The following is a 57,671-nucleotide window of genomic DNA, read 5'->3' on the forward strand; positions in this document are numbered from 1 at the left end:
GGGTGTTCCACCACATCTGGTAGCACCTCCGCACAAAACCCCTGCTTTTCCAGCATCCGAATTACGATTTGAGGCTCAACCTCACCCGCGGAGTTGACCACCCGCAATATGTGATCGCAATCCTGAAGGTCGAAATTGGCCATATAACCCAATTGATGATTTAGCTGTCCAACCAGTAGATAGGCATCTTCTGTACTCATCACATCCGTTTTGAAAATCTCAATCACCGTTTTCGTTTTTAATAAAAAAACAATTCTCAGACCCTAGCCCCCAGGGTCATCGAACTTCTCTCAAAGCTAACAAGGCCTGTTTTGATTATGAATGTGCTTATCCGACAATCCTGTGGGTGGATTGCGACATTACCCGAAATCTTACATCCTTTGATCCGCTTACTTCCGAAATGGAATACGTAAACCATTGACTGAGCGTTGAATAGATATAAAAAAGCCCCGACATCAATTGCCGGGGCTCTCACAAAAGATGTAACAAGCAGTTATTGAATGATCACTTTCCTGGAAAGCACTCCATTTTCAGTGCTGATCCTAAGCATATATACCCCGGACTTCAAGTCGCCGCGAACGATTTCCATTCTCGGAGCAGTCATCCTTCGCTTCATGATCAAACTACCGGACAAATCATAGAGGGCCCATACGGTCTCTGTATCAATACTCCCACTAAAATCAATGGTGAGTTTGTCCGTTACAGGATTGGGGTAGATATCCAGTACTGTTTTTATCTCATTTTGCTCAATGAAAAACTCAGACAACACCCTGGCTCCACTCACTGGCTCCAGCACCCACTTGGCACTGGCCCATGCCGGGTAAATGGTTCCATACTGGGCATGGCCCTGGAGATTCTCTACATGGATATAGTCATTGCTCTGCCATACGTTTTTGATTCTGGACTCTCCATTTCCGGCATCCTCTATTACCCACTGCGCACTGCCCCATCCTGGGGTGATCGCTGTGCATTGTACATATCCGGTGATGTTCTGCACATGCATATATTCTCCGGTTGCCACATTTTTCAACTCCTTGTTGCCGCCTGTATCTACCAACTCCCACTCATATGCAGCCCCTGATGCCGATGTGCTGTAAGTCACCCTGTCGCCTCCATCGGCGAGGAATGTATTTTGCCAAACATTCCTGATTTTATAAACAGCGCCGGTAGGATTTCCTCCTCCTCCTCCAACACTGGAGACACTCCACCAGTTGATGTTCCAGCCACCTGATGCTGCTGTCAATCGAATGGTCTGCACCCCGGCGGTAAGGCTCACTGTAGTACTCACAGTCGTCCAGGTTTGCCAGCTGCCAGTGTTGGGAATGTTTGTGGTCGACAGGTTGGCGCCATTCTGAGCCAGCGAAACACTGCCTCCTCCAGGCGCACTGGCCACTCTATATTCAATGTTATATGATCCTGTGGTGGGTACCTGCACGAGATACTCCATCCAATCTCCTGCATCGATCCAACCTACATTTTCTCCACCTCCTGTATCGGAGGTGGTTTCTGTCAGCACTCCATTCATGGCAGACCAGGCTTCCGCCTGCACAGTACCCCAAACAGGGTTAGGGCCTCCGCCGCCTCCGTCCGCTGCCAGCGAAATCCAGTTGATGTTGTACCCACCACTGGTCGCCACAATGGCAATCTCCTGCTGGCCAGCAGTGAGCTGTACCGTGTGAGAAATAGTGGTCCAGTTTTGCCATCCACCTGTAGACGGAACCCCTATGGTGCCAAATGTCTGACCACCACCGGCCCGCTCCAGTCGAATGCCACCGCCACCATTACCACTGGCCACTCGATAATTCACCACATAACTACCAGAAGTTGGTACGCTCACCTGATAAGTCAGCCAATCACCAGCATCAATCCATCCCACATTTTGACCACCACCGGCATCAGTCGTATTTTCCAACTGGATGCCTGACATACCGCAGTAGCCCTCTGCCTGAAGGGTTCCCGGAATATTCACCACATCACAACTAGGTGGTGGTGGGGTACCCCCGTCCACAGCATTCAATACCGATACTGCATCGTTCACCCGTAGCGCCACAAAATGGTCATACGCCTGATTCAGTTGAGATTGAATACTGCCGTTTCCTGCATGTTGCTTTCGCAGGTTATATAATCTGTAAATCTGCTGAAGTTCGTATTCGCCATATGATACGCCCAAAAATTGTTGGAGGGTGGTCAGAAAACTGAACCCAAACTCGAAAGTGGGTTCGAAAATCGTCCCTTCTCCGAAATCGTTCCAGGTAGCCAACTGAAGAATATCAATGTTCGATCCATATTGATTGACCAAGCCCAACGTTTGGCTTAAAGTCCCGGTGCCATTGTGAGGAATGTGGAAATAGCTGGATCCGGCCCCACCTTCAGCATAGAAATCGTGGAATCCAGGATAAGCCACACCCATCACCGTTTTCATAGAACCGGCACGGTTTTGATAATAGGTCTGCATTCGACTGTAATAGTCATCATTTTCCTCGTAGATCCAGACGTATTCTCCATCTGAGTTGGATCCTCCATCCCCGGCTTCATACCAAAGGGGAAGAAACTCTACGTCTTCGTTAGCCGCAGAAAGGATGGTCGTCCAGTCCCCTGGATTTTGAAATGTTATGGGTCCGAATACCCCCACTAACGGGTCATTGCCGGCACCATGTCGGTAGTAGTTGTTTCTATTGAAATAGTTATCTCTGGCATAGGCGATATTGCCCTGAACCTGAGAGATGGAACCCGAAAAGCGATCCTCCAAAATGAGGGCAAATTTCATTCCGGCTTCATCCGTTTGATCAATAAGGGCATTAGAGTTGGTCAGGAGGCTACCCACGTCCCCATTTGTGCCCTGAGAACCGTACCAATCTACCAGAACCCCGTCGATCCCGGCATATTTCATAAGAAGTAAGTGGTATTCGATCACATCAGGATCCTGACAATCATATGGCCCGATCATCGGGTAGTAGTGCGAAGCAATTTGTCTTTTGCCCGTGGAGCCATCCACTATCACATCCGGGTTTTTATTGGACATGGTCCAGTGATAGCCCCATCCACCCCCATACTGCGGTGTATCAAACCATGGCATGTAATGCATGAAAACAGGTTTTCCATAAGATTTTGTGACTTGTACTGGCTGTGAAAAGCTGACTACACTCAAAAACAGGAGCAGCCACAAGGAGGTAAAAATTTTGGTTTGCATATTAGATTTTTTTTGGTTGGTTGCTGGTTGTGTCTCATCCATTTTGATGAGAAAATAATGAGGAGAAGCCCCATTCGGGTCCTCTCCTCATTCATAGGTTATCTGCGCATGGCAGGGTTATTTAATCACCACTTTTCTGGTGTGTCTTTCTCCCTGGGAGTTGATCTGGAGCATATAAACTCCTGATTTGAGCTCACCACGAAGAATTTCCATTCTCGGAGCAGTCATCCTTCGCTTCATGATCAAACTACCGGACAAATCATAGAGGGCCCATAGGGTCTCTGTATCAATACTCCCACGAAAATCAATGGTGAGTTTGTCCGTTACAGGATTGGGGTAGATATCCAGTACTGCTTTCATCTCATTTTGCTCAATGAAAGACTCAGATAACACCCTGGCTCCACTCACTGGCTCCAATACCCACTTGGCACTGGCCCATGCAGTATAAATCGTTCCATGCTGAGCATGACCCTGCAGATTTTCTACGTGAATGTAGTTGTCACCCTGCCAGGCATTTCTGATTCTGCTCTCTCCATTTCCGGCATCCTCTATCACCCAGCGGCTGCTATACCAACCAAATGTTCGGGTGGTACACTGTACATAGCCGGGCAGGTTTTCAATGTGCATGTACTCACCCGTGGCTACATTTTTGATTTCCACATGGCCTCCACCCACATCTTCCAACTCCCACTCATAGCTGCTGCCAGATGGAGTGGCTCCATAGGTCACCCGATCGCCACCATCAGCCAGGTAGGTGTTTTGCCATGCATTTTTGATCCGGTAGCCACTACCTCCGCCTCCACCTGATGTCACGGTAATGGTGCTCGTGGCAGTGTAATTACCATCCTGAGTAGTCACTGTAATCGTAGCTGTTCCGGCAGCTACCGCTGTGACCAGACCAGAACCATTGACAGTAGCCACACCAGTGTTTCCGGAACTCCAACTCACACTCTGGTTCGTAGCATTGGCAGGTGTGACGGTTGCTGTCAGCTGTTGAGTATTGCCAGCTGCGATGCTCACAGAAGAAGGTGATACACTCACACCTGTCACTGGCACATTGCCCGTAGCACTGGTGATAATCACTTTGTCGATGTTGTGATTTGGGTTATCCAAAGCGATCCGCATAATCTGTTGACCAGCACCTAGGGAAACTCCCATTACATTCACGCTGGTCCATGTTTGCCAGGCCCCAGTGTTTATACTGGTTACAGTTCCTGTTTTGTTTACCCCGTCAAACTCTACATGGAATGTGCCTCCAGAGTTGATGGAAGCCACCTGAAAGTTGAAGTCATACGTTCCGGCAGAAGCTACATTCACAGTGTATTCGAGCCATTCACCTGCACTCGTCCAGCCAACATTCAGGCCACCCGCGCTACAGTTTTCTGTGTCCACTCCATCACCTGTACGCCCCTGTCCGCCATTGTTATTGGCATCTACATCGTGGTAAGCGATCCCTTCGCCACCATTGTCAAAGTTCTCTGCTTCAATGGTACCCGGTATGGCCCATGGGGTACCGCCATAAGGGGTTTGGGTTGGGGATGCGCTGTTCACAGTAATCACCACATCATCTGTAGCACTCAGGGAACCGTCACTCACCGTCAATCGGAAAGTGTAACTGTTTCCATCGGCAAGACCTGATACAGAAGCACTCGCACTGCTGCCATTATTGATGGTAGCCGAAGGGCCACTGACCTGACTCCAGCTATAGGTGATCGGATCATTATCCGGATCTGAGCCTGAGCCATTCAGGTTGGCGGTGGAGATTCCAGACGCCAATGTCTGATCTGTACCGGCATTGGCCAAAGGTGACTGATTACCGGGAGCACCATTGCAATCAGTCAGGTAAATGGATCCAAAAATACTGGGGTTGCTCCATCCCGCATCCGTGGTAGCAATCGATACTACCTGAGCATCTCGGGTGCCGCCATTGTCATCATCATCTACTGCCACATCAAAACCTATGACACTTCCGATAGAAGGTGTCACCCCAATGGTAGACCATGGGATGGCCGCTTCCAGAACATAACCACTGCCGGATGCATACATGCTAAAATTGATGCCAGAGGTGTTCTGTACAGAATTGCCACCGGCATGCACCGTGGCATCATTCCATCGGAAGCCCAACTGAAAATCATTGATGCCATCGTAAGACGTGCCTTTACTGTTGTTTCCATCTATGAAGATTTCCACCACGTCATCTTCCCACCAGCTTGCACCGCTATCATTGGTGCGGGTGGCATCACCCACTTCCACCAGCACATACAGGTTGCTGGCGTCATAGAGTGCTCGCCACTGACCCGAATAGTCACCAGGAACACCTCCAATGGTGGAATTACTAATCCCTTTTGCAGGCGCTGTACTCCACACAGACTCTATGCTCTGGTTGATAGAGGGGCCACTCGAGGTATAACCAATGACTGGCGCCGTACAAGGAGGGTTTTCATTGTCACCAATGGTAATGGAGGCGCTGGTACCTCCGCCCAGCTGGTAGCCACTGCCTGACTGAAGTGTCACGATCAGAGTCTCATCTCCTTCAAATTCATTGTCATCAGTAGGGGTGATGGTAATCACCTGAGAAGGATTACCCGGTGTGAGGGTAACAGAGCCATTCAATGCCGGATTTGCGGAATAATCCCCTGCTGATGCGGATCCGCCGACCGAATAATTAACAGTGATGTTTTGATTGATCTCACTGATGGCAATGGTAAAGCTCCCGGTGCCACCATTTTCATCCGCTTGATCATCACTGGCTGTGATATTCACTGCGGCATTCACTGTCACTGTACACTGCGCGGAATAGTTACCTTCCTGAGAGGTCACAGTGATCGTGGCTGTTCCGGTTCCTTGCCCTACCACTTTGCCTTCTATTTCGTCATAGGTAGCAATGGCCGCATTGGAGGTCGTCCAGGTTACCGTTTTGTTGGTGGCATTGGCCGGGCTGTAGTTCACATAAAGTGGTTCCGCCTCGCCCACTGCCATATCGATCTGACTTTCCGAAAGGGAAATTCCGGTCAGTGGCACGTTCAGGTTCTGAATGATCAGGTTATAGTTTTCATTGGCCTTGTAGGTAGGAGGATCCAACTCAATGTTTTCTAAAGAGAGATTATTGAAAACAGCTGTACCATTACCCCCAAAGGCCATTACGGCAGCTCCTTCCAAAGCCACTGTATAGTAGGAATAGGTATACGGATCGATCCCGGTACCATTGATACTGATGTTGTCAAACTGGAGATCGGTACCATTGCCACCTATCTGAACGCCGTGACGCTGAGCATCGATAATGTCAATGTTTTCAAAAAAGATATTCTGAATACCTCCACCGGTTGCATTGATCTCGATGGCTCCCCGGTGAAACCCCCAGAGGTCTTTACTGGTACCACAAGCCTCAATGGTATTTTCATAATACCTGATTTGAGTGGTATTTTCGAAATGATACCCCGGAAAATCTGTGGTCAGACGAATTCCACTGCCTGCATGTCCATCTTTGATGATACAATGGTGCACCTGGTGCCCGTTTCCTCCAAAAATTGCTGATCCCGCTGCCCGATAGGTATGCTCTACAGTATTGTATCTGAAAATATTGTTGACCGCTTCTGGCGCTCCGAAATCGCTATTGGGCCATACAGCCATGGCATCATCTCCATTACTTCGGAAGTTACAATGTGAAACATCTGTATCGGAGGTTCCCTGACAAAGGTTGATCCCATCGGCGTAGTTGTTCCTGATTCTGTTTCTGGTAAACTCCAGGTTATAGGTGATGTCGATGGGGTATGGCGGATCATAACCTGCAATCCAGGCTCCACACTCAAAGTGCGTCACCCATACGTCGTGGATACTGGAGTTGTTTCCGTAGGTACCCATAAAACCCTTGTAAATCACATACTGTCCATTCAGAAAGCGTTGATTATTGATGGTATTCATATAAAAATGACCAATCTCAATGTCTGAGGCTCTGGCTAGGATCCCACCGCTGAAAACGGCTTCAGTGGAAAAAAACAGCTCAGTGTGCCACATGCCGGCACCCAGAATTCCTATATTATTTTCCTCTACACTCCATTTGTCAGAAAGTTCAAATCTACCCGCAGGAATGTAAACACCCGTACCGGCACTACCGGCCGCAGCGAGGGCTGCATTGAAAGCAGCAAAATCGTCATTGCCATCATCAGGCACCGCTCCATAATCCGTCACCGAGAAGTATCCGGAAGGTTTAGAAAGTGGGGCACCTACATTTTCAATTTCGATAAAGTCTACCCCATACTCAAACGAATCTCCGGCACCTTTTTGAATTTTAAGCACATCTCCGGGACCTACAGGTGTATTGAGGAGGAAATGCACCTCATCAAATCTCATTCTCGGCCGGTCTCCGGGATGGTTCTCCGGCTCCGAACCCGGGAAATATTGCCAGGCCCAATAGGAGGTGAGGTTGATGGTTTTGACAAACGCATTGTTCACATAAAGATCCAGGGAACCGGATTCTCCTTCTCCGTCTGCCGCATCAGGCATGGTGAACCGCAGGGTAATTCCATTCGCTGTATTGTTAATGTTCCATTCCACATAGGCTCCATTATTGGGCAGGCCTACGTATTTCTGATCTGAAGCTTCGGCTGCAGTCAGCAGTTCATCGAAAAAGGGATTTTCATACAAGATGGCTCCTCCGCCACGGTTGGCATCTTCAGATTCATATCGTACGTAAGGCATTTGATAGGCTCCACGAGGAAGCCCGTCACTTTGTGCATTTAGCTGGAATGCCAAAGAGAGGATGAGCAGAAATGTGAGTCCATTTCTAAAAACTGAATTCGAAAGAATCCAGCTTAATTTTCCGTTGGTTTTCATAGGTTGTTCTTTAAGGTTTAGTCAGAGTAAATCCATATCTCCCCCTCTATCAGTCACAACTCTGAGAATATTTTTTTAATCAAATGGAAGGTCTAAATCATATCGTATTGGTTTGCTGGTTAATAACATAGATGGTTTGGAAAGATGACGGAGAATTATTACACATAATGGTTTTATAAAATCTACTTCTCCATTCAACGAGTCCCCTTTTCGCATGAATGTGCTTCAGGGTAAGTTGGTAATAGTTTTAAAACACCCCGCGCCAATCTGGCGCAGGGTGTAAGAGGACAATGAAGTCTCCTTACATTGATACTACTTCTTCATACTACTACTTACATATACTTCATCTCAGCCATTGGCTGGTCCTAATTTTATTTACTGGGCCGGAACAATATTCAATATTCGCCCCTCGTCTTCGGCATTGATGGTGAAGGTGATGTCATAGTTTCCTCCTGTGGCCACATAATAGTTGTCCTGTCCGTCTTCTTTGATGATCAGCTCGCTTTCGAAAGCCTCCCCGATCTTGGCTGCACCACCATAAGTCACCCATTCGCCGTTTTCAGCATTTTCTCTGAAGACAAAAGACCGGCCTTCGATCAACTCCAGGGTCCAGGTCCAGTTGTATTTGTTGCCATCTTTCTCTGGAGTTTTGATGTGGTGAATGGCTTCCCAGGCACCTTCGGTCGTTCCTTCCACAAAGTAGGCATTGCCAAATATTCCGTATTCTCGGTCCGAGTAATCTGGAAATTGCGTAGTGCGTTCCATGGTCAACGTCCTGCCATCGTCTTCAGAGTTGATGGTAAATGTGACCTCATAAATCCCCGGAGTAACTACAAAATAATTATCTTGCCCGTCTTCCTTGATGATATCACCATCATCGAAGGCTCCACCTACTTTAGCTGCTCCGCCGTGGGTAATCCACACAGTACCATCAGGATCTCTGAGTACAAACGATCTGCCTTCTATCAATTCGATGGTCCAGGTCCAGTTGTAAAGTTTTAGGTCCTTGGTAGGTGTTTTCACCAGGTGAACTGTCCCCCACTGCTCTGAAGGCTCTGCTCCATCGATGAGGTAGGCATTTCCAAACCATCCGATCTCAAGGCTTGAGTAATCGTTTTCCAGGTCTCCGGTTTTGGTTTTCACTTCTTCCCACTCCCCTGTACTTGCTGTGAAGGTCAGTGTGACTGTAAAGATTCCGGTCTCTTTATGCGGAATATTGTCTAAATAAAACCCCAGATCATTGATGCCTGAATCCCAGGCGTCCCCATAGCTTGGCACCCCAAGACTGGAAAGCGTCACGATGGTTTCATCAGAATAGACATGCCAGCCATCATTAAAGCGGTAGCGATAGCCTGTGGCTCCGGTCAGTGCCAACCCTGTGCCCTCAAAGACGGTTTTGTCATTGTCCGAAGACTTCAGTGCCAGGGCTGTGCCTGCAGACCACTGAAGTTCGGTCGCATCACCAATCATGTTGGCTTTCACTTCCATCAGGGTGAAACTCTCCGTGTTGATATTCACAAAGACATAGTATAATCCTGCATTGGTTACGTTGATGGGGTCAGCATCCTGCACCAAGGTGCCATGGATTACTTTATCGTTGATAACCCCTCCCACGGTATTGGCGCTATCCAGCGAGCCACCTCCATCGGCACCATACACTACACCTTCACCACCTGATACATAGGCAAAGCTGATGGTGCTGTTCGCTCCAATGTGTATGAATTTACCAAACACCCCGTCCATACTTTCTACCTGTGCGCCCTGTCCGGGATCTAGAATGGCCAGATTGATTTTGGATGCAGCACCACCCGGCTCAGCGGCCACTGTGCTCGTTCCGTAGACGTAAAGACCATCCAGATTAGGTAAAAGCACCTCAGGTTCCTTTGGGCCGTCATCCTCACCACAGGAGATCAGCAAGGATGAAAACAGCACCATGGCCAGTAACATCAATCTCTTGAAATAAATCGTTCTCATAATATTTAGGATTAAGTGATACATTTTGGTTTATAGATTTTTTAAAATTTGTTCAGCTTTGGCGGGCTCCAGCTCATTGAGCAGGGTAAAAATTTCCCGAAGTTTGAGCGCTGCATCAGGGTCTCCTTTGTGCGCTTTCTTTTTCAGATAGTAGGTGTGCACCAATTCAAGCTCAGCTTTGGTGTAGGGCACTCCTGAAAACTCCTGAATGAGCTCCAAAAAGAGGAATTCATATTCCTGAGTGGGTTCAATCATGGTGCCCTCTCCGAAATCATTCCAGGTAATGAGTTGTAAAAATTGGAGGTTGGAGTCTTTGGCCAAATCAAAAGTGCTACGCATGGTCATACCATCTAGATGCCGTACATAGCCATAGCTTTCTCCCCAACCCCCTTCTTTATAGTAATCATGAAATCCCGGATAAATAGACCCTACAGTGACTCCCTGATTGGTTTTTGCATAAAACTTATCCAGCTCGGAGAGTGTATAATTGAAATCTATCCAGGAAAATTCACCGGCAGTATTCGCAGCGCCTACCAGGTTCCCGTGGTTCCACAAAGGGAGGAATTTTAGTTTTTTCTCCATGACGGAGAATATCTCTGTCCATTCATCCGCCTTTCTAAAAAATCTTGGGCCGAAGGTGAGTACCAAGGGTTCCTCTTCGATGGTGATATATCTGTCATTGGAAAAGTAATTTTCTTCCATGTACAAAAGATCTGTCTGCGCAGCTTCTATGGCAGTGATCCCTTTTCTGGTTTCCACTTTTTCAGCAGTATATTCCTCATAAACAATCCCAAAATTCAGCCCTATAGTATCCAGTGCAGCAATTAGCGCATTGGAATTGTCCAGATTAGCAGCATAGTCCAGCACTTTATGGCTGCCGTACCAGTCGATCAGTACTCCATCTATCCCGGCATACTTCATCAAGAGTAAATGATACGCTATCACATCAGGATCTCCCGAATCATACGGACCGATCAAGGGATAATAATGGGCAGCAATCTCACGCTTACCCTCACTATCCATATTATCAGGGTTCTTATTGGCCATCCGCCAGTGACTACCCCAGTAGCCAGAGTATTCCTTTCCCTCAAACCAAGGCATGTAGTGCATATACAGTTTGGTGGCATTTGTTTTCGACACCTTTACGGGTTCGTACACATCTGCTTTGATCTCCTCTTCACCTCCACTCGTATCACAACCAAATAGCCCAGCGCAAAGCATCACGCATAACCACATTACTGAAGTACTCATTTTCATTCCGTTCATTTTGTATTGATTCCCTACTTCCGCTCCGACTTAATCGTATTATTCATAGCCTGTACTAGGCGTCATGTTGGCATTATTGTCCACTTCCTGAAGGGGAATGGGGTAGTAGTAATCGCGATCCTGATAGATGATCTCACCCTGAGTCACCCTGAAATCATTGTATTTGGTTACCTCCTCTTCTACAATCTTCCACCTGGTGATATCATACCAGCGATGACCCTCTGCGAAGAGTTCTCTGAATCGCTCCTCACGGATAGAATCCTGTAGCTGCACACCCCCCAGGCCAGTATAATCCACAGTGGGTTCGGGAGTTTCGGGATCTAAACTGTAAGCCCGTCGGCGCACTTTATTCATATACTCAGACGCCAGTACATCATTGCCCGTATGATTGAGCACCTCAGCATACATGAGGTAGACATCCGAGAGCCTCATGATGATGAAGTTGATGCCGCTGTTGCGGTTGGTAGAGTACACTGAATAGTCCTCCGGCACATACTTGCGAAAGCTATGTCCGGTATAATTAAACTCGCTTTTGCCCACGGGTTCCATGATACCATCCACGTTAGCAGCAGAATCCTCGGGAGCATAGGTGCATATTTTCAACCTTGGGTCATCTCCAAACCGGAATATATTTACCCCATGTGGCGTACAGTTGCTCCAACCTCTGCCGGGAGGAGCCAGTGTAAGCGCTATGCCCGATCCTAGTCCATTTTCCCAGATATTTTGCTGCATATCTATACCATAGTTGAGCTCGAAAATGGTCTCAGGCCCAAACTCCAACTTACCCTGAAACATCTGATCATACTCCTCAAATGATACCAGAGCGAATGCAGAAGAACCGATAACCTCTTCGAAATAAGTTTTCGCGGTGGCATAATCCTGCATATAGAGATGCACTTTGCCCAGGAAGCCCTTGGCTGCATAGGAGGTAGCCCGAGCGATATTATCATCATTCCAAGAGGTTGGGAGCAGCGATTCGGCCATTTCGAAATCCGCCACAATCTGTCGGTAAACCTGGCCCACAGTGGCTCTTGGCTTCATCATTTCATCTCTTGTCGTGGGCACTTTCAGGTGTAGTGGCACAGCCAGTCGAGTGCTATCCTCCGCGTATCCTGCCTCTCCCCATAGCCTCACCAGATGAAAATAAGCAAAGGCCCGAAAGAAGTGTGCTTGACCTACGATCTGGGCCAATTCTGCTTTTTGAGCTTCGTTGGGCGACTCATTCTCCAGATAGATCGGTGCGTTCTCCAATAGGTCATTGGCTCGTGATACCACCCGATACCACCCACGCCAGGCGATGTACATATTGCCATCTCCGGAGGTCACTTCATTGCGACACTGAGCATTCCAATAGTCCGATGTATGTGGCAGCGCCAGCAAAGTCTGGATATAAAAGGCCTGGCCGAATAAATCCAGGCTCTTTGTTGCAGAATAAACACCATTCAGCGCGTTATTGAAGTTGGTGATGTTGGTGTAAAAATTTTCCGCTACCAGTTCATTCTGATTGGTGATGTCCAGAAATTTATCTTCATCACATGCCACCAAAACTGTGGTGATGATGCTTAATAAAAGTATTTTTCTCATTGTCTTCATCGCTCTCAAGGTCATTTTCCTTTAAAACTGAACTTCCAACCCTCCTCCAAATGTGCGCGTATGAGGGTAGAGGCCATAGTCCACTCCTCTGCTCACATTGGAACCAGCGATCTCCGGATCCATGCCGGAATACTTTCTGATCGTCAGGAGATTGTTAGCATTCACATAAACTCTGATTTTGCCGATGCCCATTTTTTCCAACATTTGTGGGGGCATGTTGATCCCTATCTGGGCATTTCTCAGCTTCAGATAAGAGCCGTCCTCTATGAAATAAGTAGAAGGTCTACCGAAATTCCCGTTCGGGTCATTCGCTATGTTTCTGGGATGACTGGTGTGGGCCTCTGCGGTCCAGGCTTCAAAAATGTCTGTGGTGGTGTTGTTGTCTCCAAAGAAATTGCGCGTGTACGCCTTATTGGCATTGAAAATATCTACATCATGCACTCCCTGAAACTGTAGCATCACATCGATCAGCTGCTTATAACCCCCGGTGATGTTCAGTCCATACATCATCTTTGGCCATGGATTGCCAATAAATGTACGGTCATATTCTGCGGTGATCTGCCCATCCGGTACGCCATTGGGTCCGCTGATGTCTTTGTACATAAAATCCCCGGGGCCCGTGCCCGCTTCCTGATAGATGCCGTCTGGCGCCCAGCTGTTCACTGCATAGACGTCTGCTTCAGAATTGAGCATTTGCTGAACCACATACCCATAAAAGCTTGATATTGGCATTCCGGCCTGCGTTCTGGTCATACCGCCAATCTGCCCGCCACCATTGCCACTAGTGATGTACTCATCTCCATTCAGGCGCAGCACTTCATTTTTCATGAAGGAGGTGTTTCCATTGACTTTCAGGTTAAAGACCCCAAAATGATCCCGGTAAGCCAGGTCCAGATCCAATCCACTGTTTCGCATGGTTCCAACATTGATTTCGGGGTTTCGGGCATCAAAATTATGGGTGGAGATCCCCGAAGATGATGGGATAGGCACGGCATACAGCAGGTCCTTCGTGTCTTTGATGTAATAATCTGCAGACAATAAAATTTTATCATCAAAGAGACCTACATCTAACCCAATGTTATGCATGTTTACTTCCTCCCATTTCACATCGGCATTGGGAAACTTGCTGATGTAGAAACCCGACTGCTTATTCTGCGCCGCTGCATCATAGGCGTAGGTGGAAAACTGTGAAGTATAGGTTTTCGCATAGATGAAACTCCCAATGTTATCAGATCCGAGCCGTCCGGTGCTGGCCCGGACCTTCAGGTTAGAGAGGACAGCCACATTTTGCATGAATGATTCTTCAGAGATTCTCCAGGCGGCGGAGTAGGAGGGGAAAATCCCCCAAATATTTTTAGGTCCGAAAATGGGTGCAGAGGCATCGCGTCTCACATTCGCCTCCAGAAGGTAGCGATCGTCGAAATTATAATTGATCCTGCCAAACTGCGAAAGGAGACGACTTTCGTAAAGGGTTTGTCTGTTGGTGGTATTGAAGGTGCCGGTGGCAAGATTGAAACTCCAGGCTATATCAAGCGGCAAATCGGTGGCAGTGACATTATAGGACACATTCTCCACTTTCGAAGCTTCATAGCCCCCCATGATTTTAAAAGAATGCTTCCCGAATGCTTTTTCGTAGGTGGTCACAAAGTTTCCCGTGATGTTCTCGTAGTTTCCATCTGAGTAAGTCAGAGAGTTGATGGGGTTGGCAAAAGCCCCGTAATCGAACGCCTCTTTAAATGCACGGCCCAAAAAAGAGGTATAGTTATAGCCTACCCTTGCCCGCATGGTCAGGCCCTTGAGCGGAGTGGCCTGAATGTACATGTTGCCATCCAGGCGATTGTTTACTTGTTTTTCGTGCTGCTGATACTGGCTCGCCACAGGATTTGGCCCCTGAAAATATACCGGTGCCCGCCCCCAACCTCCATAAGGGTTGGACTCATCATAGATCGGCATGATGGGGATGGAGCGGTAGGGGATAGATCCCTGATAATCTTCATTGAAATTATCGATCGGATTTTCTCCTACCCGGGAAAGAAGTATGCTCTCTCCTATTTTCAACCACTTGGCCAGCTCAAAATCTGAATTGAAACGGAGGCTAAACCGCTGAAAGCTGTTGTCAATGAGGATACCCTCTTCATCATCATAGCCAAGGGATAGGTAATAATTGGAGCGCTCAGTCCCTTTAGAAATGGAAAAATCATGATAGTGAGAAAAACCGCTCCCCGCATAATAGGCATCGATCCAGTCAGTATCATACTCCCAGTTGTCCCAGGCGGGTTCAGGATTCTGACCTGCATTGAGCCGAGCTTGTCTTTTGTAATTCACAAAGTCCTCGCTACCCAGAAGCTCTGGCAGCCGAATAGGATTTACCTTGGCAAAAGAGCTCTTGTAGCTGATTTGTGTTTGTCCCTCTTTCCCGCGCTTGGTAGTGACTAATATCACTCCGTGGGCAGCCTCTGCACCATAGATGGCTGCTGAAGCAGCATCTTTCAGGATTTCAATGGACTCTACATCATCGAGGTTGAAGTGGTTGCCGGGCGACATCTTGATGCCATCTACAATCCACAAGGGATCCGTATTGTTGATAGAACCCACTCCACGAATGTGAATGGTAGGACTGGCACCAGGTGCACCGCCACCTTTAGAGACGAAAACACCTGAAGACATGCCCTGCAAGGCCTGATCCAGTCGAATAATAGGCTTATTCTCCAGGTCTTTCACTTTCACCGAAGAAATGGAGCCTGTGAGGTTGGAGCGTTTCTGCTCACCATAACCTACCACGACTATCTCATCCAGTGCGGCTATATCCGCACTGAGTGTGACTTTGATAAAACTTTCAGCTGTAACGGCAATCTCCTGACTTTTGTAGCCAACAAAGGAAATCGCCAGCACCACAGGGAAAGTACTACCCGCAATATCCAATTTAAAATTTCCATCAATATCCGTAATGGTACCATCATTCGTGCCTTTGACAATGATGGTGGCACCCGGCAGGGTTTCCCCATTTTCATCTGTAACCTTGCCTTCCAGCGTGGTTCCCTTTCTGTCTATGCGTCCAAGTCCTTTTTTAATGTCCTGTGTTTCCCTGATGGATTGCTCCTCCTCCGGATTGTCCTCCTTGTCGGGTGCGCTTCGCGATGATTTTCTGGTTTTTCTATAAATGATGTAGGTGGTATCGGTGAGCTTCTCATACTCCAGGTCATAATTACTGAACAGCTTACCCAAAAACACATCCAGATCAGCCTTGCTTTCAGGAATGGTCACTTCCTCCTGAAGTGTGATCTGGTTTAGCAGGTCGTCATCGTAGTTAAAGAAGACTGCAAAAGTCTTTTCAATTTTGAAAAGTACATCCTTCACAGAATCTGAATCACTTGGCACCCTTTCTCTGGCATCGGGCGTGTCAAGGCGAGCAACCGCCTGCGATTGAGCATGGAGAGTGGTCAGAACCAACAGTATCGATAGGCAGACAAGCTTTCTCATTTCTTATTATTTGGGCTGATGATCACTGTTTTTTCCTTTCTTTCAACGTGGAGATCGAAAGATTTTGAGATCGTTTTAAGCAAAAGATCTATGTCGTCTGCAGGTGTGGTCCCCGTGAAATAATGGTCCGAGGAGGCTCCACCAGTGAAGAAAACATCTATGTCGTAATTGGTCTTGAGGAGATCGCTGATGTCTTCAAGAGAGGTTCTTCTGAAAATGAGAAGATTTTTTTTCCAAGATGAAACTTCGGCAGGATCAAAAGAATCCTTGACAGGTTTCTGATACACCGACTCGTAAACAACACGATCACCAGGCTTCATTTCCAGCTCTTGCTTGGAAGCAGTATTGGCCAACCGAACTTTACCAGAAGCCAATGCCACTTCGGCCTTTTTGCCACGAGCGTATACATTGAACTCCGTTCCCAAGACATTCACATCGAGCTTATTGGCATGTACGATAAATGCCTGATCTGTCTGTGTGTGCGTTACATCAAAAAAGGCTTCACCTTCCAACCAAACCTCCCTGGCCTGCCCCTCTGCTCCCAACTCACCAATGTAAATTTTTGAGTTGGCATTGAGGGTCACCATGGTGCCATCACTGAGTTTCACCTCTTTGGTCTCGCCAAAATCCGTATGATATGCCAACTGACCAAACCTGGAATCCTGAACCAGCAACATGACCAGCCAGGCCACTCCGATGATCAACGAAGCAGCTACGCCAAACCGAAGCGCCCACCTGGGGGACTTACCCTGATAGCCGTCCACATCCAGGTACCGCATTTTCACTTCAGATGAGTCTGCCCCTGAGATCCGTCCAGAAATACCCTCAAACAAATCCTCTTTTTCGGACGGAGTAAGTTTGTATGCAGGAAAGTTCAGGTTTTTGAGAATTCGCCTCGCTTCCTGAATCTCAGAAAGTTTGCCCGGGTTCTTTTTCACCCAGTCGTTCCAGAAAGTATTCACCGCCTCATCTTCGGTGTGTACCCACTTTCTGAATTCCTTGTCCAGGACAAAATCCTCAATCGAATATTTCTTGTAATCCATTCTTAATCATTCGTTCCTGCTGCTAGAAAGAATGAAAGGCGCGATTTTTCTACTCCAAACCTGAAGAATATTTTAACTTTTATAAAATTCACAGAATAAAACACAATCAAAGACGTGAATATTCAAGCAATTGTATGTTTCGTTAAGAATTTTCCAACAGATCAGCTGAAAGTTTCAATGCGGAAATCGCAAGAATGGGAGATACGTAAAAAATGGAGGCCTTGGACAGGTTTTTCCTGAGGCCTTCAATGCCCCGCCAGGCCAGATTATACACTGTCTTGATATTGACGTTCATCAATGCGGCTACTTCTTCATAGGACAGGTCCTCATAGTAGATGTGGTACAGCGCTTCCCGTTGGCGCAGTGGCAACCGCTCCATGGCTAGCTTGAGTTTCTCTGCGACCTCTTTTTCAGAAACATTCGATTTATTGAACTGCTCGAAAGACTTTTTGCTCAGCAACTGAGCCAGGCCAAATTTATCCTCAGTGGCGTCAGACTCCCACTTTTTCTGGTCTTTGTGAAAAACAGAAATCTTTCTGCGCAAGGCGCGCATTAGGTAAAAACGGATGTTGCTCGTCTGTCCCAACTGACCTCTGGTACTCCAAATGGTCACAAACAAATCCTGAATGACTTCCTTCACCAGAAAAGAATCTTTGGTGAAATTCATTCCATAGTTGTACAAACCATCTACATGGGCATCATAGATTTTGGAAAATGCTTCCTGGTCTCCTGACCGAAACAAATCCCAAAGCTGCTCATCCGAAGAATGATCAGCGTGCTCATAATGCCCAATGAAATGAGTATTCAAAATATATCAATTAATAGCGTTCGAAATTTTGAATAATTAAAAGAGTGGTGGTTTCTTCCTTTTATAATTATCAAAATCTAAATTTAAAAGAAAAAGAATCGTAAAAACAAATCCGACACTCCGCGGGATGTTGTGAAAACATGGACACTCAGAAGGGTTTTTCCCGACTTCATAATAACCATTTTCACCTTTGAAGTAACGAAATTACAACTGACATTAGCACCAAAAAAATCACTTTAAGACATGGAAGACCTGATCGTTTTTTTTGAAAATGTACCCACCTGGTTTCGCTCACTAATTCTCATTGGCGGCATTGTGATATTTTGGGTTTTTGAAGGTGTTTTGCCACTTTTCTCTTTTCAGTACAAAAAAATAAGACACGCAGGTCTGAATCTTTTTTTCACCTTCACCACTGCCATAATCGGCTTTGGTCTCGCGGGTGTTTTGCTGATGGCTTCTGACTATGTCACCACCCATCAAATCGGCCTCCTCTACCTGATAGAAATGCCCCTTTGGCTGCAGGTAATTGTCGGCATTTTACTGCTGGATATGATTGGTGCCTATTTCATTCATTGGACCGAACACAAGGTGAAATGGATGTGGAAATTTCATTTGGTACACCACAGCGACACCACCGTGGACGTCACCACAGGCCTGAGGCACCACCCCGGAGAAACGGTTTTTCGCATCGCATTTACCATCCTGGCTGTGATGGTGGTGGGCGCACCTATGGGCATCGTGATGCTCTATCAGTCTCTTTCCGTCTTGTTTGCGCACATCACACATGCCAATATCAACATGCCTGCCCGGGTAGACAAACTGCTCTCGTTTGTATTTGTGACCCCAAACATGCACAAAGTGCACCATCATTTCACCCAGCCCCTGACCGATACTAACTATGGGAACATCTTTTCTTTCTGGGATCGCATCTTTGGTACCTATGCGAGCGTAGAAGATACGAGGAGTCTGAAGTATGGCATAGATACCCATATGAAGCCAGAAGAAAATGACCGCCTGGGTAACTTGCTGGGTATTCCTTTTCAGGCTTACCGCACTCCGTCGGGGAAGTTTTCTGACCCGAACCTGAAAGAGCAAAAAGCATAATCAACTCGATGAAATACCTTCTTTTACTTTTCATTTTTCCTGGGATGGGTGTGACCATGCAGGAAAAAGGTGTGACCGTATTTCATGAACAGCTCCCGGATAAGTCTATCCGAATTTTTGCTAAAAACCTTACCGAAGTGCCCCAAAGCGTGAAAATAGAAGGCACCATTAAAGGAATGGAATCTTCCGAATCGCTGCCCATGGTCCTGCTGGTGGCACCCGGCGAAACCAAATATGCCTTTTTGCTCACCCCGGAAAAAGGCACTTCTTATTCTTACAACTACAAGTACACTTATATCCAGGGGGACGTAACTGCCGTACATAACGACGACTATGTCTATCAGCTCCCTTTCCGAAGAGGAGAATCTTACCTGGTGGGACAGGGGTACAACGAGCGCCCCACACATATGGACCAATATGCCGTAGATTTCAACATGGATGAAGGCACCACCATCTGCGCCATACGAGACGGTGTGGTGATGCAGGCCGTAGACAACAACTCAAAAGGATGCCCAAAAGAAGAATGCACACAGTATAATAATTTCATACTGGTGCGCCATGAGGACGGCAGCATCGCTGACTATTCGCACCTGAAAAAGCGCGGTGCTCTGGTAACCATCGGGCAGGAAGTAAAGGCCGGACAGCCCATAGGCCTGAGTGGCTCCACCGGCTGGGCCAGCGGCCCACACCTACATCTGGAAGTATATGTGATGCGCTTCTCGGGCCAGCAATCCGTCAAAGTGGAATACCACCTAAACAAAGGTACCATCGGTATCCCCAGAAGTATGGAGTCCTATACCCAGGAGCTTTAGAATCAGTCGTAAACCGGCTTTCTGAACCACACGTCCCGCATACTTACATTGAGTGTGAAGGTGTGGGTCTGCTCATAGATCAATTGATTGGATCGGGTACCCATGCCACTATACTGATAGCCGAGATGGATCATCCCATAGCCTCTGTTGACAGGTAGACCAAGCCCCATGGAGATGGCAGCACTGGTATAATTGGTGTTTCGTACCACCGTATAGTTGGTTTTCCACTCATACCCCGCACGCCATGAGATTCGGTTGAAGTAGGATACTGAAGCAGGATTGTTAACAAATTCAGCACCCAGGCCAAAAGAGAGCTGATCCCGATATTCAAAGCCTTCGCCTCCTTCATTCACACCCCATTTTTCCACTTGCGATTCGCCGGAAATACGCCATGACCCTAGCTGATACTCTATGCCCAAGCCCCATTTTTCAGGAAGGGTGAGCTGCTCCTGCCCCACAGTGGTGAGGCTATCGTAAGTGGCCCTGATCACCTTACTTTCGGTATCAAACGTCATCTGGTATGCAGGCCTATAGGTAGCACCAATGGTCAATCGCTGACCGTCGGGCACCGGTATGGTATACTGGCCTCCAAATTCGGCAATGAATTTCCGAACGGTCCTGTTTTGCTCCACTTCCAGGCCACTCACAAGGCTATTTCCAGAAATCGTCTGCAATGAAGACAAGTTGCCCAACAAGAAGCTCCCTTTAACACCTAGATTGAACCTTTTGGTCACCCGCTGACTCGCACCCAAATAAAACCTGGTGATCCCACCGGTTCCCTGATAGCGAACACTATAGCTATTGATCAGCGAGGACAGCACGTAGGAGTCTGTCACATCATACCGCCCATCACTGAAAGCCGCAGCTCCCAGGGTTATGGCTGACCCCTTGCCTGTTCTGAGCCACAGATTCATCCCTTCCAGGCCTCCCAACATGGTAGAGAAGGACTCTCCACCAGCGGATTGGTGCAGATTTTTGAGCGAAAGATCTATGTCAAATATCTGCGTGGGGCCTGAGATGGCATTGAGTGCTGCGGGGTTCTCCAGGTTGACATAAGAAGTCGACCTGGAGCCAATCCCGGCATTGCCCATGGTGCGGTATCCACCAATTCCCTCGCCTACCAGCGTGCCAACTCCAAAAATATTATACGCCGAACCTGTGGTAGACTGCCCCTTCGTCTGCAGAAATAAAACCAAAAGCAGCAGCACCAACCAGGTGCCCTTCTTGTCAGTCATATTCGTCATATTCTGCTAAAGGATCAAATGACCAAATGTCATCAAAACGCTGACTACTGTTTCTGCCGGTGGCTATATAGGCTTTATTAGACACTACAAATGCCACAGCATTGGACCTGGAAGAACCTTCAAAAGCTGTGATGTCGTCCTCCCACTCATTGGCGTCAGGGTCATAGCTATAAACACTCGATGTGTATGAATCTGAAATCCCTGTAGCCAGATAACCAAGACCATCCACCGAAAAGGAGACACCGTTGTACCGGCTAATCGCGCTCAGGTAGGTCTCATAAGTATCGTCCTCATCATAGAGGGTAAGGTCAGTCCAGCTCTCATCAGACGGATCAAATCTCCAAAAATCATAAAGATACACTCCGTTGTTTCTGCCCGTAGCAATGTACGCCTGACCATTGATGACAAAAGCCGTGGCACTTTCCCTTTTGGATCCGTATAAGCTCACGGCCTGCGTCCATGAGTCACTCGTGGGGTCGTATCTCCAGAAATCCTTCAGGTAGTTTCCGTCATACCCCGTGCCAATGTACCCATTGCCCTCTAGTGCAAACCCCACCGCGGCATAGCGCTTGCTTCCCGGGAAATCAGCCTTTTGTGTCCACGTGTCCGTATCCGGATCATACTCCCAGAAGTCATTCAGCTCTTCTTCGTCCAGATCATCATTGTATCCGGTGCCCAGATAACCTTTACCATCCAGGCTAAAAGACACAGTGGACAACCGCCCCACACCGGGAAAAGAAGCCATCTTCTGCCAGAAGTTTTTGGATGGATCAAACCTCCAAAAATCAGTGAGGTAGTCATCTCCGTCTGAGCCTAGCCCCACATAGGCATAGTCACCAATAGAAAAGCTGATCGCTCCGGATCTGGTAACTCCTTCAAAATCTGATTGCTTGACCCAGTTGCCATATTCAGAGGTATCAGTACTTTCATCACAACTGGTGATCGAGAGTAACAAAATGGCCGATAAATAGCCCAATAATTTAGTTCGCATGGTTTATTTTGTTGAAATGGTATATAGAATTAATTCGCTTTGCAGGGATGCGTCCCCAAGAGCCAATGAATTAATGGACGTATTGAGATAGTCATCGTCCATGGTAATTAAAATCGCATATTGGTTAATCACGAGCGGTTCCAGCAGGTTTTCTACCAGTGTGCTCACATCCAGAGTATAGTAAGTATCCCTACCAAACTCATCATCATTGTGCAGGGTAGCATAGGTGAGGTCTTCTGTCACCGTCACATTATAATCGTTCACATAAAAAGCCTTTAACCGCTCCGGAAAGGGCGTATCCTCTGAATTTTTAGCAGTAGGATACAAGCGCAGCTCTGCGGAGGCAATGAGATAGTCGTCTCCCTCGAGCAGGAGATTTCTGATCGATGGGAAATCCACCCGAATGGCATACCCGAGGCCCCCTACCACCAGCCCTACGTGCCCGGTCTCATCAGATGATACCTCGTCTTCCAGGGTTTTGAGTGCTGCAAAAGCCTCGTCTACATTGGTTTGCTCAAGGCGTGTGTAGTGGGGTGCTCCATCAATAGAAAACTCAAAATACTTCTGCGTGATTGGTAGCTCATCAGGATTTGAATAATAAAGCCTCATACTGACTCCCTCCGTATCGAATCCGAGAAAGGGTGACAGCTCAGTACTATCAAATCGTACCCGGAGTCCGTTCAGGTATTGTTGAAATTCTGAATCGGAATAGTAGATCTCATCCTTTTCCCGGATTTTTTCGAAAAGGCTTTCCCCAAAATCTGCATTCAGCGTGATTTCAATTTCCTCCAACCGGTCTTGCGAAAGTCTGACCCGCTTCCGCCCCAGCTCAAACAGGTCTCCCAGTGTGGCCTTCTGCTCGGAAATATTATAGAGCTGGCCATCACTTCGGTAAGCCAGGTCAGCACTCAATCGCTCCACCACCATCCATCGATAGACATCCTCATCTAACCCATAAGTGTAGCCATCCGGAGTAAGCACCAGCGTAACCGAATCAAATAACTCCCGGTCCTCTAGATCATAAATGAAGTAATCGGATGCCGGCAAGAGCAAAAAGTAAGATTCGGCTGTGATGTCGCCCACATAGTCATAGGATCCCCTTCCTACCATCAGGCGGCCAGTACCGCTGGTGGGTAGGGAGTCAAACTTCACGGTATACATCTGAAGACTCACTGAATCCACGTAGGAAACCTGAAAATTTTCATCTCCGAAAAACTCGTCTCCAATCAGTGACGACTCTGAACACCCCCACACGAGGGCCAGAATAAATATTCTCAATAGACTGTTTTTACTTTTTCTGATCATTCAATCGCCGCTTTGTACCAAAAATCTATTTTATCTGTACGCCGATAGCCAGGTGCCAGCATTGGGCCTATGCCCCGACCACTGTCTTCCACCTCAAACCCGACAGCCAGGCTTTCCAATTCTTTTTTACTTTTCATCTCAAGAAATTTCAAGGGTATTTTAAATTCATAAATCAGGTTGTTACTCAAACTATCCAACCCCATCACCACATCCAGGTCCAGCTGGAGCCGTGATTTCTGCACGACCAACATTTGGTTGGAAATGACTCCCTTTAACCCAAAATCATCCAAACCGGGTTTTGGGACTCTGAAATACCTGGTGTATCCTGGCGAATGATCAGGTTTACTCCGATCGATCACGGGGTAGCGAATCCCAATACTTTTCACCTTTTTTCCATCAGGATTTAGCCAGAGGGTAAGCCCCGAATCAAACATCAAGCGTTTGGTCTTCTCACCAATTCCCTCCACCAGCACATAAGCGAAATACTGATCCATGGCCAGCGCGTAGACCAGCTCCCCAAATTCCATTCGATCAAAATCCTCAGACCAATCATCCGCTTTGCCATCGATGGTCATCGGATCATTGATGAAAGGCACCACACCAGCAGGAGCACAGGCCCCCAGGCCCAAAATCAATATGGCCGCCGCTGACTTCATCCCCTAGTTGGCATTTCGGAAATTGTAAGAAAAATTGACCATGAAGTAAGTCCCCAAAACCTCTGTCTGAGTATCCTGAACGTACGTCTCTGTCACCTCACGGGAAATGCTCGTATTTTGACCGAGCAGGTCGAATATGCTCACACCAATTTCTCCCCGGTCTTCCGAAAATATCTTTTTCCCAATGGAAGCATTCCAAAGAGCATATTGCTGATTGTACGAATCTGAGAGACCAGCATAAAGCTGATGACTAAAGTCTGTCCTGAAAACGATCTGCGCAGGAAGGATCAGGTTTAGCCTGGCTGAAGCCACCTGATAGTAATAATTATTATTTAGCTGCGGCTGAAAGGTGTTTTTGACGATATAATAACTACCATCATACGAAAGGGTAAAATCTACCTTCTCACTGATGTTGCTGGAAAGCACCAACCCCTGCCCCAGGCCCGTAGATCGTGATTTATTGGCCTGACCATTCACCTGTCCGGGGGTGAGTTTGTAGCTAAGCGTGGTGTTGAAGTTGAGCCCTGAGGACAAAAAACTCAATGGCAGGCCGTAGGTTGTAAACACCTTGCTGTTCAGGTATCCATTCATATTCACAGGTTGGGTAAACTGTCCTCCGGACAGCAACCGGATCCCATTCTCCAGGGTAGTATCCTGAGCGGCTGTGAAAGTAGAACTGGTGATATAATGATTCGTCTGGGTGGTAGAAACCATCGCAAAAAAGCTTGTTCCCCGCTGGCTATTGGCGGCCCCATATCTGGACATCAGCGTGTGCGAATAGCTCTGCCTCAAATTGGAATTACCAGACTCCAGAGACAATGGGTTGCTATTATCCACCACATCCTGCAGGTCTGTGACCGAAGGCTCCTGAGTATTGGTCCGGTAGAAGAGTCGGATGTTCTTACTATCGTCAAACTCATACCTGAGCATCACCGAGGGCAGTACGTTTTGGAAACTCCGGCCCAGGTCTTCACTCGTAGGAAAAGTGCTTTGGCCGGAGAGCAGGGCATACTCGTAAGCCAGGCCCGCCCTGAGCATCATAGAAGATTTACGATACATGTACCCGGTACTCCATTGGTGAGTCTGGTATTGACTTTCGAATACACTGGACAAAGTGGTATCCAGTTGGGCATTTTGCTCAATATCAAGGCCAAAAGTTTCCTTGTTCGAATCATTATAGGTGATGCCTGCGGCATAGCCCAGCTCCAGCATAGACGCATCGCCTATCCGCTCCGTAAACCGGAGGTTTGCAGAGTATGTGGCAGTATTCACTTCTGTATCTGTTCGCTGGTTGGTGGTATCACTGGTTCCTTCCTTGCTGGTATAGCTCGTGAGGGCATTCAGCAGTGTTTCCTGCTGCACATGATTGGCAGTAGACCTTAGTCCCAGGGAGATGGTTCTGCCGGGGGTGTTCATCCGGTGCCTGATCAATAGGTCATTGGACAAATTATAAGCGCCACTCTCAGTGGTGCTTTGAGTCTGTGTGGTACTGAGTCGGCTACCATCTGCGGCATCAAACATCCCCTGTAGGTCTGTCTCTGACAGGTTTTGCTGAAAGCTGATCCGTGGCGTAAACAATATGGAGGTCTTATCATTGAGGGAATAGTCCATCCGGAGGTTAATCCGATGGTTATCATTCTCACTATCAGAATCATACGTCTCCTCATACTGTTGATCCTCGGCGCTGCTCAAAAAATACTCCTGATGCGTGAGCTGATCATTGGAGTTGTCACTGCTATTGTAGAAATAGCTGGTGTTTAGCTTTAAACGCTCTCCCATATCATCGGTAAAGTTGACCCCAAAAGACTCTGTCTGAGAAATTCCACTTTGCTGTCCGGTGAGAAAATCTGACGAACTGCTCCCGGAGCCCACACCTCGTCCCGGAGGTCGTCCTCCACCTGGTCTTCCCCGCTCTGCTCCACTTGATACACCGACCAGGTCTTCGGACGAAAAATTCTGCACATTGATGTTATTGCTAAGGCCAACCAATGTTATCCTTTGATCTTCATTGAAAAAATTGATATTGCCGCCGCCATTGTATTTTTCATCTGGCCCTGCTCCGATGTAGGCTTTCCCAAACTGTCCATTCTGAAACTCACGTTTGGTGATGATGTTGATGGTTTTGGTGGTATTACCGTCATTGAAGCCTGTAAACCTTGACTGTTCGCTCAATTGATCGAATACCTCTATCCGGTCTATCACCTGCGCGGGGATGGTCTTCAGGGCTATCGAGGGATCATCTCCAAAAAAAACTTTCCCGTCTACCAATATCCTCTTGACGGATTCCCCCTCGGCCTGTACTCCGTCTCCATCCACAATCATTCCCGGCATCTTCCTGATCAGATCCTCAGCACTGGCATCGGGGTTGGTCTTGTACGCATTGGACAAATACGCCGTGGTATCCCCACTGATGATCACCCCCACAGTCTGCCCCCTCACCTCCACAGCATCCAGCTCCATGGTGTCATAGGCCAGTCTGATCACGCCCAGTTCCAGTGAACCCTGAATCCTGATGATCTTTTCATAGACCTGATAGCCTACACTTCTGACCTCCAACTTGTAAAAAGCCGGGGAAATGCCTGAAAGCTGAAAGTAGCCATCAGCATCTGTCAGATCAAAGTACTGAACTGTGGTATCCTTAATACTTGCAATGGCCGCAGTTGCGGCCATTACGGGTTCACCATCCCCTTCACTCAAAACCCTCCCAGCTACTTTCAGACCCTGCCCGGTAACCATCACAGTTCCAAAACAGAAAAATGCCATCAGGAGCTTCTTCATTTGCCACGTGGGCCTCTCCCTTTTCTGGCAATGAGTTGCTCGTATTTCGCATACTGCTCATCAGAAAGCACATCTTTCATCAGCTCATTCTTCTCCTTGTTAATCACCATCATTTTTTCCCTGAGCTCAGGTGACGGCCCATCCGTTGAAGTGGTTAGTTCCTGCACCTTTTCAAGGTGGTTTTCATAGATCTCATCTATAACCACCTGCTGATCCTCCGTCAGGTCTTCCATACTTTCCAGAACATTTTGTTTTTCCTGAGACACCCTCTCTGCCGGATCAAACGAACCACGCTGAGCCATACCTTGGTAGCCCAGACAAATAAGTGCGGCGAACATTGTTACTTTTAATGCATTCATATTGTGCCAGTTTTAATGTGTCATCGAAAGTAGGTGTGGGAAGAATTCTGTTCAAAAGATTTCAACCAACCAGGTCAAAATCTCAATCAACCATCTGAAAAGCTCAAAAAGAGGGTTGAAAGAGCGATTTGTTGAATAAAATGATGCGTTGATTGAATACACACGGGAGTTGGTAGAAATCCTCCAAAAAAGACGAGCGAATAGGGTACTATTACGCTATACTATAATTTTACACCCAGATGAGACTTAAAGAAGTAAGTATTCATATTATTTCCTGGCTGGCATTTTCGCTCATTGTTTTCTACTGGCAGACGAATATGTTTGAGGACTCCGATGCCCTGATCCAAACCGCACGTCTGATCAGCATTGGCATGGCACTTTTCTATCTTAATCTCTACGTGCTCCTACCCAGATTTTTTGAATCCAATCAATTCATCAAGTACTCACTTTCGGTACTCGTCATTCTGGCAGTCGCCTATTTTCTTTTCTTTCTCACCAATGACCTCTCCCCGCGTCCAGAAATGAGAAACCCTCGTGGCATGAAGGAGGGTGTGGAAATGCGTAACAGACCACCTATGCCTCCCCGAAACATGAGCCGTATGGTGATTTTTACCATCATCAATGGGATCCCCATGCTTTTCTTCTCTACCATCATCTGGCTATCAGATGAAAATCGAAAAAGAAAGCAGCGCGAAGCAGCACTCATCAATGAAAATCTGGAATCAGAAATGCGCTTTTTGAAGTCCCAGATTAATCCCCACTTTCTTTTCAATGCGCTGAATAACATCTATTCGCTTTCCCTGACCCAGTCCGAAAAAGCTCCCCAGCTGATTATCAAGTTATCAGAGATGCTGAGACATGTGGTCTACCATAACACGAGCCCCGTGAAGCTTGAAAATGAGATTGGCTACATTCAAAACTTTATAGATTTTCAGAACCTTAAAATAGGGGAACCCATAGACGTGTCTTTTCACCATGAGGAAGCTGACAAACACCTCATCATCGAACCCATGCTGCTTATCCCTTTTGTGGAAAATGCCTTTAAACACAGCAACATCGAAAACGACCCGAAGGGATTCATTCATATTGCCATCACCACCCAACATAATAAGGTAATCTTTGACATCCGGAACTCCATTCCAACGATGCAGCACACCAAAGACAAGACTTCAGGCATCGGCATAGAAAATGTGACCAAAAGACTGGCATTGGGATATCCGGGAAAATTTCAATTTCTCAAGGAGATCGAGCAAAATGTATTTCACGTAAACCTTCAGATTGATTGTAAATGAACTTCAACTGCCTCATCATAGATGACGAACAGCCTGCCCGGGCCCTTATCCGCACTTACGTGGAAAAAATACCCGGACTCAACATCCTTGGTGAGTTCAAAAATCCCATGGAGGCCATTTCCACAATCTCCTCCAAACGGGTTGACATCCTTTTTCTGGATATACAAATGCCTGGGTTGACCGGACTGGAGTTTATAAGAACCCTCAGACACAAACCAGACATCATTCTCACGACGGCCTATTCTGAATATGCACTGGAGGGCTACGAGCTGGAAGTGACGGACTACCTGATGAAACCCATTGCTTTCGATCGGTTTCTGCGTGCAGTCAACAAAGTCATCCAGAAAAAGCAAGCACCCTCAGAAACTCCACCTACGAATACTTCGGAGCATTTTCTCATCAAATCCGACGGTCAGACCCACAGAATTGCCCTCACGGATATCCTTTACATAGAAGGGCTCAGGGAGTATGTCACCTTTGTGCTCACCGACAAAAAAATCATTGTACTGGAGTCGCTGCGAAAATTGGAAACGGAGCTACCTCAGGAAGCTTTCATGAGGGTGCACAAGTCTTTCATTGTGAACAGCCATCGGGTAGACAGCCACTCCGGTCATGATCTCACTATCGGGTCAAAAAAAATCCCGATAGGTGCCAGCTATCGGGATGATGTACTGAATAAACTTTTTTAAAACTCGCAGTTGCCAGGTGTACGTGGGAAGGGGATCACATCCCGGATATTGCCCATGCCTGTGACAAACTGGATCATCCGCTCAAAGCCCAGACCATAGCCACTATGTGGCACCGATCCAAACCGGCGGGTATCCATATACCACGACATCTCCTCCACAGGGATGCCCATGGCCTTCATTCTTTCGGTGAGCTTATCCATCCGCTCCTCACGCTGCGACCCACCGATGATTTCTCCGATACCCGGAAAAAGGATGTCCATGGCGCCTACGGTCTTCCCATCGTCATTTTGACGCATGTAGAAAGCCTTAATGTCTCGTGGGTAGTTATAGAGGATCACAGGTTTTTTGAAGTGCTTCTCCACCAGGAAGCGCTCATGCTCTGACTGCAGATCTGCGCCCCACTCTTCTATGAGGTATTGAAATTTCTTTTTCTGGTTCGGTTTTGACCGCTTCAGGATCTCGATGGCCTCTGTGTATGTCACCCGTTCGAAATCATTCTCCAACACAAACTTCAACCGCTCAGTGAGGGTCATCTCTGCTCGCTCTGTCTGAGGTTTGTTTTTGTCTTCCTCCTCTGCTCTTTTCTCCAAAAATGCCAGGTCGTCCGCACAGTTGTCCAGCGCATACTTCACCAGGTACTTCAGCATCTCCTCGGCCAGGTCCATGTTGTCCTTCAGGTCGTAAAACGCCATCTCCGGCTCGATCATCCAAAACTCCGCCAGGTGTCTGGTGGTGTTGGAGTTTTCTGCCCGAAAGGTAGGCCCAAAGGTGTAAATCTCTGCCAGGGCCATAGCTGCCAGCTCTCCTTCCAGCTGACCAGACACCGTGAGGTTGGCTTCTTTTTCGAAAAAGTCCTTCTTAAAATCTACTCCGCCCTCCTCATTCCTGGGGATGGCATCCAGCTCAAAGTTGGTCACCTTAAAAGCCTCACCCGCACCTTCAGCATCCGATGACGTGATGATGGGAGTGTTGATGTAGAAAAATCCTTTATCATTGAAAAACTGATGCACCGCAAAAGCCATGGAATGACGAACCCGCATGATAGCGCTGAAAGTATTCGTGCGCAGACGCAAATGAGCGATCTCACGCAAAAATTCAAGGCTGTGCTTTTTGGGCTGCAACGGGTACTTCTCCGGATCTGCTTCCCCGAAAACCTCAATACTTTCGGCAATCAGCTCACACGACTGACCAGCACCCTGAGAAGCCACGAGCTTCCCGGTGGCAGCAATACTGGCTCCAGTGGTCACTTTTTTCAGCACCTCCTCACCAAACTGCTCCACGTCTGCTACTACCTGAATGTTATTGATCGTGGAGCCATCATTCAGTGCTATAAACGCCACATTTTTGCTGGCTCGCTTGGTCCTCACCCAACCCATCAGGGTCAATTCCTCACCTATTGGCTCTCTGGCCAAAACTTCCTGGATTTTCGTACGTTTTTCTCTCACGGGATCAATAACTTAAGTCTGTTAAAAACAGGGCAAAAAAACGATAATTTACCGTTTTAATCAAAGAATCCTTTAAATATGAATAATTTTGGTTTTGAGCTAAACTGAACAATGCAAAAACTCAACCTTACCCAATCATTATCCCAAAAACTGTCTCCGCAGCAGATACAGTTTATAAAGCTCCTGCAGGTGCCCACAGCAGAGCTGGATACCCGCATAGAGGAAGAGCTGGAGATCAATCCTGCACTGGAAGAAGGCTTACCTGAAAAGGAAGATGACTATGCGGATGATGCCCCGGACGAGTTTGATAACTCTGAGCCCACCATCGAAGAGTACCTGCATGATGACTTCTCAGGTTATAAAATGCAGGGGGACGGCCGCAATCCGGATGAGGATGATAAAGAGATGCCCATCTCTGTGGGCAGCACCCTCCATGAGCAGCTCATGACCCAGTTTGGTTACCTCCGGCTGGACGAGCGCCAGCATGTGATCGGTGAGCAGCTCATAGGGAGCATAGATGCAGATGGCTACATCCGCAGGGAGCTGGAGGCCATCGTCAATGACCTGGCTTTCGCCCAAAACATAGAAACAGATGTGGAGGAGCTGGAGAGCATTCTCTATAAGATTCAAAATTTTGACCCTCCGGGAGTCGGTGCACGAAACCTCCAGGAGTGTCTCCTACTCCAGCTGGAGCGCAAGGATGAGGAGCTGGAATACCTGGAAATCGCCAGGCTCATCGTAGACAAGTGCTTCAATGAATTTTCTAAAAAACACTACGACAAGATTGCCAAAAAACTGGGCATCGAGAGCGAAGAGGCACTGAAAGACGCCATTGCCATGATCACCAAGCTCAACCCCAAGCCAGGTGGAAGCGGCGAAGATTTGGTGAAAACCCAGTACCTGATCCCTGACTTTATGCTCACCAACAACAATGGTAAGCTGGAGCTCACCCTCAACTCACGCAATGCCCCGCAGTTGCAGATCAGCAGGTCCTATTCTGACATGCTGCATGCCTATGACAAGAGTGACAAGCGCGACAAAAAGCTCAAGGAAACCGTCACGTTCATTAAGCAAAAACTAGATTCCGCCAAGTGGTTTATCGATGCTATCAAACAGCGACAAAACACCCTGCTGAATACCATGCAAGCGATTATCGACTTTCAGTACGAGTATTTTCTGGAAGGTGATGAGGCCAAACTCAGACCCATGATTCTGAAGGACATTGCTGATACCATCAACATGGACATCTCTACAGTGTCGCGGGTAGCCAACAGCAAAGCCATTCAAACCGAATTCGGGATTTATCCTTTGAAATATTTCTTCTCTGAGGGCATCGCTACGGACTCCGGTGAGGATGTGAGTAGCCGTGAGGTGAAGCACAAGCTGAAAGGAATCATAGAAGGGGAAGACAAAGCCAAACCACTCTCTGATGACAAACTCGAAAAAATGCTCCGTGCCGAAGGCTACAACATCGCCCGACGAACCGTAGCTAAATACCGCGAGCAATTGAATATTCCGGTGGCCAGACTGAGAAAGCAACTCTAGGTGACGGGCTTTTTAATGAAAATCATCTCGGCCCTTTTTCATCCGCTGCTCATGGCCACGTACTGTAGCGTACTGTTTTACCTGATGGTACCAGAAATTTACAGTCCCATACCCCTGCAGTCAGTGCCTTATTTCATTGGCGCCATATTCATGACTACCAGCGTGGTTCCTGCCATGAGTATTCTTTTTCTCAAGCTCACTAAAAAGGTTTCTAACCTGGAAATCACCAAACTGGAAGAAAGGTCACTCCCTTTCCTCTCTATTGGGGCATTTTATGGGGTGACCACTTATATGTTTTACACCAAAATGAGGCTCCCGATCACCCTCCTGGTGATTATGATCGCCGTGACGGCCATGATCTTCGCTATTTTTCTGATTAGCCTCAGGTTCAAGATTAGCGTTCATTCCGCAGCTGTTTGGGGGGTAGCCGGGCTGTTCTCGGCATTCGGCATGAAGTACCTCTCCACAGACCTCATCATGCCGCTGGCCGGCCTCTTTCTGATCGCTGGCCTTACCACTACTTCGCGCCTCTACCTCAACAGGCACACACCTGGCGAAAGCTGGACCGGAGCTATTTTTGGTTTTGTTTTCTGTTTTGTGGCACTTTTCTTCTTTGGTTAGAAACCGCTGAAGGTCACCCCGAGGGTGTAGGTCTGAGGGTTTTTGGTACCGTCAGGAGAACTGGTAAAAACGTTGTTGAGATAGGTCTTGTAGTACACATGAAAGGTCTTGAAACCAAATCTTGCCTGAAGACCATATCTGAACCTGTTGACATTGAAGTCGTCGTAGAGTTTTTCCTTAATCGAATTATCCCCCTCATTATACTTGATCTTGGTATGTGGAGAGCCCACACGAATGCCACCGATGGCTCCCAGTCCGATAAACCAGCCCTCACCGCCTACTGTACCCAGTGGGTGAATCCTGAATTCCACCGGCACTTCAAAATAGTTGGCCACCAGCTTATTCTTGGTAAGCGTGACACCACCAATAGAGTCCAGAGATATATCGCCATTTGAATCCCGCAGCCAGGTTTGATTGTCATCAAAACCGTACTTTTCGAACGTAAACCCTACACTTGGGTAAAAAGAAATGTAGTCGTTGAAACGAACCCGAGAGTTATAATAGATGCCAAATGAATTGGAGCTCCACATGCGGGTGGGTAATGCATCAGGTTTTTGTGTCCAAAAGTTGAACCCATAGTCCAGCATCAGATCGCCGGGAAGGTCAGGCTGCTTTGGTCGTGAATTGTCCTGTGAAAACGCTGTGAAAGTAAGTGTCAGTAGAAAGGCAACTCCGCAAATTCGCTTCATATTCATTTTTAATTTCGCGCAAAGATAGAATCTATTTTAAAACCTACAGGATTAACGATGATTTATACCACAAATTATTAACTTTGTGCTCGATTTGATTCGGACGAAAAAATACATGAATCTCTGCGGGGGTTTGTGTTGATGATTGGACGAAGATACTTTTAGCGGAATGATTTCACAGAGATCGTTGTTATAAAAAGTGTTAAAATCGAAAATGGCTTCCTAGCTCTCCCGATAGCTATCTGGAGAATACCTACCTTGCCAGCAGGCGGGGAGCACCTGATTACGGCAATTAAAATATGGCTTCCTAGCTCAACTGAATAGAGCACCTGATTACGGCTCAGGAGGTTGCAGGTTTGAATCCTGCGGAGGTCACTAAGTAAGGCTCGGGAAATAATCCCGGGCCTTTTCTGTTTTATATCCCTCCAATCAAACCTGCAATATGTTGCAGCCCTAGCCGGGCGCGACTAGCCGTCCGCGTTTGAATCCTGCGGAGGTCACTAAGAGAGCAAAGCCCTTTCATGCATATGAAAGGGCTTTTGTGTTTTTGAACGTTCAGAATTTATTCTGAAAAGGGGAAAAACACGAAAGACCAAATCTTTGATTTAGGGCTTTGCTATCGGAATTCGGAACGATTACAGGATCACTGAAAGTAATCCTGAAAAGACTTCTGCCAATCAACAAAATCGGCAAGCTATTTACGCCCACTCAACAAAGCCTTATCAAAGTGAGACTTCCCCACTTTTACATTTAGGTTCCTCAGAATTTCTGCAATTACTTGCCTTCTTTGTCTCCTCGAATCTGAGGTGGTTCTATCAGCTATGACACTGAAATCGTATTTTCCATTTATCCTCATCGCCGCGTTTAATCGAGGAAATTCTTGAAGAAGTTTTCGATCGTGAATTTCAGGGAAATCAAGAAAATCATAGTTTATAGGCTGCTCATTACCTAAATAGTAAATAGGCAAACATTCGATGATTGAATCCATCCATTCTACAATCACCACTTTTGGAATGACGCCATTTTCAAAGTAAAAAAACTCCTCATTGGTCAAATCCAGGTATTTTCTTAGCCTAAGCTCAAATCCCTCCTCCTGCCTATCCATCTGTGAGGGATAAAGCTGCTGAAAACGATCGATGCAACTTAGCATGACAGTAAAGTGAAATTGCTTGACACTTAACCTATGGGAAATCCAGATGGCCGCTAACCCGATCACACCTATTATCGTGACGATATTAGCAATTATGGTTGTTGAAGATTCTATTGAATTCATTGATCATCCAATTTCAATAATACTCCTTGATGTATTCATAGGCCCTATCAAAGAGCACTTGATCCTTATGTAGCTGATATTTCAGCAATGCCTTCCTGAGGGACTTTTGAACTTCCCTTTCTCCAGCTGATGAATTTTGCCAGCCCGGAAAACGTACCTGCTTCACGATTTCATCAATGTCTTTGACGATGCGCTCCACGACCGCCGGGGTCTGATCGGTCTTTAGTTCAATAAACAGTTCTGTTAAAGCGGCTTCCGGTGTTTTCTCCACTAATAGCGATTCCAGATCCTTTTCTGCCTGCACCGTTTCTCTGGCCAGTTTACACAGTTCCTTCACGAATTCTATGGAAGTGATCAATCCTTGTTCTGCTTTGTCTCTCAGGGCTTCCAGACGTTCGCTCAATTTCTTGAACTTCGGATTACCTGCATGTTTCTTGAATCGCTTGACCAAAATTCCTTCCAGCTTGGCTGCATTTTTGGGATCCGGATTGTTGAATATGTTTTCAATAGTCTCAGCATCCAACACGAATTCATCCAAATGATGAACCTCACCCACGTGCACATTCTCATGGATCAACTTAGTGGTTTGAGCACCAAGTGTAAACCATAGTAGCTTACCAGTGTGATCAGATGCAGGACGCACCGATTCAAACACCTGAGACGACCATTTATAATCAACCTGAAATTGATCAAGAATGGGATCAGGTGAGAGTGATTCCCACAACTTAGACAAGTACTTATAGTCCCTGGCAAAGGCATCCTTCTTTTCATTTGTGCCAATGGCATTTTGAGCAGCTTCCAATCCCTCAAACCCCTGAAGCGTTCGGTCTATCCCACCAAAATGGTTTAACACCTTCGCTACCGCTTCAGGCAATTGTTCCTTGAGTTCAGATAGGTTGGTGATCAGCCTTAGCACACTCTTTTCATCAAACTGGAGTGCTTTGGCAGCATCATCAAAAACACCGAAATAATCCACAATGCGTCCAAAATGCTTGCCCTTATAGAGTCGGTTGGTCCTGCATATGGCTTGAAGTAGCGTATGATCCTTGATGGATTTGTCCAGGTACATGGTTTGGAGAATGGGTGCGTCAAATCCTGTGAGGAGCTTGGCAGTGACGATGATAAATTTCAAAGGTGAATGCTCATCTTCGAACTCCTCTACGATCTTTTCCTGTTGCCCCTTATCCACGCCCCACTTCTTCTTAAAATCAAAGTCGTCATTGGCAGAGGTAGAGATCACGACTCTGCTGGCAGCAGGATCATAGTATTTATCCAGTTCTTCTTTGTACTGCACACAAGCATATCTATCTGGTGTCACGATCATCGCTTTGAAACCATGAGGTTCCACCTTCTCCCGGAAATGATGAGCAATGTCCTCCACGATCTTAGCTACCCGCTCCGGACTTTTGAGAAATGCGGCCATGCGAGCAGAATGTTTGTTCAGCGCATCTGCATCTTCATCCGACAAGGCAGACGATTCTTTGAATGCTGCAAATAGCTTATCGATGTTCTCCGTATCCACATGCACATCCACCAGCCTGGGCTCAAAATGAAGTGGCTTGGTGGCATCATCCCGAAGGGAGTCATGGAAGGTATATCGAGACATATAGCCACCCTGATCTTCCTCTGACCCGAAAGCCCAGAAGGTATTTTTGTCTGCTTTGTTTACGGGTGTTCCTGTAAGGCCAAATAGAAAGGCATTAGGCAATGCGGCGCGCATCTGGCGCCCAAGGTCACCTTCCTGAGTACGGTGCGCTTCATCCACCATCACGATGATGTTCTCCCGGTCGTTCAGGTGGGGTGGTGCATCCCGAAACTTGTGGATCATGGTAATGATGATCTTCCGTGTGTCTTTCTGCAAGAGATCTTTCAACTCGCTGATACTCTCCGTGGTGATTACATTGGCCACATCGGCAGCATTGAAAGTACCACTGATCTGCGTATCCAAATCAGTCCTATCCACCAATATCAACACGGTGGGACTTCTTAGGTCTGCAAGCTTGCGCAGCTTCTGCGCCGCGAAAACCATCAATAGTGATTTACCCGAACCTTGAAAATGCCAAATGAGTCCTTTTTTGATTCTTCCCTCCCTGACTCGCTCCACTAGCTTATTGGCTCCCTCATATTGCTGAAACCGACAGATAATTTTAATCCTTCGTTTTTTACTGTCCGTAGTGAAGAGGGTGAAGTTATGCAGGATATCCAACAACCTGCCCGGATTCAATAAATCAGATAGCTCCTTTCCGATCTCTCCAAGCCCAAGACGCCTGGCCAACTCGTCTTCCTCTCCTTCTATCCGCCAGGGCGCCCAAAAATCCAAGGAGGTACGAACCCCTCCATAATAGAGCTGCTTGCCCTCAGATGCAAAGGAGAGCACATTAGGCACAAACAATTGCGGTACCGCATTCTCATAGATATCGTGAACTTCGTGCGCACCGTCCAGCCAACTGATAGATGGGCGAATAGGCGTTTTCACTTCTCCTACAACTACTGGCAAACCATTAATAAGTAAAATAATATCGGGGATTTTCGTCTCCCGGTGATGAACCCGGTATTGATTGGTGATGATGTAGGTATTGTTGGCTTTGTTATCAAAATCGATCAGGCGCACGGGTACATGGCGATTGTTCTCGCCAAAGGGCATGGTTTTCTCGCCCGTCATCCACTTGAAAAACTCCTCATTGGCACGAACAAGACCTACCTGATTCACTGTGAGAAGTATGGCCCGAAGTTTATAAATGACTTCATCAGCCAATTCATTTCGTTCAGCGATTTCCGTATTCAGGTTGATCAAAGCTGTGCGCAGCTCCGACTCCACCAGCACCTCATTAATGCCTCTGCCTAGTTCGGATGCAGAACGATATTGCCAACTATTACTGTAGGATACCTTGGGTTCTTCTGCCGTGCTTGTATTGAGATTGGTACCACTTAGCTGATGAATGATGTAGTGCTCTACACTATTGAGTTCATTAAATCCCATCGACGGTATTCTTTAATGTGGTCATGATCATACCAAATCGCTGGTCTTGCTGCTCATGGTATAGGTTGCCAATAATGGCTTCTTGCATCAATTTACTTTCCAAAATCAATAAAAAGGATTCCTTTAGGTAGTTTTTTACCGTTTCATCTGAATTGACAATTTGCTCACGGATATCAGAAGTATGATTGAGTAAATAGACAATGTCTTCAAAATCATGACTGGCGTACAGGTCCTTGATCCCTCGATCAAGGAAGGCGTCAAACTTGGTAGCCAAGAAATAGGGTAATGGTAAAATTTTGATCAACAACCCTTCCAGATCATAGTGCAAGGCTTGGTCAAAACCAAGCTCAAACCACCTGTTTCCAGGTGCCCAACCTACGGGTATAGTGGCCATCACATCGACCAGCACATCTTCATATCGAAAGCGACAAACCACGGAATCGTTTGCCGACTGAGTGAAACCACGCTTAATCAACTCCTCACGCAATGCTTCGAGTGCTCCTATACTGGCAATCTCCATGGTGAGGTCTAGGTCCTTGGTAGGGCGAACATCATCCGCAGATGGATCATTGATGTACAAACTGACTACTGCTCCTCCTACATAGACCACCTGGTCATTCAGCTTGCCTAAAGCAGTTGCTATCTTCTTCGTGACTGCCCGGTTGATTTGCGTGTTCTTTAGCATATTCGCTTTTTGAGTTCTTCTACTGCGATGTTTCGCTCGCGAGCTCTGCCTACTCTGAGCGCATCACACAGGGCCATTACTTCATAAAAAACCGGATCTTTGAGGCAGGCAGCCGGCACACTTGGATAAAGAGGTTCTACGGCCTGACCTCTCACATTCCCTTCATGGTGCGGCCATACATATGGAGCATCACTTATAATCTCATTGCTCAATGGTGGAGCAGCGTGTGCGGTAGGCACCCCTCTCACCAATGCGCCAGGCTGCTGTGGATAGACATACCGAAGACCGTATTGCAAAAAATCCATCAAGGCTTGTCGCATGAGCTGCTTCTTGTTCTGAAACAATAATCCAGCAATGGACGAACGGTTTAGGCTCTCGCTGACCTCACTTGCGCTTATCTCCAATTCCTGTGAAAGATCTTTCATGGACCAGGACTGCTCACCTTTGATGGCGATTTTGAGCAGGATGACAATATCCTGCGGCCGCATGCCACTGTGCTTTTTCATTGAATGCGTGTTTTGCTATCCAGTAAAGGTATTATTTAAATTCTTAATTCGCGAATCGCGAATTAAGAATTGCCACCTAGTATATTCTCAATTGCCCAATCTGTCAATGAGCATTGTTTAAATGAGTCGAAGCACTGATTAATTGTCTATGCCAATATTGATGTAATCCTGATTGTGCCTTGGATACTCCTCCACTTCTCAAGAAGTAATCAACATTTTGCCAGAGTATCATGCTCTGGAGATTTGTTTTATTTGGAGCTGACATATAATCTCTTTGATGACTTCTCTGACTTTTACCATACTGATTAAGAGATTTATGAACATTTACTCTCAGAACTTAAGGATTATTCACATTATTAAAAGCAGTCCTTACACTATCTCGATAAGAAGGATCTATTTTATTAACAATACAGTTTTCAAAATGGTCAATAACATACCTGATCCACAGAGTGTATTCTTTTGATACATCATTTCTATCAAGCAATCTTTGGCAACTTGATTCTAACCACACGATCAAAGAATCTCCCATAACTCTCCCTTTTTTATTAGCTGCAATAGCAAGATTTATGTCGTCAATAATATCATTGATTTTACCTTGTCGCGCAGCAAATAAAGGATCTCTATCTAATTTAAATATTACCACACTTGTTCTTCCTTCATCTGTAATACCCATTATTTGACCTTGATTATTAAAACTTAAATGAATGGATGGATCCGTATTTTCTGGATTAATTAAAAGAGGTTCTTCGGAGTTTAAATTTTCGCATGTTGATAAACAGTGAGTTCTATCAATTGTCAAATTAGGCTGAACTCCACCTATCGGATTTATCACTGTAGCTCTATTGTTGAAATCTCGTAGAGGAAACCGATTTCCTTTGGCATCCTTCCCATTGCAATTAGGACAGGCGAGAAGTAAGTTGCTCCACTCCAAGCCTAGCCAATAATACCCATGATGTGGTGTATTGTTATTATCGATATCATCAACTTTGGCTTTAGGGCGGTAATGTTCTACTTGCAGTTTGGCAACATGTTCTACAGCTGATTCACAATAGTAACATTTGGGTTTATCACCCTTCTCAAGGTGTTGTTTATGGACTGAAAAGGCTTTGAGTCTTTGCAGAACATCATTGTGTCTGTAGTGATGTCCATTATAGACTTGCCCAGTTATTTGAGTAATAGCCTTTAGGATTTTACGAAACGCACCCTGACTTGATAGTGCTTCAGGCACTTGATTTAAGTCTTTACTAGTTATCTGAATCATCGTCTAAACCAAGTTCTAATCGTTTCTCAGCAATTTTCTTCTCTAATATCTTGTTGAAGACGACTTCATCATAATCATTTTCAGTATGTAATTTTTGATTTCGGTCATGTTGATCGTTTATGATGTCATTAAACCCAAATATTGGAGAGCTTAACAACGTATTTGGTAATAAGTCAGTGATGTCCATATCTAGGTTTTGCACACTTACACCATAATTGGCACTCCTAGTTACCCTATAAAAAACACTATGCTTAGGTGCACCTAATAATGTGATAGGACTGTGAGTGGTGACAATAAATTGGACTTTTGGAAACCATTGCGACAGTATTTCAACAATTTGTTTTTGCATTGAAGGATGAAAATGAATATCAATTTCATCGATTAATACGAGTCCTCTAAAATTCGTAAAATCGGTTTCTTGGCGATTATTATCTAAAATTCGAATTATCAAATCTGAAATAAGAGCCACAAGGCTTTTAACACCAGAGGCAAGCTCTTCGAACGATCGAGGTTGTCCATATCCTACATTACTATTATCTTTTTCAAAAAACCGAACTTTTTTATCGGTAATAAAATCAGAAAAATCAACGTACTCAAGCTGTGGAATAAGTTCCCCTTTAGAGCCCTCTTCTATCGTTTCATTTGTGCTTTTTTCACTGTAAGAAAATAAATCTTGAAGATAATCTACTGTATTGTGTAGCATGTCAAGATTATCGGAGTATATATAATGCAATTCGTTTAATCCCTTTAAGAAGCCATCAGAGTTATAAATACTATACCAAGGAGTGGACTTTTCCTCCACTGCATCTATATGTTCACTTATTGTTGATACAAGTCTTGTTGGACCATATGCTGCAAATGGAATTGATCTCAGTTCGTCTGATTTTTTTGATAATTCAATATCTACCTTTCCAGATTTAATAATATTTGGAACAAACAATTCCTCTTTGTAAAAAGCCGCTGTAATAGCCTTTAAAATAGTGGTTTTGCCACAACCATTTTCTCCAGTTAGAAACACCCAATTACTTCTTTTTGGAATCTTTATTGAAATCTCTTCACGAATATCTCCCACTCCTCTTATTCTTACTCTTGATACCCTAGGGCCTTCATTTATTACAAAACCCTTCCTAATTCTATCCCTATATGCATTTATGCGCTTTAAGTTATTTTTAAAATCTCCTGGCCATATGAATTCAATCGGCTTATATCCCTCACCTCTTTCTTCAATTTCTTGAGTTCCTTGAATATCGTTTCGCTCATTGTACTCTTTCATTGACTGACTATAGGATTCATTCTCATCCAATTTTCGTTTTACTGCCTGATCAATTTTTGGTTTAAAATGTTCCAAGAATTTGCTCAAAACATCCATGAAATAGTAATTCCTACTGAATGCCAGTGATATCACATCTCCCCTCATTTCGAGCGTGCCGTCAATATTTCTAGAATAAGTAATCTCCTCTAGGAGAGGAAAAACTTTCTTCATCGCGAACTCTCGCTTGTTCTTATTATCCTTAGCTGAAAAAACAAATGGCATCCTCCTTCATGATTAATATTGAGGTAGATGTTGGGTGTCTTATTTTTCCAATCCATTCCAGACCAGAAGGATACTGATAAATACCAATCATTCCCATGAAACCAATATCCCTTCTCTAGCCTTTGGCTATTGTTATTCCTCCGAAGAGTAAAGAAAAAATGATCAGGATTTTTCTCATGCTCCCTTAAGAGTGCTTGGAAAACTTGCTCATGTATTTTCTGTATTTCCATCCCTCTAAAAAATCTGATTGATTAAACTCTTTTGAAGTGCTTTGGAGCTGGATATTTTTAAATCAGCACTTTGCTTGCTCCTAGAAAAGGCATCAAGTTTCTCAACAATTTCTTCTTGAAAAGTCAGATTTGGTTTCGGAACCTTCATTTGCTCCATTGTTTTTCGTGCAATTCTTTGCCTTGTTGTGCCCGAAGCTAATAAGTTGGCTTTATGTAAGAATTCTCTGGTATTCAGTAAATACATCAAGTATTTGTTTAAAGAATGGCTTTGATCTACTCTAGCAATGCAACAGTCTACAGCAGTAATCATTTTTTCGCCTATTTCAGGAACAATACAAGCCCTTCCAATTGGATCAGGCATTCTTGCAATTATTACGTCATCTGGTAAAACCTCGAAGCACCTTAGCCTATTAAAAGTTTCTTCGGAAATAAATCGAGCTGATTTATTAATAAACTCCCTGACTCCAATGTCCGCTAATTGTAATAATCTAATACCTTGTTCCGATTGATCTTTTGATTCAATCCAATCCCCATCAACCAATTTATTTAAGTCACCTTTTGCAAATGAAACCAAAGGCTCAAGGTTGTGATTTGAATTCCAAATTAAGTCTGACGATCGCACTTCAAGATTAATTTGAGTTTTATCCAGCACCTCCCTCTCCCTCTCAATCACCTCATCCATAGCCCAGAGGAGTTCGGCCAGCTGGGCTTGCTGGTCTTTGGGGGGAAGAAGGAATTCTTGTTCTTTGAGTTGTCCCCAATTGATCGTAGGAGAAAGTCCACCCACAGAAATATCTATCGCTCGGTGCATAAATGCATCTGAGTGTAGGAAAAATGGAAATAACTTGGGATCAATCACTTCGGGAATGGCTCTCAATACAAATGCATGAGCGGAACAGATTCCTTTAAAATCCACTACTGCAGCCTTACGCTGATAAGCTCTTCTTTTACCAAAAATAACATCTCCTGGATAGCATTTCAGTTTCCCGCCAGTAACATCAGATGGAACTCCTCTTCTCCTGATATGAATATCCTCGGCATCCAGATGCTCCAAACCGATGTAGATGTCTAGATCGGTTTCTGACGGATCTACCGTTTCAGAAACTTTCGTGGCGACTTCATCAAAACGCCAGGTTTTCCAACCGGATTTATCCAGGTTCTTTAGATTGATTTTCTCCTTCTCTTCCACCATCATTTCTCTAAAGTTTGGAATAGTTCACTCATTGATTTTTGTAGCACTTGAGATTCATTTTCCCAGTTTATTATAGCTTCATCCAGACTTATCCGAATTTCTGAGGTATCCACATTGCTCAGGTATAGCGCAATATTCAAACTGGCCTTATTCGCCAATACATCTTCATTTGAGACTACCTTGGAAAACCCTTCTTTGTCTTCAAAATCATGATACGTTTGATAAATCTTATCAATATGTTTCTGCTCCAGATAGGCGATGTTCTTCTCTTGTTTCACCTCTTTCACCGCATTCACAATGAGTATTTTGCCTTTCCTATTCTCTGGTTTGCTAGTAGAAGTAATCAACAGACAAGCCTCCATAGGCGAGTTGTAAAACAAGTTTGGCCCTAGCCCGATCACACAGTCCACCAAGTCTTCTTCGATCATCTTTCTGCGCATGGTCGCTTCCGAATCTCTAAACAGAATCCCATGCGGCCATAGCGAAATGGATCGTCCGTTTTGCAAGTCCAGGCTCTTCTGAATGTGCTGCTGAAAAGCGTAATCGGCACAGCCTTGGGGCGGGACGCCCCAGAGGTTTCGTCCATACGGATCACTGGCAAATCCTTTCTGATCCCAGGCTTTGATAGAATAAGGTGGATTAGCCAGGATCACATTGAAGCGTTTGAGTTCGTCATCTTCCAGAAAGGCTGGTTGTGCCAGGGTATCGCCCCGCACAATGCTAAACTCCTCTATGCCGTGCATAAACATATTCATCCGCGCAATGGCCGAGGTAATCAAGTTGATCTCCTGTCCATACAGTTTGAGTGTGCGGTATTCCTTACCTTCTTCCTTCAGGTGCAGCGCACAGTTGAGCAGCAAGCCACCACTGCCACACGTAGGATCATACACACTCTCTCCGGGTTGCGGATCCATGATCATGGTCATGAGTTTTACCACCGTTCGGTTGGTATAAAACTCCGCAGCGGTATGTCCGCTATCGTCGGCAAATTCCTTGATCAGGTATTCGTAGGCATTGCCCAGTTTATCGTCAGGGATATTGCTCAGGCTCAGTTTGTGTTGCGAATAATGCTCTATGAGATTGGTGAGCGTTTCATCACTGAGCCGGTCTTTATTGGTCCAGCTGGCATCCCCAAAGATCCCAAATAGTGTTTCAGGGTTGACTTTCTCTATGGCCCGCATGGCTTCTTGCAAGGCCATCCCCACGTTGGTAGTGGTTTCCCTCACATCGTTCCAGTGCGCACCTTCCGGCACCAGAAAATGGTGGTGTTCTGCAAAGGCGGCATATTCCATATCGCCATCGCTTTCAGCCAGAGCATTTTCAAACTCTTCGTCATACACATCACAGATGCGCTTGAAGAACAGCAGCGGAAAAATGTACTGCTTGTAGTCACCCGCATCGATGGTGCCCCGCAGCTGAGTAGCCGCTCCCCAAAGGTATTTTTCTAGTTGCTGTTGGGTCATTGGTTGTCAGGTTTTTTGGATTGATTAATCGCCTCAGCTTTCTTACTTAGTCTGTCATACACATCATTTCTTTCATACAAATCCGATAAAACAAACTGTAACAATTCATATCCATCTAGAATCCCATTTTTGCTTATTCCTGAAATATGACTTCCTGCATTACCAACCCACTTAACAGCCTCAATTAAAGGTTTAAGTTTTGGATTTAAATCATTGAATTGATTGATCCTAGCACCAAGGGTTATTGGTTTATTCTTCTCATTAAGACCTGGAATACCTTGTTCATCCATTATTAATTCTAAAGAGGTTCGAATAGCATTTGCACAGGCATTTGAGTCCATGAAATATAGACTAAATGACTTGATGACTTGTTCTTTTATATCTTTTGGACACGAATCTGGGACAGTGAAAATCTGAAGTGCAGGTTCAAAATACCTTGGATAAAACACACCATATCTTGGTCCTTGATACTTGACTCCAGCCTGAGCATTTGTTCCTTCAGCTAACAGTTGACCATTTCCTGCAATTGAAATTCTTTCATTGCATTGTGAATTTGCACAAAGCATAAAGCCAGCAAACCGGAAAATAGCATCTTCATTATCCGAAGAAAAGGATGTGGATTTTCTACCCTTGATTGTTGCTTGAGATTGTTCGGCTTTGAGTGGTTTTACCGCATTTAATATGCCAACGCCACAAATTGGACATGGCCAAGGAGGACTTGATTTCTTATAAGAAAATCCTTCAACTAACCATAAATTTCTATTTATCTTCAAAGAAATTGATTTAGAACTCTTTTAAATTTTTCTTCAGCTTTCTGACTCTCTTCCCAAGCCACTTTCAAATCAGACAGGGCTTCCTCGACGGTTGGCAAATTATCTTCTATGATTTTCTCCACGTAGAGCGGGATATTCAGATTGAAGTCATTCTCCTCCAGATCTTTGAGATCGGCCACCTTCACGAAGTTTTCTACATCCGCATACGATTTGAACCATTCGAATATCTGGTTGACGTGTTGTGGTTCGAGGAAGTTTTGCGCTCTGCCCACACGCACTTGTTCGGAAGCATCAATAAATAGCACCTTATCTTTCTTAGTGGCTTCTTTACGTTTTTTAAACACCATCACACAAGCAGCTAGCTGTGTTCCGTAAAAGATGTTTGGCCCCAGACCAATGACTGCTTCCAGCATGTCTTGTTTAATCAGCGCTTCTCGAATGCGCCCCTCTGCACCTTTCCTAAATAATGCGCCATGCGGTAGCACCACAGTCATACGCCCGGCGCTATTCATAGATTTGATCATGTGTTGTACCCAGGCCATATCACCATTTCCGGCAGGAGGCACACCAGCAATATTTCTTCCGTACGGATCATTGGCCCAGTTTTCTGCTCCCCATTCTTTCAATGAAAAAGGAGGATTGGCGATCACGCAATCAAAGGTCTTCAATCCATCTGCTTCAAAAAAGGCTGGATTGCGCAAAGTGTCACCTCTGTGAATCTGAAAATCTTCAATTCCATGAAGAAACATGTTCATTCGGGCAATGGAACTGGAAGTCAGGTTCTTTTCCTGTCCGTATAGTTTCAGCGTGCGATAGTCTTCGTTGTTATGCTTCAAATGATCCACACACTCCAGTAGCATACCACCGGTTCCACATGCCGGATCGTAGATGGTTTCTCCTTCATGGGGATCAAGGATAAGACCAAGTAGATGCACAACTGATCTTGGCGTATAAAACTCGCCTGCTTTTTTATTGGTGAGATCCGCAAAGTGTTTGATGAGGTATTCGTACGAATTTCCTAGCAAATCCGAATCTACATTACTGTTGGACAGATCATACTGCGAGAAATGCTCGATGAGATCGATCAGCAATCTATCCGAGAGCTTATTCTTGTTGCTCCATTGGGCATCACCAAAGATTCCATAAAGAAACTCCTGATTGGCTTGCTCTATTCCCCTGAGTGCCTTTTCGATGGCCAAACCCACATTGGAGGTGGTTTCTCTCACATCTGTCCAATGACAATCCGCGGGGATTTCAAACCGGTGAAATTCAGGCAGTGAAGCGTATTCCTGGTCGCCATCGGACTCTTCCATGGCCAATCGAAACTCCTCATCATAAACATCAGAAATCCTTTTGAAAAACAAAAGAGGGAAGATATACACCTTAAAATCTGAAGCGTCAACGGGACCTTTTAAAATCCATGCTGCTCTGGACAAATATTGTTCAAGTTGGGAGAGTGTAAGTCTTGTTTTGGTCATTGGATTTTAAAGATAAGAATGAAAAACTTTCAAATGACTCTTTTATTGCGGATCACCCTCAAGTCATGTGATTTGTTAAAGTTTTTTTCGTTTACATTCTCATGTACTCTGGTAGGTATGGGGTAGAATAGCTGCCCCTGCCGCCAGACTTAAAGCACCTGATTTTTCAAAAAAAATAGCACCAGGGTTGCCCCTGATGCTATTGGATGTTTTGCCTGATGGTGATAAAGATCTGGTCCTTACCTCAGCACCGGATAGGGCTTGGGTGTGGTGGAAGGTCCATCTACCACCAACTGACCATTTTCTTCTATACGCAGCTCGTCTATGAACAGCACTCTGTTGTCTCCACTGGCCGTGGTACGGCCATGATAGACGCAATACATCTTTGAGCTGTCGGGCGAAAACAGGACCATATTGTGCCCGGTGCCCGTCACATCACCGCCCTGCTCCACATTCTTTTGCAGCACGGGATTATTAGCTGCCTTTTGGAAAGGTCCAAGTGGCCCCGCACCAGTGGCATAGCCCACGGCATAGTTTTTCCCTGCATAGTAGTTGGCCGAATACATGATGTAGTAAGTGCCATTCTTTTTGAAAGTAAAAGACCCCTCCGTCCAGCGGCGGTTGATCTCCCGTGCGGTAACTGATCGGCTCTCCCACTCGGCTTGCTGATCATCCATTGTCACAGGTGGGCGCAACAACAGCACCGGCTCACCGATCACTCCGCTGAAGTCCGGCTTTAGCTCTACACCGTAAACCCAGCTCTCTTCCACCTCCTCATACCAGCCCTTTTCCCGCGCCCAGTCGGCTACTTCACTCTCCACCGGATGCTTGTAGCAGGCACGGGAATAGTACAGGTAGTTTTTCCCGTCATCGTCCACAAAGACATTGGCATCAATGATCGGATAGCCCGGATTGAAAATAGGGCGATCATACAAATCCACAAAAGGTCCTGTGGGGCTGTCCGCTACCGCCACACCGATCATGAAGTTTTCCTCTTCATTGGTGGGATTTTCCTTCCACTGAGCACTGAAGAAGATGTAGTACTTGTCGCTGCGTTTGTAGACCTCCGGAGCCCAAAACCACTTCTCATTCCACGAACTGTCAGTATTACCAAAGTACACCTGCCCTTCAAACTTCCAATCAACCAGATCGGTAGAAGAGTACGTGGCAAAGCCATCTTTCGCTCCTCCACCGGTACCGTACATATAGTAAGTGCCGTCTCCATTGTCCAGAATATAAGGGTCGCCAAACTCTACATTGATGGGGTTGCTGTAGGTTTTGGTAGTGGCCTCTTGTTTGGGAGGCGGGGAGCAGCTCAGGCCAAAGACCAAAACCGCCGCAATGGTGATATAATGTAAATGTTTCATTCTTAGCTTATTTCTGTATCGCATTGATCACTGCCTGATTGGCTTTTCTAACTTCTTTTTCGTCCAGTTTGATCACCTTCCTGTCGTAGGTCATGAAGCCATTGACCTCCACTTCCACGTCGGTCGTTTGGGTATAAATAGCAGCAGAAAACCCGGTTTTCGCCATGTCAGCCAGCTGTTGCGCATACTCCACATATTTTTCTGTTACCTTTTTGGAGGTTTTAAACTGCACGTAGCCCCAGTTTCTATCAGGTTCCCAAAGGTGATCTTTCAAGGGCAGCCCAATGCCGCCATATTCGCCCAGCACCGTCGGCCGTTGTGCATCGTACAGGTACATTTCCGGTCCCGGGTAATTATGGAGGTCTAGCATAGAGCCTACCTGAAAATGATTACCCCCACTTGCCGGGTTCACGAGTCTGGAAGGATCATAGGCCATATTCCACTCCACGATCTCCCGGGTTTTAAACTGACCCCAACCTTCATTGAAGGGCACCCAGCACACGATACTCGGATAAGAATAAAGATAATCCATGATTTCTTTCCATTCCTTGCGGTAAATCGCTTCCGATTCTGCCGTACGTTGCAATTCGGTGCCAGTGAAATACTGGCGATTTTGCCAGATAGGCTGATCATCACCATTGGGCATGTCCTGCCACACCAGCACACCCATCCTGTCACAGTGAGTATACCATCTGGCTGGTTCTACTTTCACATGTTTACGGATCATATTGAAACCAAAATCTTTGGTCTTTTGAATGTCATAAATGAGTGCCTCCTCCGTAGGAGCTGTGTAAAGACCATCAGGCCACCAACCCTGATCCAACGGACCAAACTGGAAATAATCCTTGTTGTTCAACTGAAGTCTGACAATACCCTTTGCGTCTCGCTGGGTAGAGATCTTTCGCATGGCGAAATAGCTTTTCACCTGATCTCTGACCACTCCATCACTGATGAGCGTAACCTCGAAATCATAAAGGAATGGCGACTCAGGTGACCATAATTTGGGTGATGGTACAGTAATGACTGCCTCCTGCCCTACTGCGGTCTTCACCGTTTTGATCACATTCGCACCATCTTGTACTTTAATCTCTATCAGGTCTCCATAAGAGCTGCCTCGGGTCGCTACTTGCACGCTGAGGGTATTGTCATCAATGTTGGGATTGGTTCGGATATCTACTATGGACGTAGCATCCACTGGCTCTAACCATACGGTTTGCCAGATCCCGGTGACTGGTGTGTACCAGATGCCACCGGGCTTGTTCACCTGCTTGCCTCGGGGCTGCGGGCCAGCATCTGTGGGATCCCACACTTTCACGGTCAGTTTTTGTACCCCGACTTTCAGGTACGGAGTAATGTCAAATGAAAACGGCGTGTACCCACCTTCATGCGTACCTATTTTAATGTCATTGACAAACACCTCCGTGCGCCAGTCCACAGCACCAAAGTGGAGCAATGTGTTTTTGCCCTTCCAGGCAGCCGGCACCTCAAAGGTGCGGCGGTACCAAACTACATTTTCTGCCCCTACCATTTTCTGCACTCCGGAAAGGCTGGATTCCACTGCAAAGGGCACCAGAATTTGCTCACTGTATTCCTGAGGTTCGGTGGCATTGCGCTTGACCATCGCAAAGTCCCACAACCCATTCAGATTTTTCCAGTTGGCTCTGGTCATGATCGGACGCGGGTACTCGGGTAGCACATTGTCGGGATCCACTTCGGTAGCCCATTTGGTTTTGATTTTGTCACCCGCAGGCTTCCACTGTGCGCTTGCACTACAAAGGCCCAAGGCCAGTATTAAGGTTAGTACGTTTTTCATGATCATCGTATCCATTCTATATTCTAAGGTAAATAAGTGAACCCCTTTGCTACCTGTGGTACAAAGGGGTTCGCGAGTTTCTATTCTATTTCACAATAAATGTATCCCCACCGAGGAGTTGTCCACGGTCGTTGGTCACACGTAGCATATACTGCCCTGCACGAAGGCCGGACCGATCCAGCTGATAGGAGTTGACACCCATCTCAACATTCTCCTTGATCACCTGCAGCACAAGTGCCCCACTGAGATCATAAATATCAATCTGTGCAGAGGTGGCTACTTCACGGGCATTGAATGCGATGAAAAACTCATTTCCCTCCACTGGATTGGGATATATTTTAAAGTCGTTGGGTTTCATTTCACCAAAATCGGCGACCACATTCACGTCCGTGAGGTCTTCAAGGACTACGGTGAGCACCATCCCCTCCGTATCGGTATCAGGGTTGCCACTTACACGATTACCTTCCAGGTATCCCCCCTGCAAAGAGAGTTGACCAATGGCAATCCTGCGAACGGGCGTTCCTGCCCGATTGCTATTCACGGCGATGTAATTGTTTACCGTAGAGGCATGGCCTAATCGGAACAAATACTGATCAGCATTGGGGAAATTGACTTGCCCCTGGTAGGTCCAATTCTGGCCATCACCTGTAGCCCAGTTGGTGCCATAGGAATCATTGTAATAAAAACCGCGAGCATACAGCATCACTTTACCTACTCCGGTGACATACCCTACGAAAGGCGCCTCCGAATAATTGGTGAGCCCGTTGACCATTCTGTGATTGGCAGAACTGCGTCCATTGTTGGTAAGGTCTGCCATGAAGGCACCACCCCCCACGGAGCCACCATAGTAGATGATGTTTCCATCAATGCCAGCGTCGATCACATCGGTGCAGCCACCGGCTCCATCATGTACCACCTCCACTTCATTGGCAAAGCCGGAGTTGGGATTATTGGAAAAGGCCACGTAGATGTTATTATCATCCGGACCTCTGGTGTCAATGGCATTGAAATACATGCGATACTCACTGCCTACTTTCACCACTGCCGGGGCCCAGCCATTTATCAGGTGTGGGGGCATTCTGAAAGCCGTGGTAGCATACCAGCTACCTTTTAGATTATTGTTGTCGTAAGGCCTCATACATCGGATCACCCCACCCTGATTGGTGACGTAGATGCGATAGTTTCCATCGAAGTTGGTGATCTCAGGATCGGCACCCTCAAAAGCATCGACCATGGCACCACCCCCCACAGGTCGTTCATGAAAAGTGGCGTCAGCCGGTAAACCCCCGGGACTTTCGCTGTACAACAGCCCATTTCTATGACGAATGTAGTTGCCCCCAAAATTGTAAGACTCAAATGACACGCCACCACCGGCAAGCCCGCTTCGCATCCACCAGGTGGCATCCTGATGAAAAATACCCGAACCGTCATTCGGCTCCAGCCAGATTTCGCCATTTTTATGACGTAAAAAGCTCTCCGGGAAATTTACGGACTCCAACGAAATGGCCGCACCATTGGCCAGGCCTGGAACAATTCTAAACTCCGAATCCTGAATCGGATTCACATTGGCATCTATTCGCCCCCGACTGTAAGCGTGTCGGATATAGTTGCCCGGAAAGTTGTGCGACTCAAACCGAGTGGTTTGAGCATGTAAGTCAGCGCCAAAAGCACCCATAACGATCATCATTATGACGATGATTCTGATTTGTAATTTCTTAAGTTTCATAGCGTTCGTTTTGAAATGAAAAATCTTTCTGGCGCATAACACAGAAACAAAAATTTTCGATAATAATGGGCGGCCCCTTGGGCCGCCCGTGGATTTCACTTTTTAAGCAAAATCCTGCCTTAGTATCTTTTTTTACTGCCTCACTATCTCACCCGTCACCCAATGAACTTCCGTATGACCATCCGCAAAATATCGACTGCCCAAAGCGATCACGGTATCCTCATCGAGGACGTGTAGTGCATTAAAAAAGGCTCCTTCATCTGTCGGCAGATCAGGAAAAGGATAGGAAACATTGGAGAAGTTGCTAGCTTCAGCATCTCCGATCAGTACGTACATGGTATTTCGTTTCCAGTCTGGCCCAATGTCTCTGCCGCCGGTATCATGACAGGAAAGGATGGTCTCTCCAGTGGGCAGCTGCACCAAATAGGGGCCTCCGCCAAAGTTCACTGTGGTTTTAGGTGCCGCCAGCCTTTTACTAATGTCACCAGGGGTTTGGAAGCGTGCAGACAAAGATGAGCGTAATATCCATGGAGAATCTCTGTTGTTCACAGACTCAATGGCAAAAGCAATCCCTTTGCCATCTTTCAGTACCAGAGGCACTGGCATGCCATCGCGCATTCCGGAGGTGTAGGCCACAGACTTGGGCAGGCTCCACGAGCCCCCGTCATTTTTCGAGGTGACCATGAGTATCTCCTGCTGAGTCTGATCGGCAGGTACCACCTGCCACCACCGGGCTTCGCTGGAGTAGAAAAGCAGTACGTCCCCATTGGGGTGCTGCACCATGGCCGGCTCCCACGATCGCCCAAGCGCTACAATTCTCGGGGCACTCCATGTAGTGCCCCGATCATCGCTGTACATGAACTGGATATTGTCATGCTGGTTATCATCTGGCCTGCCGCGTCCGGTAAAGGCCATCAAGATCCGACCGCTCCTTAGCTCTAAAAACTCCGGGTTGGCAAAGCCCCAATAATTGGGATCATTGTCTACCATTAGAACTTCCACTTCACTCCAGGTGGCTCCACGGTCGAAGCTTTTTCTCAGGTAAATATTGTCCCAGGCATTTTGCTCATCACCACCATGGTAAGCCAAAAACAAAGTGTCCTCACCCAGCTGCAGCATCCTTGGATACTCGGCCCCAAACACTTCGTGAGAGACTTTCACGGGCTCACCCCATAAGATGTGTGAGATGGGTGCTCCCGGCTGAGCATGCTCTATCACCCAGGCGGTGGTATCCTCCTCTTCCTCTACCGGAGGCTTTGCGGAGGGCTCTTCACCCGGCTTGCAAGCCCAAAGGACCACTATCACCCAAAGCAAAACCATGCCTCTAAGAATCTGTCGATGATCTTTCATTTAGCGCTTTACGTTCGGCCTGAGTCATGATTAATTACTTCACTATCACTTTATCTGAAGTGTAATGTCCATCGGCACGAAGAGCCCTCACCAGGTAAATACCAGCCGCCATGGGAATCTGAACACTTTTGGCACCCGCTTCCACATTCAGAGACCTTACCAGCTTCCCATCCATGGTCAAAATACTGAGCTGTCGAATTTGATCACTCACCATGACCTGTATCTGGCCCTGATTTGGATTTGGATAGATAAGTGCGTCGGTCTCCAATGAAGTAGCCAGTGGGCCTCCTTCCAAATGACTGAAGTTGTCTTTGGCAAAAGCCGACCCTGCAAAACTGTGATCGATGGCCTGGACTCCCCATCTGTATCCCCCGTAAGGGAGCCCCTTAACAGTCCAGGCGTTATTCAGCTGCATGTTGCCTTTCTCCTGCACCAAGAGTTTACCGGAGATGGTATCTGCCAGGGGGTAGTAGAAATAGTTTCCTTCGGAATCCACCAAAAACAGATTGTAGCTCAGAGACGCTGCCGGAGTAGAATCATCCGTAGCTTCATCCCAGCTAAAGGTCACAGCTTTTCCATTGGCTTTGGCCGAAAGGTTGGCCGGTGGGGCTGGAGCGGCATTGGTACCCGCCGTGGTGTTTTCTATTACCAGCGCCACATTCCGGTTGTAGGCCGAACCCTCGCCATTCCACTCATTTCCAGAGTAACCGTTGATGATCAGATCCAGATCTCCATCATCATCCAGATCGGAAATAGCCACGGCACTCTCGGAAATACCGGGAAGGGTGGCATTGTAGTCCGCAGCTGCAAATGTTCCCGAAGTATTGATGAAAAAAGCCGTTCGCTGGCCCCCTTCATCTGGGTTCCACCCGGTCAGGATCACATCCAGGTCACCGTCATTGTCCCAGTCTGCAAACCGGGAAGCATCAGATGGGCTAAAGGCCCCGAAGGGCTGGAATACCGCTGCTTCTGTGAAGGTTCCGCCTGTGTTTTTATAGATTCGGTAGATCATGTCATTGTCTTCTCCAGAATTGACATAACCCCAGCCGCCAATCAGCAAATCAAGGTCACCATCGCCATCATAATCTCCCCAGTCCGATGAACCGGGCCCTTTGGCGATGATTCCAGGATCAGTTTCTGTGAATGTGCCACCGTCGTTGATGAATAAGCGGGCAAAACGGGCATCGATGCCTTCTTCATAGCCAGCCATCACCCATAGGTCCAGATCACCATCAGTATCAACATCCACAGTGCTCACTTTGGGGTCTATAAATTTGTAGGCATCAAATGGCGACTCGGAAGTGAACCCACCTGTACCATCTCCAAAGTAGATTTTAGGTCGTTGGTCTTCAATGTTGTGATTTCCAAAAATCAAGATATCCGCATGACCATCATTGTTGAGATCAGCGATAGCCGAAGAAGGTGCGATATGTGCCAAACTGCTATAGAAATCATCCAAAGCAAGGTCACCTGATTCATTAATAGTATAAAGGTTGACAATGACCGAATCCGCAAATCCGGATTGAAGGGCATCTAGCTGACCATCACCATTCACGTCTCCAAAAGTCACCGAAGTAATGGCTGAAGGAGCAAAAGGTGAAGCCACTTTTTCAAAACTCATCTCGCCATTGTTGCGAAATAGCTGTGCAAATTTCCCGTTGGGGTTTTCACCGATGATCAGAATATCCCGATCTCCATCGGCATCAATATCCACTGCTGAAATGCTTGACTTCTGCACATCGAAATCCAGATCATGAATGGCATCCTGAGCTTTTAGGCCCGTGCCAATGATCATTAATGTTATCACTATTATCAACTTAGCTTTCATTGCTTTTTAGGTTTAGTTAGTAATTGATCTAATACTCACCAGAAGGCCTGGTAAGCTTCTGATAGAGGGGATGGGGTGTCCCAAAATCGGGATAGCCCTGCTGATCCCAGGTAAAAGGCTGAATGCGGATGGATCTTGCTCCACCACAGCCTTGCCCCTCGAAGGGGTTGGCATGGTAGATAATCCAATCCTCCGTGCCATCCAGCGATTTGAAAAATCCATTGTGACCCGGCCCAAAGGCATTGCCTGATGGATTTTGACTAAATACAGGATTTGGTGACTTCACCCAGGACTCAGCAGTCATCAGGTCAGCATCTGCCGCAGCAGTCAACATCCCCAAAGAATAGCCATCGGTCCAGCAGCCTCCTGCCGAGTATATCATAAACAGTTTATCGCCATTTTTCAATACCTGTGGCCCTTCCACCACTGTGGGGTTGGTACCATTGGTCTCCCACGAGAGTTCAGGCTTGGTCAATAACACCCTATCTCCCTCCGCGGTATAGGGATCGGTCATCTTACAGATATAGAGGTCCTGCCGACCATTGGTGGCTCCTGACCACCCCGACCAGAGGTAATAGAGCTGATCTGCATGCTCAAAAATGGTCCCATCAATGGCCCACCTATCACCTGGGAGCTTTAGCTCCCCCTTATCCACCCACTGACCAACGGTAGGGTCGGCACTGGAATTTTCAAGGACGAACATCCGGTGATTGTCATTGTTGCCATCATCAGCCGCGTAGTAGATGTACCATTTGTCCCGTATGAAGTGAATCTCCGGTGCCCAGATGTTACGCGAATTTGGTCCACTGGCTGGCGGAGTCCACACCACCCGCTGATAGGCCTTTGATAAGTCCGACATCACATCTGTCTTGTAGAGCGTTACATTGATCCCAGTAGTAAATGTGAGGTAGTAATGGTCATCTTTTTGGAAAACCCAGGGATCGGGACCACTTGTGTGAACAGGATTCAGAAATAAAGAATCCACTGTGGGCTCTTCCTTTGGAGGATCCTTGTCAATTTTCGGTGACCCTTCTTCCGCACAGGCAGTAAGCCCAAACAATAGGATTCCTACGAGATGAACCAAAACGGCTCTCAGCATTTGCATGATGTCATTGATTTTATTTAGAAAAAGAAATACGCCCGGGCAATAATGCCCGGGGCATTATTTTACCATTTCGGATTTTGCTCCAAATTGGGGTTAGCATCGATATCCAACTGTGGGATAGGTAACAACTCGTGTTTACCTACTTCAAAATTGGCAAACGCAGGATCGTTTACTGCCAATCCGGGACCCAAATCACCCCACCTGGCCAAATCGTTCCATCGGTGCCCTTCACCAGCAAGCTCCAGCAAACGCTCATGCTTCAGTTGCTCCAAAAACGCTGCCTGGTTCAGACCTGGTCTTACCACTGACAGGGGCTGAAGTCCGGCCCGCTGACGTACACGATCCACGTGCGGATAAGCCGCAGGAGTGCTCCCGGTAGCATTCAGACACTCTGCATACATGAGCAGCACATCCGAGTACCTGATGTATCGATAGTTATTGGGTGACCGGTATCCCTCCTGGTTTTTCCAGTGATCATTCAGGAATTTGCGAACCCAAACACGCTTGCTGTCAGGGCCGGTGCCATACCGGCTACTGAACGATTGACCATAGATCATCGTGGCATCAGGCCCGTTAATGTCTGTGGAATCAAACAGAAAACTAGCTGCCACCCGGGGATCCCTATCACCAGAAACAGTGAGTTCATCAAATTCATAGATGATCCATCGGCGTGCTTCTGCATCTGACCATCCAATACCTACCGGAGCGGTAAACTGAGCCAAAGAAGTGCCGTAGTTATGATTTGGCGTTTGAATATCATTGTCTGTGAACTCGTTGGGATTCTCTGCAAACTGCCACTCAAAAACGGACTCTACGTTGTTTTCCGTAGTGATGAGAAAGTTGTCACGATAGTTGGCGACCAAATTGTAAATATCTCCACCCTCACCATCCACAAGCCATTGCAGGGCTGGTAGTGCTGCCTGGTATTGACCGAGCTGCATGTGCGCTTTGGCCAATAAGGCATAAGCTGCACCTTTAGTCACGCGACCAAGGTCCGCGGCATCAGCATATCTAGCAGGCAACATTGGCACTGCCAGCTCCAGATCAGAAATGATCTGCTCAAATACTTCCGCTTGTGTGCTGTTAGGTGGATAATCTTGAGGCTCTGATGTTTTCAACAACATCGGCACATTGCCGTAAAGAGTAGCCAGGTGATAATAAAATAAGGCCCTTAGGAAATAAGCCTGCCCTAGCAGTACATCTTTCTCGCTCTTTTCCATTTCAATAGCCGGAACATTGTCCAGCACCTGGTTGGCACGGAAAATACCCACATAATTGTCGGCAAAAACTCCTGATACGGGATCGAAGTTATAATCTGGCTGTATGAACTTGTCCAGTGCATTGGACAGGTCTGTCCATGGGCTTCGGCTCTCGCCAATGTCTGCGCGAG

40 protein-coding genes and 1 tRNA gene (2 of these 41 cut by a window edge) are annotated in these 57,671 nt (G+C 46.5%); 7 read left to right on the forward strand and 34 right to left on the reverse strand.

Features of this window, described 5'->3' with window-relative positions:
* From ACHKAR_RS15660 to ACHKAR_RS15700, 9 genes are all read right to left on the reverse strand, one after another.
* Positions 1-227, reverse strand: the 5' portion of a protein-coding gene (locus ACHKAR_RS15660) for a hypothetical protein (protein ID WP_159583306.1). 28 nt of this gene lie to the left of the window's left edge; 227 of the gene's 255 nt are visible here — the first part of the coding sequence; its start codon is at positions 225-227; the stop codon falls past the left edge of the window.
* 266 nt (positions 228-493) lie between these two features.
* On the reverse strand, positions 494-3,190 hold the full coding sequence (locus tag ACHKAR_RS15665) for a carbohydrate-binding protein (RefSeq protein WP_395418314.1): 2,697 nt from the start codon (positions 3,188-3,190) through the stop codon (positions 494-496).
* 117 nt (positions 3,191-3,307) lie between these two features.
* Entirely contained in the window at positions 3,308-8,023 is a 4,716-nt protein-coding gene (locus tag ACHKAR_RS15670; RefSeq protein ID WP_395418316.1) for a sugar-binding protein, read from the reverse strand.
* A gap of 375 nt (positions 8,024-8,398) precedes the next feature.
* Positions 8,399-9,997 (reverse strand): hypothetical protein, encoded by a 1,599-nt coding sequence (locus ACHKAR_RS15675; protein ID WP_395418318.1) that lies wholly within the window; start codon positions 9,995-9,997, stop codon positions 8,399-8,401.
* A gap of 30 nt (positions 9,998-10,027) precedes the next feature.
* Entirely contained in the window at positions 10,028-11,248 is a 1,221-nt protein-coding gene (locus ACHKAR_RS15680; RefSeq protein ID WP_159583298.1) for a glycoside hydrolase family 71/99-like protein, read from the reverse strand.
* 54 nt (positions 11,249-11,302) lie between these two features.
* Complete coding sequence (locus ACHKAR_RS15685; protein WP_395418320.1) at positions 11,303-12,847, reverse strand: RagB/SusD family nutrient uptake outer membrane protein; 1,545 nt, start codon at positions 12,845-12,847, stop codon at positions 11,303-11,305.
* Between the two features lie 30 nt (positions 12,848-12,877).
* Entirely contained in the window at positions 12,878-16,336 is a 3,459-nt protein-coding gene (locus ACHKAR_RS15690) for a SusC/RagA family TonB-linked outer membrane protein (protein ID WP_395418322.1), read from the reverse strand.
* On the reverse strand, positions 16,333-17,379 hold the full coding sequence (locus ACHKAR_RS15695; RefSeq protein WP_395418324.1) for a FecR family protein: 1,047 nt from the start codon (positions 17,377-17,379) through the stop codon (positions 16,333-16,335). Before ACHKAR_RS15695 ends, ACHKAR_RS15690 begins: the two co-directional genes overlap by 4 nt.
* Before the next feature lie 142 nt (positions 17,380-17,521).
* Positions 17,522-18,187, reverse strand: a complete 666-nt coding sequence (locus ACHKAR_RS15700; protein WP_395418326.1) for an RNA polymerase sigma factor — start codon at positions 18,185-18,187, stop codon at positions 17,522-17,524.
* Positions 18,188-18,430: 243 nt separating this feature from the next.
* On the opposite strand from ACHKAR_RS15700, the gene ACHKAR_RS15705 reads away from it, so the two are divergent.
* A complete protein-coding gene (locus ACHKAR_RS15705) occupies positions 18,431-19,291 on the forward strand; it encodes a sterol desaturase family protein (RefSeq protein ID WP_395418327.1) in 861 nt (286 codons plus the stop codon).
* A gap of 8 nt (positions 19,292-19,299) precedes the next feature.
* On the forward strand, positions 19,300-20,103 hold the full coding sequence (locus ACHKAR_RS15710) for a M23 family metallopeptidase (protein WP_395418328.1): 804 nt from the start codon (positions 19,300-19,302) through the stop codon (positions 20,101-20,103).
* A 2-nt stretch (positions 20,104-20,105) separates the two neighbouring features.
* Here ACHKAR_RS15710 and ACHKAR_RS15715 read toward each other — a convergent pair whose 3' ends face one another.
* Genes ACHKAR_RS15715 through ACHKAR_RS15740 form a run of 6 tightly spaced genes read right to left on the reverse strand, consistent with a single transcriptional unit; the run spans position 20,106 to position 27,436 of the window.
* Positions 20,106-21,338, reverse strand: coding sequence for a hypothetical protein (locus tag ACHKAR_RS15715; RefSeq protein WP_395418329.1), 1,233 nt, complete (start codon positions 21,336-21,338; stop codon positions 20,106-20,108).
* A complete protein-coding gene (locus ACHKAR_RS15720; protein ID WP_395418331.1) occupies positions 21,331-22,338 on the reverse strand; it encodes a Kelch repeat-containing protein in 1,008 nt (335 codons plus the stop codon). Before ACHKAR_RS15720 ends, ACHKAR_RS15715 begins: the two co-directional genes overlap by 8 nt.
* A 3-nt stretch (positions 22,339-22,341) precedes the next feature.
* Positions 22,342-23,643 carry a DUF4270 family protein gene (locus ACHKAR_RS15725; RefSeq protein ID WP_395418332.1) on the reverse strand — a complete coding sequence of 434 codons (1,302 nt, stop codon included), beginning with the start codon at positions 23,641-23,643 and terminating at the stop codon, positions 22,342-22,344.
* A complete protein-coding gene (locus ACHKAR_RS15730) occupies positions 23,640-24,299 on the reverse strand; it encodes a hypothetical protein (protein ID WP_395418333.1) in 660 nt (219 codons plus the stop codon). Before ACHKAR_RS15730 ends, ACHKAR_RS15725 begins: the two co-directional genes overlap by 4 nt.
* Positions 24,300-24,302: 3 nt before the next feature.
* Entirely contained in the window at positions 24,303-27,077 is a 2,775-nt protein-coding gene (locus tag ACHKAR_RS15735) for an outer membrane beta-barrel protein (RefSeq protein WP_395418334.1), read from the reverse strand.
* Entirely contained in the window at positions 27,074-27,436 is a 363-nt protein-coding gene (locus ACHKAR_RS15740; RefSeq protein ID WP_395418335.1) for a hypothetical protein, read from the reverse strand. Before ACHKAR_RS15740 ends, ACHKAR_RS15735 begins: the two co-directional genes overlap by 4 nt.
* A gap of 239 nt (positions 27,437-27,675) precedes the next feature.
* Here ACHKAR_RS15740 and ACHKAR_RS15745 point away from each other — a divergent pair, with 239 nt between their 5' ends.
* Both ACHKAR_RS15745 and ACHKAR_RS15750 read left to right on the forward strand, forming a co-directional pair.
* Positions 27,676-28,728 carry a sensor histidine kinase gene (locus ACHKAR_RS15745; RefSeq protein ID WP_395418336.1) on the forward strand — a complete coding sequence of 351 codons (1,053 nt, stop codon included), beginning with the start codon at positions 27,676-27,678 and terminating at the stop codon, positions 28,726-28,728.
* Positions 28,725-29,417 (forward strand): LytR/AlgR family response regulator transcription factor, encoded by a 693-nt coding sequence (locus tag ACHKAR_RS15750; protein ID WP_395418337.1) that lies wholly within the window; start codon positions 28,725-28,727, stop codon positions 29,415-29,417. The genes ACHKAR_RS15745 and ACHKAR_RS15750 overlap by 4 nt, the downstream gene beginning before the upstream one ends.
* Here the strand turns inward: ACHKAR_RS15750 and asnS are convergent.
* The gene (gene asnS, locus ACHKAR_RS15755; protein ID WP_395418339.1) at positions 29,414-30,862 is read right to left on the reverse strand and encodes an asparagine--tRNA ligase; all 1,449 of its coding nucleotides are present in this window, start codon (positions 30,860-30,862) and stop codon (positions 29,414-29,416) included. The genes ACHKAR_RS15750 and asnS overlap by 4 nt on opposite strands.
* A gap of 111 nt (positions 30,863-30,973) precedes the next feature.
* Between asnS and rpoN the strand changes: the two genes are divergently transcribed.
* On the forward strand, positions 30,974-32,407 hold the full coding sequence (gene rpoN / locus ACHKAR_RS15760) for an RNA polymerase factor sigma-54 (RefSeq protein WP_159583266.1): 1,434 nt from the start codon (positions 30,974-30,976) through the stop codon (positions 32,405-32,407).
* Positions 32,408-32,422: 15 nt separating this feature from the next.
* A complete protein-coding gene (locus tag ACHKAR_RS15765) occupies positions 32,423-33,028 on the forward strand; it encodes a hypothetical protein (protein ID WP_395418341.1) in 606 nt (201 codons plus the stop codon).
* On the opposite strand, the gene ACHKAR_RS15770 is transcribed toward ACHKAR_RS15765, so the two are convergent.
* A complete protein-coding gene (locus ACHKAR_RS15770) occupies positions 33,025-33,717 on the reverse strand; it encodes an outer membrane beta-barrel protein (RefSeq protein ID WP_159583262.1) in 693 nt (230 codons plus the stop codon). The genes ACHKAR_RS15765 and ACHKAR_RS15770 overlap by 4 nt on opposite strands.
* A gap of 301 nt (positions 33,718-34,018) precedes the next feature.
* Between ACHKAR_RS15770 and ACHKAR_RS15775 the strand changes: the two genes are divergently transcribed.
* A tRNA-Arg gene (locus ACHKAR_RS15775) sits at positions 34,019-34,092 on the forward strand.
* Between the two features lie 319 nt (positions 34,093-34,411).
* Here the strand turns inward: ACHKAR_RS15775 and ACHKAR_RS15780 are convergent.
* The 17 genes from ACHKAR_RS15780 to ACHKAR_RS15860 all read right to left on the reverse strand — a co-directional run.
* On the reverse strand, positions 34,412-34,990 hold the full coding sequence (locus ACHKAR_RS15780) for a hypothetical protein (protein WP_395418343.1): 579 nt from the start codon (positions 34,988-34,990) through the stop codon (positions 34,412-34,414).
* A 13-nt stretch (positions 34,991-35,003) separates the two neighbouring features.
* Positions 35,004-37,970, reverse strand: coding sequence for a type I restriction endonuclease subunit R (locus ACHKAR_RS15785; protein ID WP_395418344.1), 2,967 nt, complete (start codon positions 37,968-37,970; stop codon positions 35,004-35,006).
* On the reverse strand, positions 37,960-38,655 hold the full coding sequence (locus ACHKAR_RS15790) for a nucleotidyl transferase AbiEii/AbiGii toxin family protein (protein ID WP_395418346.1): 696 nt from the start codon (positions 38,653-38,655) through the stop codon (positions 37,960-37,962). Before ACHKAR_RS15790 ends, ACHKAR_RS15785 begins: the two co-directional genes overlap by 11 nt.
* Positions 38,649-39,161 (reverse strand): hypothetical protein, encoded by a 513-nt coding sequence (locus ACHKAR_RS15795; protein WP_395418347.1) that lies wholly within the window; start codon positions 39,159-39,161, stop codon positions 38,649-38,651. The genes ACHKAR_RS15790 and ACHKAR_RS15795 overlap by 7 nt, the downstream gene beginning before the upstream one ends.
* 337 nt (positions 39,162-39,498) lie before the next feature.
* A complete protein-coding gene (locus tag ACHKAR_RS15800; RefSeq protein ID WP_395418348.1) occupies positions 39,499-40,422 on the reverse strand; it encodes an HNH endonuclease in 924 nt (307 codons plus the stop codon).
* Positions 40,406-41,905 carry an AAA family ATPase gene (locus ACHKAR_RS15805; protein WP_395418349.1) on the reverse strand — a complete coding sequence of 500 codons (1,500 nt, stop codon included), beginning with the start codon at positions 41,903-41,905 and terminating at the stop codon, positions 40,406-40,408. The genes ACHKAR_RS15800 and ACHKAR_RS15805 overlap by 17 nt, the downstream gene beginning before the upstream one ends.
* 285 nt (positions 41,906-42,190) lie before the next feature.
* Positions 42,191-43,381 (reverse strand): restriction endonuclease subunit S, encoded by a 1,191-nt coding sequence (locus ACHKAR_RS15810; RefSeq protein WP_395418350.1) that lies wholly within the window; start codon positions 43,379-43,381, stop codon positions 42,191-42,193.
* Positions 43,378-44,841, reverse strand: a complete 1,464-nt coding sequence (locus ACHKAR_RS15815; RefSeq protein WP_395418352.1) for a type I restriction-modification system subunit M — start codon at positions 44,839-44,841, stop codon at positions 43,378-43,380. The genes ACHKAR_RS15810 and ACHKAR_RS15815 overlap by 4 nt, the downstream gene beginning before the upstream one ends.
* Entirely contained in the window at positions 44,838-45,614 is a 777-nt protein-coding gene (locus tag ACHKAR_RS15820) for a DUF4145 domain-containing protein (protein WP_395418353.1), read from the reverse strand. The genes ACHKAR_RS15815 and ACHKAR_RS15820 overlap by 4 nt, the downstream gene beginning before the upstream one ends.
* Positions 45,611-47,092 carry a type I restriction-modification system subunit M gene (locus ACHKAR_RS15825; protein ID WP_395418354.1) on the reverse strand — a complete coding sequence of 494 codons (1,482 nt, stop codon included), beginning with the start codon at positions 47,090-47,092 and terminating at the stop codon, positions 45,611-45,613. Before ACHKAR_RS15825 ends, ACHKAR_RS15820 begins: the two co-directional genes overlap by 4 nt.
* A gap of 239 nt (positions 47,093-47,331) precedes the next feature.
* Positions 47,332-48,459, reverse strand: coding sequence for a glycoside hydrolase family 43 protein (locus ACHKAR_RS15830; protein ID WP_395418356.1), 1,128 nt, complete (start codon positions 48,457-48,459; stop codon positions 47,332-47,334).
* Positions 48,460-48,466: 7 nt separating this feature from the next.
* A complete protein-coding gene (locus ACHKAR_RS15835; RefSeq protein WP_395418357.1) occupies positions 48,467-50,272 on the reverse strand; it encodes a glycoside hydrolase family 2 protein in 1,806 nt (601 codons plus the stop codon).
* An 85-nt stretch (positions 50,273-50,357) separates the two neighbouring features.
* Positions 50,358-51,998 (reverse strand): AbfB domain-containing protein, encoded by a 1,641-nt coding sequence (locus ACHKAR_RS15840; RefSeq protein ID WP_395418358.1) that lies wholly within the window; start codon positions 51,996-51,998, stop codon positions 50,358-50,360.
* Positions 51,999-52,130: 132 nt separating this feature from the next.
* Positions 52,131-53,348: a sialidase family protein gene (locus ACHKAR_RS15845; RefSeq protein ID WP_395418360.1), complete on the reverse strand. Its 1,218-nt coding sequence runs from the start codon at positions 53,346-53,348 to the stop codon at positions 52,131-52,133.
* A gap of 34 nt (positions 53,349-53,382) precedes the next feature.
* Positions 53,383-55,176: a T9SS type A sorting domain-containing protein gene (locus ACHKAR_RS15850; protein WP_395418361.1), complete on the reverse strand. Its 1,794-nt coding sequence runs from the start codon at positions 55,174-55,176 to the stop codon at positions 53,383-53,385.
* Between the two features lie 28 nt (positions 55,177-55,204).
* Positions 55,205-56,281, reverse strand: a complete 1,077-nt coding sequence (locus ACHKAR_RS15855) for a glycoside hydrolase family 43 protein (protein ID WP_395418362.1) — start codon at positions 56,279-56,281, stop codon at positions 55,205-55,207.
* A gap of 62 nt (positions 56,282-56,343) precedes the next feature.
* A protein-coding gene (locus ACHKAR_RS15860; RefSeq protein ID WP_395418363.1) for a RagB/SusD family nutrient uptake outer membrane protein crosses the window boundary here: on the reverse strand, positions 56,344-57,671 show its 3' portion. 202 nt of this gene lie beyond the right edge of the window; only the last 1,328 of its 1,530 coding nucleotides appear in the window; its start codon lies beyond the right edge, outside the window — the gene reads right to left on this strand; its stop codon occupies positions 56,344-56,346.

Origin of the sequence: Marinoscillum luteum, assembly GCF_044005705.1 — a bacterium.
GTDB lineage: Bacteria > Bacteroidota > Bacteroidia > Cytophagales > Cyclobacteriaceae > Marinoscillum > Marinoscillum luteum.

What these genes read in the sequence shown, in the direction of transcription:
- ACHKAR_RS15665 (WP_395418314.1), bottom strand. Translation starts at nt 3,190, where the DNA reads ATGCAAACCAAAATTTTTACCTCCTTGTGGCTGCTCCTGTTTTTGAGT.
- ACHKAR_RS15670 (WP_395418316.1), bottom strand. Translation starts at nt 8,023, where the DNA reads ATGAAAACCAACGGAAAATTAAGCTGGATTCTTTCGAATTCAGTTTTT.
- ACHKAR_RS15675 (WP_395418318.1), bottom strand. Translation starts at nt 9,997, where the DNA reads ATGAGAACGATTTATTTCAAGAGATTGATGTTACTGGCCATGGTGCTG.
- ACHKAR_RS15680 (WP_159583298.1), bottom strand. Translation starts at nt 11,248, where the DNA reads ATGAGTACTTCAGTAATGTGGTTATGCGTGATGCTTTGCGCTGGGCTA.
- ACHKAR_RS15685 (WP_395418320.1), bottom strand. Translation starts at nt 12,847, where the DNA reads ATGAGAAAAATACTTTTATTAAGCATCATCACCACAGTTTTGGTGGCA.
- ACHKAR_RS15690 (WP_395418322.1), bottom strand. Translation starts at nt 16,336, where the DNA reads ATGAGAAAGCTTGTCTGCCTATCGATACTGTTGGTTCTGACCACTCTC.
- ACHKAR_RS15695 (WP_395418324.1), bottom strand. Translation starts at nt 17,379, where the DNA reads ATGGATTACAAGAAATATTCGATTGAGGATTTTGTCCTGGACAAGGAA.
- ACHKAR_RS15705 (WP_395418327.1), top strand. Translation starts at nt 18,431, where the DNA reads ATGGAAGACCTGATCGTTTTTTTTGAAAATGTACCCACCTGGTTTCGC.
- ACHKAR_RS15710 (WP_395418328.1), top strand. Translation starts at nt 19,300, where the DNA reads ATGAAATACCTTCTTTTACTTTTCATTTTTCCTGGGATGGGTGTGACC.
- ACHKAR_RS15715 (WP_395418329.1), bottom strand. Translation starts at nt 21,338, where the DNA reads ATGACTGACAAGAAGGGCACCTGGTTGGTGCTGCTGCTTTTGGTTTTA.
- ACHKAR_RS15720 (WP_395418331.1), bottom strand. Translation starts at nt 22,338, where the DNA reads ATGCGAACTAAATTATTGGGCTATTTATCGGCCATTTTGTTACTCTCG.
- ACHKAR_RS15725 (WP_395418332.1), bottom strand. Translation starts at nt 23,643, where the DNA reads ATGATCAGAAAAAGTAAAAACAGTCTATTGAGAATATTTATTCTGGCC.
- ACHKAR_RS15730 (WP_395418333.1), bottom strand. Translation starts at nt 24,299, where the DNA reads ATGAAGTCAGCGGCGGCCATATTGATTTTGGGCCTGGGGGCCTGTGCT.
- ACHKAR_RS15735 (WP_395418334.1), bottom strand. Translation starts at nt 27,077, where the DNA reads ATGAAGAAGCTCCTGATGGCATTTTTCTGTTTTGGAACTGTGATGGTT.
- ACHKAR_RS15740 (WP_395418335.1), bottom strand. Translation starts at nt 27,436, where the DNA reads ATGAATGCATTAAAAGTAACAATGTTCGCCGCACTTATTTGTCTGGGC.
- ACHKAR_RS15745 (WP_395418336.1), top strand. Translation starts at nt 27,676, where the DNA reads ATGAGACTTAAAGAAGTAAGTATTCATATTATTTCCTGGCTGGCATTT.
- ACHKAR_RS15750 (WP_395418337.1), top strand. Translation starts at nt 28,725, where the DNA reads ATGAACTTCAACTGCCTCATCATAGATGACGAACAGCCTGCCCGGGCC.
- rpoN (WP_159583266.1), top strand. Translation starts at nt 30,974, where the DNA reads ATGCAAAAACTCAACCTTACCCAATCATTATCCCAAAAACTGTCTCCG.
- ACHKAR_RS15765 (WP_395418341.1), top strand. Translation starts at nt 32,423, where the DNA reads ATGAAAATCATCTCGGCCCTTTTTCATCCGCTGCTCATGGCCACGTAC.
- ACHKAR_RS15770 (WP_159583262.1), bottom strand. Translation starts at nt 33,717, where the DNA reads ATGAAGCGAATTTGCGGAGTTGCCTTTCTACTGACACTTACTTTCACA.
- ACHKAR_RS15780 (WP_395418343.1), bottom strand. Translation starts at nt 34,990, where the DNA reads ATGAATTCAATAGAATCTTCAACAACCATAATTGCTAATATCGTCACG.
- ACHKAR_RS15785 (WP_395418344.1), bottom strand. Translation starts at nt 37,970, where the DNA reads ATGGGATTTAATGAACTCAATAGTGTAGAGCACTACATCATTCATCAG.
- ACHKAR_RS15790 (WP_395418346.1), bottom strand. Translation starts at nt 38,655, where the DNA reads ATGCTAAAGAACACGCAAATCAACCGGGCAGTCACGAAGAAGATAGCA.
- ACHKAR_RS15795 (WP_395418347.1), bottom strand. Translation starts at nt 39,161, where the DNA reads ATGAAAAAGCACAGTGGCATGCGGCCGCAGGATATTGTCATCCTGCTC.
- ACHKAR_RS15800 (WP_395418348.1), bottom strand. Translation starts at nt 40,422, where the DNA reads ATGATTCAGATAACTAGTAAAGACTTAAATCAAGTGCCTGAAGCACTA.
- ACHKAR_RS15805 (WP_395418349.1), bottom strand. Translation starts at nt 41,905, where the DNA reads ATGAAGAAAGTTTTTCCTCTCCTAGAGGAGATTACTTATTCTAGAAAT.
- ACHKAR_RS15810 (WP_395418350.1), bottom strand. Translation starts at nt 43,381, where the DNA reads ATGATGGTGGAAGAGAAGGAGAAAATCAATCTAAAGAACCTGGATAAA.
- ACHKAR_RS15815 (WP_395418352.1), bottom strand. Translation starts at nt 44,841, where the DNA reads ATGACCCAACAGCAACTAGAAAAATACCTTTGGGGAGCGGCTACTCAG.
- ACHKAR_RS15825 (WP_395418354.1), bottom strand. Translation starts at nt 47,092, where the DNA reads ATGACCAAAACAAGACTTACACTCTCCCAACTTGAACAATATTTGTCC.
- ACHKAR_RS15830 (WP_395418356.1), bottom strand. Translation starts at nt 48,459, where the DNA reads ATGAAACATTTACATTATATCACCATTGCGGCGGTTTTGGTCTTTGGC.
- ACHKAR_RS15835 (WP_395418357.1), bottom strand. Translation starts at nt 50,272, where the DNA reads ATGAAAAACGTACTAACCTTAATACTGGCCTTGGGCCTTTGTAGTGCA.
- ACHKAR_RS15840 (WP_395418358.1), bottom strand. Translation starts at nt 51,998, where the DNA reads ATGAAACTTAAGAAATTACAAATCAGAATCATCGTCATAATGATGATC.
- ACHKAR_RS15845 (WP_395418360.1), bottom strand. Translation starts at nt 53,348, where the DNA reads ATGAAAGATCATCGACAGATTCTTAGAGGCATGGTTTTGCTTTGGGTG.
- ACHKAR_RS15850 (WP_395418361.1), bottom strand. Translation starts at nt 55,176, where the DNA reads ATGAAAGCTAAGTTGATAATAGTGATAACATTAATGATCATTGGCACG.
- ACHKAR_RS15855 (WP_395418362.1), bottom strand. Translation starts at nt 56,281, where the DNA reads ATGCAAATGCTGAGAGCCGTTTTGGTTCATCTCGTAGGAATCCTATTG.